The 46,889-nt window shown below is 35.7% G+C and carries 44 protein-coding genes (1 of these 44 only partly in view); 31 read left to right on the top strand and 13 right to left on the bottom strand.

The features are described 5' to 3' along the window. Positions 1–283 (top strand): integrase core domain-containing protein (locus tag BM305_RS02075; protein ID WP_143099114.1); only part of this gene is annotated, 283 nt, incomplete at its 5' end. Here the strand turns inward: BM305_RS02075 and BM305_RS02070 are convergent. After that, positions 240–686, bottom strand: coding sequence for a hypothetical protein (locus tag BM305_RS02070; RefSeq protein WP_092559026.1), 447 nt, complete (start codon positions 684–686; stop codon positions 240–242). The two genes, BM305_RS02075 and BM305_RS02070, sit on opposite strands and share 44 nt — an antisense overlap. Before the next feature lie 321 nt (positions 687–1,007). After that, positions 1,008–2,279 carry an IS110 family RNA-guided transposase gene (locus tag BM305_RS02065; protein WP_092559025.1) on the bottom strand — a complete coding sequence of 424 codons (1,272 nt, stop codon included), beginning with the start codon at positions 2,277–2,279 and terminating at the stop codon, positions 1,008–1,010. Between the two features lie 551 nt (positions 2,280–2,830). Between BM305_RS02065 and BM305_RS02060 the strand changes: the two genes are divergently transcribed. From BM305_RS02060 to BM305_RS02035, 6 genes are all read left to right on the top strand, one after another. Further along, positions 2,831–3,460 carry a hypothetical protein gene (locus tag BM305_RS02060; RefSeq protein ID WP_092559024.1) on the top strand — a complete coding sequence of 210 codons (630 nt, stop codon included), beginning with the start codon at positions 2,831–2,833 and terminating at the stop codon, positions 3,458–3,460. Positions 3,461–3,515: 55 nt separating this feature from the next. Further along, positions 3,516–4,007 (top strand): GNAT family N-acetyltransferase, encoded by a 492-nt coding sequence (locus tag BM305_RS02055; protein ID WP_092559049.1) that lies wholly within the window; start codon positions 3,516–3,518, stop codon positions 4,005–4,007. Between the two features lie 148 nt (positions 4,008–4,155). After that, positions 4,156–5,694, top strand: a complete 1,539-nt coding sequence (locus BM305_RS02050; RefSeq protein ID WP_092559023.1) for a purple acid phosphatase family protein — start codon at positions 4,156–4,158, stop codon at positions 5,692–5,694. A 9-nt stretch (positions 5,695–5,703) separates the two neighbouring features. Beyond that, positions 5,704–6,822, top strand: a complete 1,119-nt coding sequence (locus BM305_RS02045) for a YibE/F family protein (RefSeq protein ID WP_092559022.1) — start codon at positions 5,704–5,706, stop codon at positions 6,820–6,822. Positions 6,823–7,287: 465 nt separating this feature from the next. Continuing rightward, complete coding sequence (aspS, locus tag BM305_RS02040; RefSeq protein ID WP_092559021.1) at positions 7,288–9,039, top strand: aspartate--tRNA ligase; 1,752 nt, start codon at positions 7,288–7,290, stop codon at positions 9,037–9,039. A 79-nt stretch (positions 9,040–9,118) separates the two neighbouring features. Next, entirely contained in the window at positions 9,119–9,727 is a 609-nt protein-coding gene (locus BM305_RS02035) for a GNAT family N-acetyltransferase (RefSeq protein WP_092559020.1), read from the top strand. On the opposite strand, the gene BM305_RS02030 is transcribed toward BM305_RS02035, so the two are convergent. After that, positions 9,724–10,599, bottom strand: coding sequence for a LysR family transcriptional regulator (locus tag BM305_RS02030; protein ID WP_177214497.1), 876 nt, complete (start codon positions 10,597–10,599; stop codon positions 9,724–9,726). The two genes, BM305_RS02035 and BM305_RS02030, sit on opposite strands and share 4 nt — an antisense overlap. A 133-nt stretch (positions 10,600–10,732) precedes the next feature. Between BM305_RS02030 and BM305_RS02025 the strand changes: the two genes are divergently transcribed. The 10 genes from BM305_RS02025 (at position 10,733) to BM305_RS01980 (ending at position 18,274) form a co-directional block, all read left to right on the top strand. Next, complete coding sequence (locus tag BM305_RS02025; RefSeq protein WP_092559018.1) at positions 10,733–11,791, top strand: YeiH family protein; 1,059 nt, start codon at positions 10,733–10,735, stop codon at positions 11,789–11,791. Between the two features lie 100 nt (positions 11,792–11,891). Next, positions 11,892–13,019: a DUF262 domain-containing protein gene (locus BM305_RS02020; RefSeq protein WP_092559017.1), complete on the top strand. Its 1,128-nt coding sequence runs from the start codon at positions 11,892–11,894 to the stop codon at positions 13,017–13,019. Position 13,020: 1 nt separating this feature from the next. Continuing rightward, on the top strand, positions 13,021–13,767 hold the full coding sequence (locus tag BM305_RS02015; RefSeq protein ID WP_092559016.1) for an AAA family ATPase: 747 nt from the start codon (positions 13,021–13,023) through the stop codon (positions 13,765–13,767). A 2-nt stretch (positions 13,768–13,769) separates the two neighbouring features. After that, the gene (locus tag BM305_RS02010) at positions 13,770–14,102 is read left to right on the top strand and encodes a DUF4160 domain-containing protein (protein ID WP_092559015.1); all 333 of its coding nucleotides are present in this window, start codon (positions 13,770–13,772) and stop codon (positions 14,100–14,102) included. 42 nt (positions 14,103–14,144) lie between these two features. Next, on the top strand, positions 14,145–14,624 hold the full coding sequence (locus tag BM305_RS02005) for a hypothetical protein (protein WP_092559014.1): 480 nt from the start codon (positions 14,145–14,147) through the stop codon (positions 14,622–14,624). Between the two features lie 135 nt (positions 14,625–14,759). After that, positions 14,760–15,257, top strand: coding sequence for a MarR family winged helix-turn-helix transcriptional regulator (locus BM305_RS02000; protein ID WP_092559013.1), 498 nt, complete (start codon positions 14,760–14,762; stop codon positions 15,255–15,257). A gap of 95 nt (positions 15,258–15,352) precedes the next feature. Beyond that, the gene (locus BM305_RS01995) at positions 15,353–16,528 is read left to right on the top strand and encodes an ArsA family ATPase (protein ID WP_092559012.1); all 1,176 of its coding nucleotides are present in this window, start codon (positions 15,353–15,355) and stop codon (positions 16,526–16,528) included. Then, positions 16,512–16,760 carry a hypothetical protein gene (locus BM305_RS01990; RefSeq protein ID WP_177214496.1) on the top strand — a complete coding sequence of 83 codons (249 nt, stop codon included), beginning with the start codon at positions 16,512–16,514 and terminating at the stop codon, positions 16,758–16,760. The genes BM305_RS01995 and BM305_RS01990 overlap by 17 nt, the downstream gene beginning before the upstream one ends. Beyond that, entirely contained in the window at positions 16,753–17,934 is a 1,182-nt protein-coding gene (locus tag BM305_RS01985) for an ArsA family ATPase (RefSeq protein ID WP_330393399.1), read from the top strand. The genes BM305_RS01990 and BM305_RS01985 overlap by 8 nt, the downstream gene beginning before the upstream one ends. 88 nt (positions 17,935–18,022) lie before the next feature. Then, positions 18,023–18,274, top strand: coding sequence for a hypothetical protein (locus BM305_RS01980; protein ID WP_092559010.1), 252 nt, complete (start codon positions 18,023–18,025; stop codon positions 18,272–18,274). A 6-nt stretch (positions 18,275–18,280) separates the two neighbouring features. Here the strand turns inward: BM305_RS01980 and BM305_RS01975 are convergent, their stop codons facing one another. Together BM305_RS01975 and BM305_RS01970 are read right to left on the bottom strand one after the other, a co-directional pair. Continuing rightward, positions 18,281–19,990 carry a S8 family peptidase gene (locus BM305_RS01975; RefSeq protein WP_092559009.1) on the bottom strand — a complete coding sequence of 570 codons (1,710 nt, stop codon included), beginning with the start codon at positions 19,988–19,990 and terminating at the stop codon, positions 18,281–18,283. A 24-nt stretch (positions 19,991–20,014) separates the two neighbouring features. Then, on the bottom strand, positions 20,015–21,712 hold the full coding sequence (locus BM305_RS01970) for a S8 family peptidase (RefSeq protein ID WP_092559008.1): 1,698 nt from the start codon (positions 21,710–21,712) through the stop codon (positions 20,015–20,017). 159 nt (positions 21,713–21,871) lie between these two features. On the opposite strand from BM305_RS01970, the gene BM305_RS01965 reads away from it, so the two are divergent. From BM305_RS01965 to BM305_RS01955, 3 genes are read left to right on the top strand one after another with little or no spacing between them, the layout of a single operon-like run. After that, on the top strand, positions 21,872–22,336 hold the full coding sequence (locus BM305_RS01965; RefSeq protein ID WP_092559007.1) for a MarR family winged helix-turn-helix transcriptional regulator: 465 nt from the start codon (positions 21,872–21,874) through the stop codon (positions 22,334–22,336). Then, positions 22,329–24,071 carry an ABC transporter ATP-binding protein gene (locus BM305_RS01960; protein ID WP_092559006.1) on the top strand — a complete coding sequence of 581 codons (1,743 nt, stop codon included), beginning with the start codon at positions 22,329–22,331 and terminating at the stop codon, positions 24,069–24,071. The genes BM305_RS01965 and BM305_RS01960 overlap by 8 nt, the downstream gene beginning before the upstream one ends. Next, positions 24,064–25,926, top strand: a complete 1,863-nt coding sequence (locus tag BM305_RS01955; RefSeq protein ID WP_092559005.1) for an ABC transporter ATP-binding protein — start codon at positions 24,064–24,066, stop codon at positions 25,924–25,926. The genes BM305_RS01960 and BM305_RS01955 overlap by 8 nt, the downstream gene beginning before the upstream one ends. A 5-nt stretch (positions 25,927–25,931) precedes the next feature. Here BM305_RS01955 and BM305_RS01950 read toward each other — a convergent pair whose 3' ends face one another. From BM305_RS01950 to BM305_RS01940, 3 genes are all read right to left on the bottom strand, one after another. Then, complete coding sequence (locus BM305_RS01950) at positions 25,932–27,212, bottom strand: hypothetical protein (protein ID WP_242940427.1); 1,281 nt, start codon at positions 27,210–27,212, stop codon at positions 25,932–25,934. Positions 27,213–27,311: 99 nt separating this feature from the next. After that, a complete protein-coding gene (locus tag BM305_RS01945; RefSeq protein ID WP_092559004.1) occupies positions 27,312–29,117 on the bottom strand; it encodes a TPR domain-containing glycosyltransferase in 1,806 nt (601 codons plus the stop codon). An 80-nt stretch (positions 29,118–29,197) separates the two neighbouring features. Beyond that, positions 29,198–29,749 (bottom strand): DUF6385 domain-containing protein, encoded by a 552-nt coding sequence (locus BM305_RS01940; protein WP_092559003.1) that lies wholly within the window; start codon positions 29,747–29,749, stop codon positions 29,198–29,200. 191 nt (positions 29,750–29,940) lie between these two features. Here BM305_RS01940 and BM305_RS01935 point away from each other — a divergent pair, with 191 nt between their 5' ends. Then, positions 29,941–30,357: a DUF6385 domain-containing protein gene (locus tag BM305_RS01935; RefSeq protein WP_092559002.1), complete on the top strand. Its 417-nt coding sequence runs from the start codon at positions 29,941–29,943 to the stop codon at positions 30,355–30,357. 38 nt (positions 30,358–30,395) lie between these two features. Here the strand turns inward: BM305_RS01935 and BM305_RS01930 are convergent, their stop codons facing one another. Both BM305_RS01930 and BM305_RS01925 read right to left on the bottom strand, forming a co-directional pair. Further along, entirely contained in the window at positions 30,396–32,408 is a 2,013-nt protein-coding gene (locus BM305_RS01930) for a methyl-accepting chemotaxis protein (RefSeq protein ID WP_092559001.1), read from the bottom strand. Between the two features lie 226 nt (positions 32,409–32,634). Continuing rightward, positions 32,635–34,629, bottom strand: a complete 1,995-nt coding sequence (locus BM305_RS01925) for a methyl-accepting chemotaxis protein (protein ID WP_092559000.1) — start codon at positions 34,627–34,629, stop codon at positions 32,635–32,637. Between the two features lie 196 nt (positions 34,630–34,825). On the opposite strand from BM305_RS01925, the gene BM305_RS01920 reads away from it, so the two are divergent. The 4 genes from BM305_RS01920 to BM305_RS01905 all read left to right on the top strand — a co-directional run bounded on the left by BM305_RS01920 (position 34,826) and on the right by BM305_RS01905 (position 36,493). After that, complete coding sequence (locus BM305_RS01920; protein ID WP_092558999.1) at positions 34,826–35,158, top strand: cupin domain-containing protein; 333 nt, start codon at positions 34,826–34,828, stop codon at positions 35,156–35,158. Positions 35,159–35,198: 40 nt separating this feature from the next. After that, positions 35,199–35,666, top strand: coding sequence for an HD domain-containing protein (locus tag BM305_RS01915; protein ID WP_242940426.1), 468 nt, complete (start codon positions 35,199–35,201; stop codon positions 35,664–35,666). Positions 35,667–35,757: 91 nt separating this feature from the next. Then, positions 35,758–36,096: a DUF4234 domain-containing protein gene (locus BM305_RS01910; protein WP_330393398.1), complete on the top strand. Its 339-nt coding sequence runs from the start codon at positions 35,758–35,760 to the stop codon at positions 36,094–36,096. 19 nt (positions 36,097–36,115) lie between these two features. Then, a complete protein-coding gene (locus BM305_RS01905) occupies positions 36,116–36,493 on the top strand; it encodes a DUF2752 domain-containing protein (RefSeq protein WP_092558997.1) in 378 nt (125 codons plus the stop codon). 44 nt (positions 36,494–36,537) lie between these two features. Here the strand turns inward: BM305_RS01905 and BM305_RS01900 are convergent, their stop codons facing one another. From BM305_RS01900 to BM305_RS01890, 3 genes are all read right to left on the bottom strand, one after another. Further along, on the bottom strand, positions 36,538–38,049 hold the full coding sequence (locus BM305_RS01900; RefSeq protein WP_092558996.1) for a T9SS type A sorting domain-containing protein: 1,512 nt from the start codon (positions 38,047–38,049) through the stop codon (positions 36,538–36,540). Positions 38,050–38,074: 25 nt separating this feature from the next. Beyond that, a complete protein-coding gene (locus BM305_RS01895) occupies positions 38,075–40,324 on the bottom strand; it encodes a DNA gyrase/topoisomerase IV subunit A (RefSeq protein WP_092558995.1) in 2,250 nt (749 codons plus the stop codon). 64 nt (positions 40,325–40,388) lie between these two features. Beyond that, complete coding sequence (locus tag BM305_RS01890; RefSeq protein ID WP_092558994.1) at positions 40,389–42,335, bottom strand: DNA gyrase/topoisomerase IV subunit B; 1,947 nt, start codon at positions 42,333–42,335, stop codon at positions 40,389–40,391. A 310-nt stretch (positions 42,336–42,645) separates the two neighbouring features. Here BM305_RS01890 and BM305_RS01885 point away from each other — a divergent pair, with 310 nt between their 5' ends. The 6 genes from BM305_RS01885 to flgK all read left to right on the top strand — a co-directional run. Then, positions 42,646–43,551 (top strand): alpha/beta hydrolase fold domain-containing protein, encoded by a 906-nt coding sequence (locus tag BM305_RS01885; protein ID WP_092558993.1) that lies wholly within the window; start codon positions 42,646–42,648, stop codon positions 43,549–43,551. 131 nt (positions 43,552–43,682) lie between these two features. Further along, positions 43,683–44,387: a TrmB family transcriptional regulator gene (locus BM305_RS01880; RefSeq protein ID WP_092558992.1), complete on the top strand. Its 705-nt coding sequence runs from the start codon at positions 43,683–43,685 to the stop codon at positions 44,385–44,387. Continuing rightward, positions 44,384–45,649 carry a diaminopimelate decarboxylase gene (locus BM305_RS01875; RefSeq protein WP_092558991.1) on the top strand — a complete coding sequence of 422 codons (1,266 nt, stop codon included), beginning with the start codon at positions 44,384–44,386 and terminating at the stop codon, positions 45,647–45,649. The genes BM305_RS01880 and BM305_RS01875 overlap by 4 nt, the downstream gene beginning before the upstream one ends. A 94-nt stretch (positions 45,650–45,743) precedes the next feature. Continuing rightward, positions 45,744–46,109 (top strand): flagellar biosynthesis anti-sigma factor FlgM, encoded by a 366-nt coding sequence (gene flgM / locus BM305_RS01870; RefSeq protein ID WP_177214495.1) that lies wholly within the window; start codon positions 45,744–45,746, stop codon positions 46,107–46,109. Positions 46,110–46,172: 63 nt separating this feature from the next. Beyond that, on the top strand, positions 46,173–46,685 hold the full coding sequence (locus tag BM305_RS01865; protein WP_092558989.1) for a flagellar protein FlgN: 513 nt from the start codon (positions 46,173–46,175) through the stop codon (positions 46,683–46,685). 26 nt (positions 46,686–46,711) lie between these two features. Continuing rightward, positions 46,712–46,889: the beginning of a flagellar hook-associated protein FlgK gene (gene flgK / locus BM305_RS01860; protein WP_092558988.1), read on the top strand. Its footprint extends 1,643 nt past the window's final position; the window shows 178 of its 1,821 coding nt (coding positions 1–178); its start codon is at positions 46,712–46,714; its stop codon lies off the right edge, out of view.

Raw genomic sequence — 46,889 nt, 5'->3', positions numbered from 1 at the left:
TCGTAATGCTATAAAAAAATATGGTATTCAACAAAGTATGAATAGTGCTGGTGGAAGATGTCATGATAATGCACGCTGTGAAAGTATGTGGGCAAGACTTAAGGAAGAACTTTTATATGGTCGCTATGATACATCTAAAATGACTATAATAGAAGTAAAAACACTAATCTGGAGATATTTTATCAGCTATTGGAATAATAGGAGAATCTGCTCTACTAATGGTGGATTACCTCCAATGATTAAGAGGCAACAATACTATGCCTCCTTACAGGATGCGGCATAGGTCGAACATCCTTGTGAAAAAAGTGTAAAGAGATATTGACAATATCAGAATACTGTTTTTCTTTTTCATTCTTTTCCTTTACGGAATAAGATGAACCATCAAAAGATAAATCTTGAAGATAAACCTTATCATCATTCAAGTAACAGTTAGCAATACGTATAGTAGCAGCCTGTTCATTGTCCCTTAGATTAAGAAAAGTATTCCATTGGCTTTCACCTGATACTAAAAACTGATCTTCAAATACAACACAGTTATCGTCCTTTGCATTGCTAATTGAATAATTTTCTGGTAGTGTGTCTAGGTCAACATAGTCGGGCAAACTAACTTTTTTATTACTTGTGTGAAAACATGAAACTAGTATTATCATTGTGCAAATAGATAAGATAATAAAACGTTTTTTCATGATACATCTCCTTTAATTGATAAAAAATTGAGTATATAGTAGATATATACCTAATTTATATTATTTTATTATACCTAAATTATTTTTTTCTGTAAATACAAATTAGGTACCGTCTCATCATAAGAACAAAGTGTGTTCCACACACTCTCGCGATTTTAATCAACTATAAGAAACACACACTTTGTCGCACTAATCATTTAGTGCGACAGTCTTGTAAGGGGAGTTAGTGTGAAAGAAAGTAGAGGACAGCCAGAAAATGACGCACTTAAACAAGCTATCAAATGGTAGCTTTTAAGTGAAAATTAATTATTTGTTAAAAAGTCAAGAAATCAATTGTGATTCTGTAATAACTCCTTCGCGTAATAAAAACTTCTTGGCTTGCTCGATGGCCTTTTCCTTTTGTCTTTCAACTAAGGTGGCAGGCATATCGACTCTATAAATGTCACTTGGATTCCATGTTGCTCCACTAGACAGCATTTGATAAATGGCTGTGAGGATCATCCGAGCGATGGCGATAATGGCTTTTTTCTTTCCACGGCATTTTACAATTGATTCGTATTTCTTTTTATAGTAAGGAGATTTGTCAGATTTTACGGCTGCATGAGCATATTGTACCAATGCAGGTTTGAGGTAGACTCCAGCACATGTAATCCGAACAGATTTCTTCTTATCAGCAGATTCGTTGCTGCCTAGGGTTAATCCAGCCCAGCAACAAAGCCGTTTGGAACTTGAGAACTGAGACATATCAATACCTATTTCGGAGATGATGGTGATTGAGCTATCATGTTTAACACCCGGAATAGTACAGAGAAACTGGATAGCATTTTCAAAATCAGTATGGGAAGAAATCAAAGATTCTATCTGAGTATCTATATCTTGAATTTCAACTGTGATATAATCTATATGTGCACGGACAAGGCGCATACGATATTTTTGGGCATCAGTCATCTGATATCCTTCAATGGATTCTATAACATCAGATTCTTTCTCCTTGAGTTTTTTTAGGAGTTTAGATGCGATTTCTTCGTGGTTGATTGAATTGCCAGACTGTTCAAGTAAGGAATCAATAATGGATGTAGAGGACTTCCCAAAGATATCGGATACAATAGAGTCTAATGCGACATTGCATACAGTGAGCGCATTCTGATACCGATTCTTTTCACTGGAATGACAGCAGACTACCTTGTACCGATAACGAGTGTATTCTCTTAAGATACGTATCGGCTTACAAGGTATGTAACTGCCAGGAACTAATCCAAGTCGAAACAAATCTCCAATCCATTTGGAGTCTTTCGTATCATCTTTATTTCCTTTTACAGCTTTCACCCATTTGGGATTGGCAATTGTGACATTGATATCTTCTTCCAGAAGATTAAAGACAGGAACCCAGTACTTGCCAGTAGATTCCATACAAATGTCGCGGCATTTATTTTCAATCAGCCACTGCTTGAATTCAAGAATAGAATTATTAAAAGTAGAAAAACGTTTTTTCTGATAGGTAGGTTCAACACCAGAAGTTGTTTTAATGATTGTGGCAACGAGAAATAATTTGTGAACATCGACACCACAACAGGTTTGGTAGATAACTTTCATAGTCAAGCTCCTTTCAAAGTAAAGTAAGAAGCCATTGACTGTTCTGCCACACAATTTAACCAAGGAGTTAAAACAATTCTTAGTGTACGGTCTTATAGAGCCACTTATTTGTGCTTGAACAGGCAGAACTTACACTGATTTTTATGCTGTCTAAAACGAGAAAGAATTTACAACTCCCCCTCCCGTGCTTTGTAGTGTAGCTTTTTGAAGTTATTATTTCACGGAAACAGAGAGAAGTGAAGACTTTCATTACTATTTGTGCCGCCGATTGGCGGCGGAATGGAGATTTTTATGAAAAAAAGTTAATCTATATAAAAGGATAATTGTTTTATTAGTCGAGGATAGCAACGGTGCGCGCTTTTTGTTGCTGCCCTCATTAATTTTTATAAGTATAGTATACGTGGAAAATATGTTGGGAAAATGACCAAAGTGTGAAGAATTTGTGACGTATTGCAAGAGTTACTAAAATGTTGTATAGTGTATTCGAGGTTATTGAGTAAAATTGTAATGAACTAGATAGAAAAGGAACAGTAATTGAGGGGGGATAAAAAGTGAAAAAAAATGTTATTGCAGTAGCAGGTGTGATTGTATTAGGATGCTTAGTACTGTATTTTGCGTACATAAGACAGAGCAATCCGGCCTCAAAATCCTGTAAAATTATAATTAACTCGGTTGATTTAGAAAGGATAGATGAATTAGTAATTGGTGCCGAACCGCCGAATTTACTTTATGCAGACACAGAAAAAGTGATTTTTGAATGTTGCGATGTATACATTTATGATGTGAAAAATAAGGTGTTAACCAAATCTTATGATATAGCATCATTTATGCAAGAAAACTATTCGGACTGTCTTGTCCAATGTACTTCATTAAAAGAGGGGAGTCAGTTTTTGATTAGTTTCTATAAAGCACCAGGCAAATGGATGGCGGCATACCGTTGTTCAATAGAAACGAATTCATTAGAAGAATTAACAGAACAAGAATATAAAGAAGAATTTAACAAAAGATTTGAATCCACATACTTAGATTACCAGGATGAACGATATAATAGGACTTCTGGAAAAATTGTAACTATTTCAGAAAGTGAATATGTTTACTTAACATTTCAAGAATGGAAGGTTAGTACAATAAATATTGTGTACGTAAAAGATGACAAGGAAACGTACTATAGTGTATTTTAGCAAAATATGTGATAGCATAATACATAGAAAGAATACAGGTAAGGGAAGAGATAACATGAATATACAGATTAGATCTTTTACACAAGAAGACGTGGGGCAGATGATCCAGATTTGGAATAACATTGTAGAGGAAGGAATTTCCTTTCCTCAAATGGAATATTTGAATGAAAAAAGTGGTTACGAATTTTTCAATAGCCAGTCGTTTACAGGGGTTGCAGTGAATCAGGACAACAATGACATAGCAGGACTTTACATTCTCCATCCTAATAATGTGGGCAGGTGCGGTCATATTTCTAATGCAAGCTATGCTGTAAAGCAAGGTGTAAGAGGCTGTCATATTGGTGAAAAATTGGTGATAGACTGTATGGAAAAGGCAAAAGAGCTAGGGTTTCGAATTTTACAATTTAATGCAGTTGTGAATACGAATTATAGTGCGCTGCATTTATATGAGAAGCTGGGATTTATTAAGCTGGGAGTAATTCCAGAGGGATTTTTGATGAAAGACGGGACATATCAAGATATAGTTCCTCATTATTATCGGTTGTAAAATAAGAGGTTCTATGTAGTTGCTAGGTTAAGCTTTTGTTAATTATGTTAAATAAAGGTAATTGCTCTTGATTTTAATTATGTATATGAATATACTTAGCTTCGTAAACTGATAAATAATAGGATTGACGGAGAGAAGAGGAGAAAAAATGCATAAAATCAGGAGAACAGTAGGCACACTTTTAATTGCAACTTTGTTAGTTGCTCCCATAACAGCTCTTTATGCTGCTGATAATGATGGCTGGACAGAGGCTCCACAAACACAGGAAGCTCAAAATGATAAGTGGGAAAATTGGTGCAAGGAATGGGAAACTATAAAGGACAGCCCTACTCAAATGTCTTTAACTCCAGGCAAGGATGCTTCACAGTTAAATTTCGCATGGTATTCCAAAACAACCGATAAGAAAGCAAAAATAAAAATTGGCACAAAGAAAGACTTAAGCGACGCCGTTTTGATAAAAATAGAAACAAAAAATGCCGTGGAAGGATATCTTTCAAATAAGGCAACTGCAAAAGGATTAAAGAATAACAAAACGTATTATTATAGTTATACAATTAATGGAAAATGGACAGCAGCGACTGTTTATAAAACAAGGGATATAAAATCATTTAGTTTTGCTTTTGTGGGAGATCCTCAGATTGGTTCATCAGCATCCAATATCCCTACTGGAAGTACAGAAAGTCTGGGACAGTCCAACGCAGTGAGAAATGATAGCTTTAACTGGAATAGCACTTTAAATGCTGCTATAGAAAAGAATAGTAAATTGAGTTTTGTTGTATCTGCGGGTGATCAGATTCAGTCTCGAGATAAAAAAACAGCAGATAAGACTTATAAAACCTATACAGATAATGAAATTGAGTATTCAGGATATCTTAGTGCAGATGCATTAATGTCCCTTCCAGTAGCAACAACTATTGGAAACCATGATGCATTAAGTGCAAATTATACGTATCATTTTAATAATCCAAATGCAAGTACAACTCTTGGAGATACTTATGCAGGCGGAGACTATTATTTTAGCTATGGAAATACATTGTTTATTATGTTAAATACAAATAACAGGAATATAGCTGAGCATAAGCAGTTTATGGATAAAGCTATTGGCAGTCATTCAGATGCGAAATGGAAGGTAGTGACCTTGCATCAGGATATTTATGGTTCAGGAGAACACTCTAATGAACCAGAAATTGTAGAGTTGCGATACGCACTAATTCCAATTTTTGAAAAGAATGGTATAGATGTTGTGCTGACTGGTCATGATCATACTTATTCAAGATCATATCTTATGAATGGTGGAGTAGTAGATATGACAAGTATGCTAAGTGAGGATGACTACGAAAAATATTTTGAAGAGGATTTAGAAGCAGTGAGTCATGTTACTTATGTAGGTGAAAATGTGTCTTATCAAGAATATTTAGAATCCATACAAGATGCCTATGCAATCGCTTCAAAGAAAGTTTCCAAAGTAGTAAAGCCAAAAGGAATTCTTTATATAACAGCTAACTCTGCATCAGGAAGTAAGTATTATGATTTAGTTGAAACAAAACAAGCATATATTGCAGCCAGATGGCAGAAGGATGTACCAACTTACTCTATTATTGATGTTACAAGTTCAACTTTAACGATTAATACTTATCGTACAGATAACGGCAAAAAGATTGATCAAGCGTTTACGTTGAAAAAATAGAGGATTTTCATGAATAAAAAATGGATGTGGTTGTTTTTTTCAGTTGGCATAATTGTATTTTGTATTGTTTTAATAAAAATAAATCAAGTGGAAAAGGTACAGCTTGTAAATAGGGAAGGAAATAGCTATGAGAAAGCTGTAGTAGAAAAAATTCTTACTGATAATCTGCAATCAGATGGGACACGCGTTGGGTATCAAGAGGTTCGTTTACGGTTAACTTCAGGAGCATTTAAGGGAAGTTCAGTAATTGCTACCAGTGCATCAGGATATTTATATGGTGCAACATGCAAGCCAGGAACAAAAGTTATTGTTAATGTCAGTGTTTCAGAAGGAGAAAAAATAGTTACCGTATATAACTATGACAGAGAATCTGTTATCTATATTTTTCTTCTTCTTTTCTTTGTTGTACTAGCTTTGGTAGGGGGACGTAAAGGAATCGAATCAGCAATCGGATTAATTTTTACATTTATTTGTATTATATTTCTCTTTCTTCCTATGCTGTATCGAGGATACTCACCATTCCTTTCTGCTGTGGTAGTTGTAATTTTAACTACATTTGTAACTATGGTATTAATTGGAGGATTTACAAGAAAAACCGTAACAGCTATAACAGGAACTATTTCAGGTGTCATTCTTGCTGGAATAATGGCAAAGATTTTTGGGCACTTTGCACATATCAATGGGTATAACGTATCGGATATTGAAGAACTCACCTATATGGCTAATAATACAAAGTTACAAATAGGTGGTTTGCTGTTTGCAGGTGTTCTAATTGCATCACTGGGAGCTGTTATGGATATTGGAATGTCCATTTCTTCCACAATATGCGAGATATCTCAAAGGAATCCTTCCTTGTCAAGAATGGAACTGTTTCGTTCGGGTATCCGTGTGGGAAGAGATATGATGGGAACTATGTCCAATACGTTAATACTGGCATTTACAGGGGGTTCTATTAATATCCTTGTTTGGATTTATGTGTATCATTTATCTTATCACCAAACTTTAAATATGTATTCTATTGGTATTGAAATTATGCAAGGCCTTTCGGGTTCTATCGCAATCATTCTGACAGTACCCATAGTTTCAGCAATAGGTGCCTTTTTAAATGGGTTTCATGATTACGATTAATTTACATCTGTTTTGAGAAGTACAGAATACGCTCAAGGAAAGTAATTGCAATAAGCCGTTGACAACATAATAGCAGTATTATATAATTTTCCTAATAGGCTATGACGAAGAGAAGTAGCGCAACTTATCGTTTCCAGTGAGTGGAGGATAGTGAGAACTCCATAAAGTGAATTTGCGTGAATAACACTTTACCAGCTGCAATCTGAACATTTGAATTCTGTGCACTACAGTAATTATAAAAGTAGTGGAAGATTCTGATTAGTAGGTGCGCCGTAGGCTGTGCGACAAACAGCATGGTTTTTTACCGTAGAGTGACTGGGAACCAGTAAATCAGGTGGTACCGCGGACATATTCTGTTCGTCCTGAACTTTTAAGTTTTGGACGGGCAGTTTTTTTAGTTAAAAGGAAATTCTGCGTAGTTCCATTCTGTAACAGGTAATTTAAATAGTAATAAAGGAGATAATTATGAACACATCAAACATTTATCGTAATCGGACATTAAATGAAATTAGTGAAGGTGATGTAGGTGCAACGCTGAAGATTGCTGGATGGGTCGAGAATATTCGTGATCATGGCGGTGTGTCTTTTGTTGACTTGAGAGATATGTATGGTACAATGCAGGTTGTTATGCGTGATACAAAGCTTTTGGAGGGGATCAACAAAGAAGACTGTATTTCCATTGAAGGTGTCATAGAACATCGCGATGAAGAAACCTACAATCCTAAAATTCCCACAGGAACAATTGAACTGTCTGCACAGTCTGTTGAGGTATTGGGAAGAGTTTACAAACAACTACCTTTTGAAGTGATGACTTCAAAGGAAACGCGTGAAGATTTACGTTTAAAACACCGCTATCTGGACTTAAGAAATAAGAAAGTAAGAGATAATATTATTTTCCGTTCTGAGGTAATCAGCTTTTTAAGACAGAAAATGACGGATATGGGATTTTTAGAAATTCAGACACCTATTTTATGTGCTTCTTCACCAGAAGGCGCAAGAGATTACATTGTTCCTTCACGTAAATTTAAAGGAAAGTTTTATGCGTTACCACAGGCACCGCAACAATATAAGCAGCTTCTTATGGTATCTGGGTTTGATAAGTATTTTCAAATTGCACCATGTTTCCGAGATGAGGATGCTCGTGCTGACCGATCACCAGGAGAATTTTATCAGTTAGATTTTGAAATGAGTTTTGCTACTCAAGAAGATGTATTTTGTGCAGGAGAAGAAGTCTTGACGGCTGCGTTTAAAAAATTTTCACCAGAAGGGTACACCGTAACCGAGGCACCATATCCAATTATCAGTTACAAGCAGGCTATGCTTGAATTTGGAACAGATAAGCCAGACTTACGCAATCCGTTAAAAATTGTTGACGTAACAGAATTTTTCCAAAACTGTACTTTTAAGCCATTTCACGGGAAAACGGTACGTGCCATAAAAGTGCATGCAGATATGTCAAAGGGTTTTCATGAAAAATTACTGAAGTTTGCAACATCCATTGGAATGGGTGGATTAGGCTATCTGGAAGTAAGTGAGGATATGACCTATAAGGGACCAATCGACAAATTTATTCCAGAAGATAAAAAGAAAGAAATTGCTGATATTGCAGGACTTGAAGCAGGAGATACTATTTTCTTTATTGCAGATAAAGAAGAAAGAGCAGCGCTTTACGCAGGACAGTTACGTACAGAACTGGGCAATCGACTTGACCTCTGCGAAAAAAATGCATACCGTTTCTGTTTTATTAATGATTTTCCAATGTTTGAATACGATAAGGATGCAAAAAAGGTTATTTTTACACATAATCCATTTTCTATGCCACAAGGTGGCTTAGAAGCATTAAATTCAAAAGATCCATTAGAAATTCTTGCATATCAGTATGACATTGTATGTAATGGTATTGAGCTTTCATCAGGTGCAGTGAGAAATCATAATCTTGATATTATGGTAAAGGCATTTGAAATTGCTGGATATACAGAGGAAGATTTACAGCAGAAGTTTGGTGCTTTGTACAATGCATTCCAGTATGGTGCGCCACCACATGCAGGTATGGCACCAGGAGTGGATCGTATGATTATGCTGTTAAGAAATGAGGAAAATATTCGTGAGATTATTCCTTTCCCAATGAATGGTAATGCACAAGATCTTATGTGTGGTGCTCCAAATGAAGTGACAGAAACCCAACTTCGTGAAGTGCATATTAAAGTAAGACAATAAGAGAAAAACGAATATAAAACAAAAGGCAGCAAAGGAAAGGTTTTGTTGCCTTTTGCGTATGAAAAAAGGAGGGTGTAGAATGCAGGTAAGTATTCGAGAAGAAAGAATAGAAGACTGGTATGATACCGAATATGTTACAAAAAAAGCGTTTTGGAATCTGCATTTTCCAGGATGCAGTGAACATTATCTGGTGCATAAGCTTCGGCAGGATTCGGCGTATCTGCCGGAATTTACCCGTGTGGCAGAAGTAGATGGTGTTATCGTAGGAGCAATTTGGTATTCCAAAGCCCATGTCCATACAGAAAAAGAAAAAATAGAGATAGTAACCTTTGGACCATTGTGTGTTGAACCAGCATTTCAGAAAAAGGGGATTGGCGGAATGCTTTTGAGAGAGACAATGGAACTAGTAAAAAAGGCGGGATACAAGGCAATTATTATTTTTGGAGAGCCAGACTATTATCCAAGGCATGGTTTTATTACTTGCGATCATTTTGGAATTACCACAAAGGATGGAAAAAATTTCGACGCATTTATGGGGATTGAACTGGAAAAAGGTGCACTAGCACATGCAAAAGGCAAATTTACAGAGTCAGAGGTCTTTGAAAATCTGCCTCCAGAAGAAGTAGACCAGTATGATAAAAAATTTCCATACATGGAGAAGTTAAAGCTGCCAGGACAATGGAGCTAGGCGAAAAGAGAGTAAAAAATTTGTTTATAATGTTCTTTATAAATACTGTTTTTTCGCCACACAAAGTTAAATTCATGTGTAACATGAAAATCTGATATACAAATTTCTTTGAGCGTACCTTCCGTTAGCTGTTTTTGAGCCGCAATCTTATACATAAAGCTGATGCCACAATTTTGCATCAATAATTGCTTAATCGTATGAAGATTATTAATTTGGGAGATATGCTCAAAGTTAGTAAAGGAATAGCCTTGTTCTACAAGGTAATGCTCTAATATTTCTTTGGTGCCAGAACCATTTTCTCGAAGAAGCATGTTATGGGAAAATAACTGGGACAAATCTGTAATATGGTCAATCGGGTAAGCGCTGCCACATACACCAATGTAATCTTCATTAGAAACCAGTCGGAATTCATACTCACTTTTAGAAAAATAGCCTTCGATAACAGCAAATTCTATCAGCCCTTCATCTAGCAAATCCAAAAGCTTCTGGGTATTTGCAATGATAAATTCAACTTGCACCTGTGGATTTTTCTTCATATAGTCAGCTAGCTTAGGGGGAATTACAAATTCACCTATAGTCAAAGTTGCACCAAACTTCAAAAATTTTTTAGACGACTCCAGACTTGACATCGTTTCTTTTAAATGGATACTGTCGTGTTTCATGGACAACATGGAGGTTTTCAATTTTTCACCAGAGGAGGTTAACGAAAGTTTTTTATTGGAATATTGAAATAATTTTGTCTGATAATATTCCTCCAGATAGTGAATATGTTGTGATACTCCAGGCTGAGTTATGTTTAGTTCTTCCGCAGCTTTTGTATAGTTCATATATTTGCAAACACATAAAAATGTCTCTATTCTAAAATCAAGCAAATTAAATCCCTCCTTTTGCATAACTATAACATAATTTTATGATAAAATAAATATAAATAATTTTTCATTATAAGTAATGGATGATATAGTTGGTATGATGATAGTCACGAAAATGTACAAGGGAGGAAATGAAATGAGCTTTGTTAAAAAAAATGGAAAAGGTATTGGTATTTGCTTTATCATTGCATGCATTGCTTGGAGTCTGGTAAAGTATTTTAGTGTATTAGAGGTAATCGGTGCTCCTGTGATTGCGATTCTTTCGGGAATGCTACTTACAACCTTTATAAAGGATAAGAGTAATTTAAAAAATGGAATTGCATTTACTTCTAAAAAAATTTTGCAGGGAGCTGTAGTGCTTTTAGGGTTTGGATTGAATCTTACTACCATTGGAAAAGTTGGAGTGACCTCTTTGCCAGTAATTGTTTCAACCATAACAACGTCATTATTGGTGGCGTTTATATTGCAGAAAATTCTTAAAATTCCATCAAAAAGTTCTGTATTGATTGGAGTGGGGTCTTCTATTTGCGGGGGTTCAGCCATTGCAGCAACAGCTCCGGTAATTGAAGCAGATGATGAAGAGATTGCCCAGGCGATTTCTGTAATTTTTTTATTTAATGTAATTGCGGCATTGATTTTTCCTATGCTGGGAGGTGTGTTACATCTTTCCAATGAGGGATTTTCTCTTTTTGCAGGAACAGCCATTAATGATACCTCTTCTGTAACATCAGCAGCAGCGACCTGGGATACTCTTCATGGGACAAAGGGAGCCGTACTAGAAGGAGCAACCATTGTAAAGCTGACCAGAACATTGGCAATTATTCCAATTACAATGGTGCTGACAGCACTGCGGTTAAAAAAGGCACAAAGTTCTGGAAGTTCAGAGGAGTCAAAGATTAAAATAAAATCAATTTTTCCTATGTTCATTATTTATTTTGTACTTGCTTCTGTTATTACGACAATGATTACAGCGGTTTGTAGTGACGATAGCTTACTGGCGGCAAATCAGGTGTTTGATTTTTTGAAACAGCTGAGTAAGTTTTTTATTGTAATGGCAATGGGTGCAATCGGACTTAATACGGATATTGTAAAGCTGATAAAAACAGGAATTAAGCCTATTTTGCTTGGATTTTGCTGTTGGGTGGCAATAGCGGTGGTCAGCCTGTCCATGCAATATGTAATGGGAATTTTATAAGAAGGAAGCAATCTTAATATTTGAATAATTTACTACAAATTATTGGGAAGAAATGCTATAATGGGTGTAACGATATTTAGTGCTATTGGGAGGTATTAAAGTGGCTGTTCAATATGAGGATGATATTAATATAGAAAATGCAGAAGAGCTTGACTTGTTAGAATACAGTGATACCAGTGATTACCCTGTTTTTAAGTCTGTAAGAGTTACAAAAAAGGATTTTTCTATATTTGAGTTATTTAGAAGATATGAAAATGGAAGACTAATTTTAGAAGTAGACTTTCAAAGAAAGAATGTATGGGGAGATAAACAAAAAAGTGAATTAATTGAAAGTATATTAATGGGGTTACCATTACCAATCTTTTATTTTAAACAGCAAGATGATACAATTTATGTGGTAGTAGACGGAAAACAAAGGTTATCTACGTTGTTTGATTTTTTAGGAAATAAATTTGAACTTAAGAATTTAAAAATTTTGAGTTTTCTAAATGGCAGAAAATTTAATGACTTAGTAGAAAATCTAGGAATTTATCAAACTCAATTGGAAGATTATCAAGTATATTCCCACGTTATTTTACCGCCTACACCAGATAAAGTATTATTTGATATTTTTGATAGAGTAAATCGGGGAGGAACAAAGCTTAACAAGCAAGAGATCAGAAATGCGTTGTATCATGGAAATGGATTTAAAATGCTAAAAAGAATAACAGAATCTTCAGAATTTGTAATGGCAACAAGAATTACTGAAGAAAAAGATAGCCGAATGAAAGGGTCCTATTTGTTAACACGGTTTTTAGCATTCTATTTGCTGTTTAACAATAAACTAAGGGATGATAAGGAAACCTATATTTATAATGGAGACATTGATAGTCTGCTTGAAAAAACATTAAAGTATTTAAATAGTGTACCAAAGGATATGCTCGAACAACTGGAAAAGTTAACGATAGCATGCCTGCAAAAGTCATATAAAATTTTAGGGCAAGGTGCATTTAGAAGAGATATCAATAAATCAAAACCGATTAATATGAATATATTTGAGACAACAATGTATTTAATGACACTAATAAATATTGATGGTGATAAGCGTATATTAACCGAGATATATGAAAAAATATATAGAACAATTACCAAGTCAGATTTTATAAATGCAATTGGAAATAGCAGGGATAATAAAAATAAAGTATATCAAAGATTTGATATGATAAGAAAAATAGCTGAGGAGATTTAAAATGATTGATAGAGTGCACATATATGCTTTAAAGTCAATTAGAGAGATGACGGTGAATTGCTCCAATTTAAACATTTTTGTAGGAACAAATTCATCGGGGAAATCAACATTTTTGCAGGCAATATTGCTGGCAGCACAAAATAGCACAGATAAAATGGGGCTGAATGGAAAACTAATTTCGCTGGGAGAGTTTCGGGAAGTAAGAAATTATTATATGAATCATCAGAATATTAAAATTGAATGGTGGAAAGATAATGAAAATAAACCAGCATGGGTTGAATTCGTAGAAAACAAAGACAATGAAACATATAGTATTAGTTGTTCGGAAGAAGGAGAGATGGAGATACCTTTGACATATAAGACGGGATTTCATTATTTATCGTGTCATCGCATTGGTGCCAATGATATTTATGCAAAGAATATGATGGATGACACAGATTTTGGAATAGACGGTGAATATTCATTAGCTTACTTATTAAAAAACGAAGGGAAGCCACTAGCGGATAAATTATCCATAAAAAATGAAGGATTAACGGATAGTTTTTTAGATCAAGTCAATTATTGGCTTGAGTATATTATAGGGATGACTTTATCAATAAGGGATTTAAAAAAAACAAATTACTTACAGGTAAAATATAACAATAATTTAGCGAATATGAGCTCAGATGCATTGTTTGCAAGACCTGTAAATGTAGGGTCGGGAGTTAGTTATCTTTTTTGCATAATTCATATAGGCAAGATGAATTAAAGATGTTAATAGAAAAAAATAACAAAGAAACAGAATGCTTATTAGAAAATATTTATACGGATAATTGGTGGAAAAATGAACCCAAAATTCAAACATGGTATATTGATAATAAATATAAAGTAGAAATTAGGGCAAAAGAATTTGAATATCATCCACCTCACTTTCATGTTTCTTATAAGGAGTATGCAGCAGTATTTACTCTGAAAAATGGTGAGTTATATAGATGTGGAAAGAAGGAATGGTTACAGAAAGATTTCGATGACATACATAAATGGTACTTACAACATAAAATTAGTTTAGAAAACGCATGGAATGCCTTACATCCTAAAAAATGATATAAAGAAAAGAAGATTAAATATCTGGAGGCGAGCCGAATAATGAATAATAATCTAAGAAAAATTGTGTTGTTGGCAGTGATAGCAGTAGTAGTTCTTGCAGGGGCTGGGATTATTTTATTAAATGTCAGAGCAAAGACAGAAAATCAATCAAAAAATGTAAGCAAGGACAACCAACTGACAGACGTAAAAGATGTTGCAATCTATTACGGTTATAGCAGTTGGGCCATGTTCGGAGCAGATGATGAAACAAAAAAATTATTGTACAATATGTATCAGACCAGTGAAATGGAACCTACTGGACTTGATATTAACGTGGAGTCCCAGTTTACAATTAGCTTTACGTTGGATGGTGAGCAAATTAGATGGATCGTAGATAAAAATGGAATTGTATTAGACGAAGAAGGACATCGCCACCAGATTACAAATGACAGCTTTAACTATGAAACAATAAAAAGTATTTATAAAAACAGCAAGACAGATTCCTGTTATAAAGATGGAATATATGACAGCGCCAATTAGAGGGCAGATACCGAATACATTAGGGCTGAAGTAGAAGAAATAAAACATGGAAAAAATAGAAGAATAGTAAAAAAGAATTGACAAACAAATACTTCGGGTGTAGAATTAAATTACTTCGAAGGAAGAAATAAATGAGTGGTGGAACCAGTGCAGATAACTAGTAATGAATTTGAAAATGAGATCATTCAATATGTAGAAAAGATAAAAGAACTTGTATCTTTGGAAATGTGGCAGAACATTTTATTGGACTGCTCTAAAAATGAATTATTTATTCTTTGGCTGCTTTATCGGAGCAAAGAGGTGAATATGACGCAGATTGCAGAGTACATAAAGGTACCGCTGAACACAGCAACAGGAATTATGAATCGTATGGAAAAGAAAAATCTGGTCATTCGGCAGCGGAGCAAAGAGGATAAAAGAATTGTCACTATATGCCTGAGTGAAATGGGAGAAAATCAGATTCAGGACATTATGACGAAAGCAATGTACTATGGTGCAAGATTAGTGGGTGATTTTACATCAGAGGAGATAAATCTTTTGTTACGAATTATGAACAAATTGATTGATATTATGAAAGAAGAAGCTTCAAAAGAAATATCAAAGAAAAAGATAAGAAAAATTTCAATTGACTAAAAATAAGAAACTCGAAAGACGTGTTTCTTATTTTTTAAATAAATACTTCGGATAACGAACTATTCGTTCAAAGAAATATATTGGAGGGAAAGAAAATGAGTCGAATTTATATTTTTACAGGTAAGGGTGGCGTTGGAAAAACAAGTGTAGCAGCAGCTCATGGAGTGAAAAGTGCGGAGGACGGATATCGGACTCTTTTAGTCAGCACAGATATGGCACATAATCTGGGGGATTTGTTTTCTGTTTCAATCGAAAAAGAACCCGTTGAAATTATTAAAAATCTGGAAGTATACGAAATTGATCCTAATTATGTTATGGAGCATGATTTTAAGGAAATGATTTTATGTTTGGGAAAAATAGTTTCATTTAGTAATGAAAGCGTAGAAAACTTTGGAATGTTTCCAGGCATGGAGGAACTATTTTCTTTGCTGAAAATTGCAGAAGTCTACAAAGAGGGAACATATGACAGAATTATTGTGGATTGTGCACCAACGGGAGAAACACTGTCACTGTTAAAATTTCCTGAACTGCTTTCTTGGTATATGGAAAAATTATTTCCAATAGGAAAATTAGCAGTAAAAATGCTGGCACCAATATCAAAAACCTTTTTCAAGGTGGAGCTGCCAAACAAGGCAGCAATGACAGATATTGAAAAAATGTATTTGAAATTGTATGAGCTACAGGAACTATTAAAAAACCGAGAAGTTACCAGCATACGACTTGTTACAATTCCTGAAAAGATGGTAGTGGAAGAAACAAAACGAAATTATATGTATATGAATCTTTACAATTTTAATGTAGACGGTCTTTATATCAACCGGATTTTACCAGGGGATATTGAAAACTCATTTTTTCAAGACTGGCTGCAAATTCAGAAAGCCTATCTGCTTCAATTGGAGGAAAGTTTTGCAGCACTGCCGATTTACAGGATTCCATGGTATGATGAAGAACTGCGGGGAATTAAGGCAGTAAAGCGAATTTGCAAAGATACCCTTTCTACAGAGAAGGTTTTTGATATGAAAGTGATAACACAGAGAGAAAACTTTGAAAAAAATGAGAATGGATATTTGCTTACTGTTTCTGTTCCGTATGCAAAAAAGGAAGAATTGGATTTGTATCAGTCAGACACAGATGTGGTGGTAAAGCTGGGGAATTTCAAAAGAAATATTCCACTTCCCAATGTACTTAGGACTTATTCGATTGCTTCAGCAAAGCTAGAGGATGGTTTGTTAAAACTGCAATTTGAAAGGGGAAATGAAAGCAATGAATAGAGAAATGATAGATCGGCTTCGAGAAGCAAAAAAATACGAATTAATGGCGATGAAAGCTTTGTTCCCAGATTCCCAGTCAGAACACATAGAAGTAATGAAAAACGAAATAAAGGAAATGGTGGTAGAGTTTGTGTTTGAGTTTTTTGCACAAAAAAGCAGTGAAGAAGAAAAATGCAGTGATAATAAGAAGCAGGAAAAAGAGAGCAACGTTAAGAAGGTAAAAATTGGGTGAGAATGGAGTGGAAGCTATGAGAATTATTTTATATACAGGAAAAGGTGGAGTTGGCAAGACAAGTATAGCAGCAGCCAGTGGATGTATGATAGCAGGGGAAGGAAAGCGTGTACTTATTATGAGTACGGATCAGGCACATAGCCTGGGAGATTCCTTTGATGTAAAATTAGGAAAGGAACCAGTTGAAATTGCAAAAAATTTGTATGCAATGGAAATTGATACAGTATATGAAAGTGAAAAGAGCTGGGGACATCTAAAAGATTATATGAGAAAAATGCTTACGTTAAAGGGAAATGGAGGAATTGAGGTTGAGGAACTTCTAGTATTTCCCGGAATGGAAGAACTGTTTTCTATGTTTAAAATTCTTGAAATATACGAAAAAGGTGAGTATGATATTTTAATTGTAGATTGTGCGCCCACAGGGGAAACCTTATCTCTTCTAAAATATCCAGAAATGTTTTCTGACTTAATTGAAAAGGTATTGCCGATTAAGAGAAAAAGCTTAAAAGTAGCGGGACCAGCAGTTGAAAAGCTAATGAAAATTCCAATGCCAGACAATCAGGTTTTTGATGATGTTGAATTTCTAATGAATAAAATGCAAAGTCTGCAAAAGCTGTTATTAAATAAAAATATTGTCAGCTTGCGTATTGTTACGACACCAGAGAAAATTGTAATTCAAGAAGCAAAACGAAATTTTACCTGTCTGCATTTATACAATTATAATGTAGATGCTGTCATTGTAAACCGCATTTATCCTAAAACAGCTATGGAAGGCTATTTCAGCAAATGGATTTCCATGCAGGAGGAAGGACTGAAGGAAATAGAGGAAAGCTTTTTTCAGGTGCCAAAATTTTACCTGGAGCTTCAGCGTAGTGAAATACGTACCCTTCCTATATTAAATGGTATTGGAAAAAAAATATTTGGAGCCATTGATATAACAGAAGTTTTATTTCAAGAAGAGATTTATCTAATAGAAAAAAGAGATGGAGAAACTTATTTGAAAATACGGTTACCCTTTGCAGATAAAGGTGAACTTGAGTTGCGGCAAAATAAAAATGAACTGATATTGAGTGTAAAAAATGAGACAAGAAGATTTGTACTTCCATCAGAACTTTGGGAAAGGGAAATTTCAGGGGCAAAATTTAATGACGGATATTTACAAATTAGGTTTTAGTAAAACAGAAAAAGCTATTTTCCAAAAGATTACATATTGCAAAAAATTCCAAATTGTGTTAGTATAATTTTGGAAGGAGTTGTATAATGTGGGGAATAATGAGCTTTTTGCAAATGCTGTTAAAATTTGTGTCAAGTGTCATAATATAGGCTTTTGTAAAATTCCAAAGGATGATGCAGTTTTTCAGTATTGGTTTGAAAAATTAGAGAGGCTGGGATTTTTATCAGCAGAAGAATGTTATGAGAATGCAATGGAAAAAGCAGGATATATGGTGGAAACTTGTCCTTATTGCATGAATGGGAAAAAAAGAGATTTTGAGAGATTAAAGCAGATTATATAAGAAAAGTTATCTATTTGGAAAATCACCACGTAATATATTAAATGAATTGTATAAGTCAATGATGCCATATCCCCAGTCAGGATTGGGATATTCTAATAGGCCGTTTCTTTTTGCTCCGCGAATTAAATATTTTTTAATTTCAGTAGAAGAAATTTCAGGATGATTGTTTTGTATAATTCCCCATTCAAGAAAAATGGCTGTTATGCCAGTTGCATGTGCAGCAGCTAATCCAGTCCCAGATGCAGTAGTAAAGCCATGATCCAAGGTGGGAACAACTACATTACCACCAGGAGCAGCCAGCTCAGGTTTAACTATATCAGTTCGGGTATAGCCTTTACTTGCCTGAGCCAGGAGGACGTTATTTACAGAATCATAGGCTGTTAAAGTAATAGGAGACAAGGCGTTGCCTGGTGAAGTAATGGTCGTATAGGGATTTGATTTTACAAAATAGGTATCTTTTGATAGAAAACCATTCATAGGAAGCCAAATATGAAAGGAACCTGTCAAATCCCCTTTGCTGTACACCTGGAATTTCCATGTACCAGGAGTTGGATTCTGAAAGCGGAGAATAATAATTTGTTCCCCAGTATGAGTTTCTACCAGTTGATAATTTAAATATATCGTCGTATTTTCAAATATAAAACGGATTTGCTGATTAAACCGTATGCTTTCAGGTATGCGGGGAATATACTCACCTGTTGGGGATAAAATGTCTATGGAGTAGGTATTAGGGGCTGTTCCCCAAAGTTCCATCGTAAAGCCAGGTTCATTTTCGCCTACAGTAAGATCCACTGTACTATAACCAATAGAAGGATCCACTAAACTAAAAAAATGTCGTCTGGAATTTCCTTCGTTTCCAGCAGAAATACAAACCGTCGTACCTGGTGAATCTCCAATAAAAGAAGACATTTTATTAAGCGGACCTCTCGAATCATGAGAACCTTGTGAACTTCCAAGACCAATACAGACGGAGCAGGGGCGTCCTAGTATGCGTGCTGTTTCTAATATATAAGTTAATGCCCATATTATATCATTTTCCTGATAACAGGGAACATCCAGTGGAATTTCATAATATTCCATAAGGACTTGCTTTGCCTGCTTTAGCTTTACGACAATCAAATCAGCATCAGGGACAACACCAGAGAAATCACTTTCTGGCATTTCTTTACCTACAATTGTTCCAGCAAGCATTGTGCCGTGTCCATTCTCATCAGTACTAGGTACGACAGCAAGGGGATTTGAACTGGCTAATGCCTTATTTATCTGTTCGTTGGTATATTCTGTACCGTAAAAGGTATTTAATGGAGATACGGCAGAAGCAATTGTCTGATCCCAGATGGATGCAATTTTGCTGGTTCCGTCCTCACGTCGGAAAATAGGATTGGTATAGTCAATGCCCGTATCAATTATTCCAGCTAAAACCCCGCTTCCTCTTAAACGAAAGGCAGGAAAACGGCGGAGTTTATAAACCCCAGATGCTTCAAGACTTTTTTCGCTGGTCAGGCCATAACAATGAGGAAGCGAAGAATATCCATATCTACTAATGAAATCTGGAACCAAAATACTGGCGGGAGCATAGGCAACAGCATATCTTGGATTTATTGTATGAATAATGGAGTCAGGAAAACGGTTAAGCAGATATTCATTCCTATTATATTCTATAAATAAGTCAATATAATCTTCACTGGTTATTCTATATTGTTCTTCAACAGTCATAAAAGGTCTCCTTTTCTATCTAAATTATCCTCTTCTAAGGCTGTCAAAAATATTATAAACATCCAGTATTCCATATCCCCATTGTTTATTAGGATAGGAAGAACCAGGCAGCCTTCTGGCACCTCGAATCATTAGGATTTTAATATCAATGGTATTAATAGTGGTCAGGTTCCGTTCTACAATAGCCCACTCTAATATCATTGCCGCCACACCAGCGGCATGGGCTGTGGCAGGACTTGTTCCAGTGACTTCAGTAAAACCGTGATTTAATGCAGGACTGATGACAGAAACACCAGGAGCAGCGATATCAGGTTTAAACCGTCCAGTACGGGTATATCCCCTTCCGGCTTTTTGATAGATACTTTCATCTACAGAGTTATAGGCAGTTACCGTTATAGGAACCGTACTATTTCCCAGTGATATAATAGTGGTATCAGGGTCAGGCTGTAGAAAATAAGTGTTGTTGGTAATAAAACTTTCCATGGGGAGCCACATATTAAAATGTAATTTAGAAGTACCCATACCATAAACATTAAAAATCCATATACCAGGAGCTGGTTTTTTAAACCGCATTAAAATTAATTCGTCTCCTGTCTGAGATTCTACCAGTTGATAATCCACTATAATTTCCGTTTCTTCAAATAAAAAATTTATTACTTTGTTTTCTCTTAATGTAGGAAAAATTCTCGGGACGGTTTCGCCAGAAGGAGAAATAATATCAATAGAAAATAAACCGGGAGAGTCACCCCATAACTCAAGGGTAAAGCCACTTTCATTTTCCCCTACAGTCATTTCCACACTATCAAAACCTACATTTGATAGTATATTGCCAGAATAATGTCTTTTCGCATTTCCTTCATTGCCAGCAGCAATTGCAATAGAAAAATTCATATTTTCAGCTCGTTTTGATAAAATGTCATTCAAATCGGCTCTTTCATCATGAGGACCAAGAGAACTGCCTAAAGCAACACAAATAGACATAGGTCGATTTAAACGAATAGCCACTTGCTCCAAATATTCAAGTGCAAACATAATATCATTTGCCTGATAGCAGACTGCTGTTTCGGGAATTCTCCAAAACTCCTTTAAATAAGGTTTGGCAGGCTTTAGCTTTACAACCACCAGTTCTGCATCTGGGACAACACCGTAAAAATTACTTTCTGGCACATCGTTACCGGCAATGATTCCAGCAATCATTGTACCGTGGCCTATTTCATCTGTTGACGGAACAATAGAAAAGGGATTTTCATTTTGTAATGCAGCATTAATTTGCTCCTGGGTATACTCTGTTCCATAATAAGTATTGGATTTAAAATCATCCGTATAAATGGTTTGATCCCAGATGGAAATAATTTTGCTGGTATTGTCTGCTTTGCGGAAGATAGGGTTGGTATAGTCAATACCTGTATCCAGAATACCTATCAGTACCCCCTCGCCCCGAAGATTAAAGGCAGGAAAGTTACGAAGCTTTGTAATATTTGAGGCATCCATGCTAGAACTGCTTACAATTCCAGACAAGGATGGCATAGAAGAATATCCCAATTCCATAATTGTTTTATTTGTAACCTGCTCCACAGGAACATATACTACTGCGAAAAAGTAATCAATAATCTGAATAGTAGCATCCTTGAAATTTTCCAGCATAGCTGTATTACCATAGTAATGAATGAGTAAATCAGCATATTCATTACTGAAAATGCGCTTTCCTTCTTCTAGCGTCATGCATGTATCCCTTCTCCTTTTCTTATGCTATATATATTATTAAAAAAGAGCTGTCATTACATTTTTTGGATAGACTTTTAGTATTGACATTAAATAATATTGGATATAAAATAGTTCGGTAACGTACTATTTTAAGAGGAAAAACTGTGAGGTGTAAAAATGACTCATGAAGGCAGGATTGGTTTTGAATTAAGAACCTTGGAAAATCAAATACGTCGTAAAATGACAAATCAGATTCGGGAAAATGGAGAGAAGGAACTTACTCTTATGCACCATTGGATCATTGGTTTTCTTTATGAAAATCAAAATAGTGATATTTACCAGAAGGATATTGAATATGAGTTTTGTATTAATCGATCCAGTGCCTCAGGCATACTAACCTTAATGGAAACAAAAGGATTGATTCAAAGAAAAACAGGTTCTCATGATGCCAGATGCAAGAAGCTGGTACTTATGCCAAAGGCAATTGAATTACATAAAAAACATATGGATGCAATTGAAATGCTAGAGGATCAAATCAATCAAAGTCTTACGGAAGAAGAAAGAAGGCAATTTTTAACTATGATAAACAAAATAAAAAAGGGTTTGGGAACCAATTTACAAAGGAGGCAAGATTATGATTAAAAAGCTGGCACAGAGTGTAAGGGAGTATAAGAAGGCTGCTGTACTTGCACCAGTATTTGTAACCATGGAAGTAATCATGGAAGTAATTATCCCGTTGCTTATGGCAAAGCTGATAGACAAGGGGATTGATAAGGGGAACATGTCCTATATTTTGCAAACGGGTATTTTACTTGTAGCTTTATGTGGACTTTCTCTCTCTTTTGGAGCATTGTCTGGCAAGTATGCGGCAAAAGCATCGGCTGGATATGCCAAGAATTTAAGACATGATATTTACTATAATGTACAGAATTTTTCCTTTTCCAATATTGACAAATTCTCTACAGCAAGTATTGTAACAAGACTTACAACTGACATAACAAATGTGCAGAATTCATTTCAGATGATTATCCGGATTGCTGTACGCAGTCCGGCTATGCTTATATTTTCTTTGACAATGGCATTTAGTATTCATGCTAAGCTGTCACTGATTTTTTTAGCAGCAGTGCCTGTATTAGGGTTTGGTCTTTATTTGATTGTGTCATCCGCCCATCCAGTCTTTAAGCATGTATTTCAAGTCTATGATAAGTTAAATACTGTAGTGCAGGAAAACTTATATGGCATTCGTTTAGTCAAAAGCTATGTAAGGGAAAAATTTGAAATCAATAAGTTTGAAAAGGTTTCAGAAAATATTTATAAGGATTTTTCAAAAGCAGAGAAAATATTGGCATTTAATATGCCACTAATGCAATTTTGTATGTATAGCTGTATGCTGCTTATTTCATGGTTTGGTGCAAGGGTAATTGTATTATCTGGGGGAAGTGAATTAACAACTGGGCAGTTGATGAGTCTTATATTATATGCCATGCAGATACTGATGAGTCTGATGATGCTATCCATGGTATTTGTTATGATTATTATTTCCCGTGCTTCAGCGGAGCGTATTGTTGAAATTTTAGACGAACAAAGCGATCTGAGTAATTCAGATCAACCTGTATATCAAGTACAGGATGGTTCGGTATCCTTTCAAAATGTGGATTTTAGTTATGTAAAGGATAAAGACAGGCTATGCCTTTCTGGAATTAATGTAGAAATTAAATCGGGAGAAACCGTAGGCATCATTGGAGGTACTGGCTCATCAAAAACCAGTCTGGTTCAGCTGATTCCCCGGCTTTACGATGTTACAGGCGGTTCTGTTAAAGTAGGTGGTGTTGACGTTAGAGATTATGATATAGAAACATTGCGTAAAGAGGTTGCCGTTGTGCTACAGAAAAATGTGCTTTTTTCTGGGACTATCAAAGAAAATCTTCGTTGGGGAGCAGAGAACGCTACGGAGGAAGAGATGATACATGCTTGTAAGCTGGCACAGGCACATGATTTTATACAAAGCTTTCCAGACGGATACGACACCTATATAGAGCAGGGGGGAACCAATGTATCAGGAGGACAAAAGCAGCGTTTATGCATTGCAAGAGCATTGTTAAGCAGGCCTAAAATACTAATATTAGATGATTCAACCAGTGCAGTTGATACAAAAACAGATGCCATGATACGTAAAGCATTTATAGAAGAAATTCCCAATACAACAAAGTTTATTATTGCCCAGAGAATCTCATCCATAGAAAATGCAGATAAAATTATTGTGTTAGATGGAGGCAGGATTAATGCAATTGGTACCCATTCCAAGCTGCTAAAAGAAAATCCGATTTATCGAGAAGTATATGAGTCACAGGTGAAAGGGGGTATGCAGAATGAATAGAGCAAAACCAGAGAGAAAAACGATAAAGCGTCTGTTGCTGTATTTGAACCAGTATAAAGTAACATTTGGGATGGTATTAGTCTGTATTATTTTAAGTGCATCAGCAGGTGTGGCAGGTTCGCTTTTTTTAGAAACACTAATTGATAAGTATATTTCCCCACTATTACTGGAGGCAAATCCAGTGTTTGATGGACTATGGAAGGCGATTACTTTAATGGCTGCAATTTATCTAATAGGAATCCTTTGTTCTTTTGCCTATAACTGGATTATGGTGGGGATTGCACAGGGAATTTTAAAGAAAATACGTGATGAAATGTTTCAGCATATGCAGACATTTCCAATTAAATATTTTGATACCCATACTCATGGTGATGTAATGAGCTATTACACAAATGATACCGATACGTTGAGACAAATGATTGCCCAGAGCATACCGCAAATGTTTTCTTCCTTAATTACTATTTTGTTTGTTTTTATAGCCATGCTTTTTACAAGCATTTATCTTACCATTTTTGTACTAATTACCATTGGGTTGATGATGGCATGTTCCAAAAAGATTGCTGGTAACAGTGCTGTATATTTTAGAAAACAGCAGAAAGCAATTGGAAACCTGAATGGATTTATTGAAGAGATGATTAATGGTCAGAAGGTTATCAAAGTATTCTGCCATGAAGAAGCAGCAAAGAAAGAGTTTGATGTTCGAAATGATGAATTAAATGAGGTGGCTTATCAGGCTAATAAGTTTGCCAATATATTTATGCCTGTTATGGCAAACTTAGGGAATTTACAGTATGTATTGATTGCCATGATAGGTGGTGCTTTGGCAGTAAATCATGTAGGTGGACTGACTCTGGGGGGAATCGCAGCATTTCTTCAATTGACTAAAAGCTTTACTATGCCGATTAATCAGATGTCACAGCAGATAAATGCAATTGTTATGGCACTTGCAGGTGCATCCAGAATCTTTGAGCTGATTGATGAAAGTCCGGAAACAGACGAAGGATATGTAACTCTAGTAAATGCCAGACAAGAAGTGGAAGAGTTAGTTGAAACGGCAGAACGGACTGGAATCTGGGCATGGAAACATCCTCATGAAGATGGAACCGTAACATATACCAGATTAACGGGAAAAGTAGAGTTTTTTGATGTAGACTTTGGCTATGCAGAAAATAAAATAGTACTTAAAAATGTTTCTTTATATGCTCAGCCAGGACAGAAAATTGCTTTTGTTGGTGCTACAGGTGCAGGTAAAACAACTATTACCAATTTAATCAATCGCTTTTATGACATTGCAGATGGAAAAATACGTTATGACGGAATTAATATTAATAAAATTAAGAAAAGTGATTTAAGACGTTCTCTTGGTATTGTGTTACAAGATACTTTTTTATTTACTGGAACGGTAATGGAGAATATAAAATACGGAAATTTAGATGCAACAGAGGAAGATGTGTACAGAGCAGCAAAGTTAGCCAATGCAGATGATTTTATTCAAAGGCTTCCCAATGGTTATCAGACGATGCTTACTGGAAATGGAGGAAATCTGTCACAGGGACAGAGACAGCTGTTAGCAATTGCAAGAGCCGCTGTGGCAGATCCTCCCGTTATGATACTGGACGAGGCTACATCTAGTATTGATACAAGAACAGAAGCTATTATTCAAAAAGGAATGGATGCATTAATGCAGGGACGGACAGTATTTGTTATTGCTCACCGGCTTTCTACGGTACAAAATTCGGATGCCATTATTGTACTGGAACAAGGACAGATTATTGAACGAGGCAGCCATAATAAACTAATTTCTGAGAAAGGAAAATATTATCAGCTGTACACAGGGGCATTTGAACTGGAGTAAAAAAGTTAAAATAATTCTCGCCAGCTGACAGAAACAGAAGGCTCTGTAGTCGCACTGGATGAGGCAAGAATAGTTAAGGTTTCACCAGGAGCAAGAATTAGATTCAAGCTATCCAGCATAAATTGCAGCGATTCCGTTTTGGCACACTGAAAGGCAAGATAGGATTTTCCACTGCTGGCGGTGTAGGTTCCAGTTGTATCATAAGCTACAACACTGGTACTTGTTGAAATATCGGTATAGCTGGCTCCGCTGAGAGTTGCATTTTTAACCAGACGAAATTGGGCATTTTTTGAACCATCTACGCTGACAGAAACAAAATCCAGCTTAACTCGGACACGGTTTGTCTTTGCTGCGTAGGTGGTTTTATTTTGAATTGTCAGCAGGGCAGTTTCAGTTGTGACACCTGTTTTGGAGGCAGATATACTGTTCCTTATACTGTTTATCGTATTAGGCTGGCCTTCTACAAATGCCATGGCACTAGGAGTCTGCAAGGTAATATTGGTATTATTGGTAGTGTTTTCTGCTTTAGCATAGACAGGAAGTGTTGGATTATAGATACTTGGTTCCGTATTGGCATTGGCATATTGAATCCGGTGGACAAGGATGGCATCTCCAGTAGAAGGGTTTTCAATATAAAATTCAATTATTCCGTACCCCAGCCACTGGTAACGGATGGAATAAACATTGCCCTTTGTGGTATCCAGAGTGACACCTGAAAGACCAGTGCCGTTCATTTTATCTTTATTCCAATCGTTCTGGGAAATCCATTCATCCGTACCCTGCCTTCTTTTTAAGACACCAAAGGAACTGCCGTTATATCCAAAGAAAAATCCATCCGAGCTATCACCTATGCCGATAATCTGTGTGCTTCCAGCTGCTCCTGTAGTAAAAACTGCTGTAAATCGGACAAGTCCACCCATACCAGGAGTATAGGTCAAGGCATTGATTGTTTGAATGGAAGCACTGGAGGAGGCAGCAGCAGTTGTCTGAAGTATGGCTCTACTATTGCTTTGGGTTACGGTTCCAGAACCTGTTGTAGTGCTTGTGATTAGGTTAGGATTTATATTATAATTAAAAGTCCAGCCAGCAGCAGGAGTCAATGTAGCAACCCGTACTTCCCGAAAGGCAGTAAGTGGGATATTCTGAGTTTCGTCATTGGTATTCAGGTTTTTCACGTAGAGAATACCATCATTATCAGATATAAGGGAAATAGGTTCCCCATTATTCGTGCTATAAAGCAGGACTTTTAAAGTCTCTGGATTAGAATTAAATACAAAATTATTCATATGACTTTCCTTGCAAATTAGTTTATTTAATGTCATAATATGAAAAAAATAAGGTTCATGTTCTTATATTGTTTATCATTATAAGAAAAATTCTGTGCTTTAGTACATGGTTGCCAGAAAATCTAAAGAACGAATGTCTATCACATCTAAATCCCGAAGGGATTTAATAAAAGTTTTACGTGCCATTTCTTGATAGCCATTCTTTTCATACAGCCGGGCTAACTCTAATAATACTACATTAGTCTCCAGTCTGTTTAATAAATAAACATATTTTTCAAAAAGATCAAATGATTTTATTTTTAACAATTTATCCAGAAAATCAAAAATAAGTGGCAGATAGATACCAGGGTCATCTTCTTCTGTAAAAAGAGTGTCTTTTTTATCCAAATGAAGATTATAAATTTCCTGATAAATTTTTAAAAGGTTTGGGGTACCCTTTGTTTCTATTTGCTGAATAAGAGAATCCAGTTTATCCTGCTGTTCCATAAGATTTAGAGTAAACAAATATTTCAAGCTTTCCAAGTCGATATCCTTTAATATTTCACTAGTACAGCTGATATCCAGTACTTGTTGAAAGCAATCAATTGCCAGTGGATTTTCTTGTAAATAGAAATGAAGCTTTCCTCTTAAAAAGAGTATTTCAACAGAAGAGGGATGTGTACGGCTAAGCTGCTGAAGCAGTTCATTAGCTGTTTCATATAACTGTTCTGATATTAAAATATCGATATATAGGACAGAATCTGGCAAGGAATCAGATAAATAATGAGCCAGTTCTTCCGCAGTTTTCTTTTCTTCCTTGTGTTTTTTATGCAGCAGTGCAGCAATATCATATAAAACCTGAGGCGTTTTTTTGTCTAAGTAAAAGGACTGGGAAAAGCAGTAGATTGCTCTGTCTAAGTCATTTAAGCGCCGGTAAATATCTGCTTTCATCAGATATGGTTTATAAGTGGAGCAGCCATCTAAAAAGGTAAGCAGAAGAGGGGAAGGTCCCATTTTTATACATTGGTCAAAGGTATCCAGTGCCATAGTATACTGATGCATGTTAAAAAAAAGAATACCTTTGCAGTATACAATATCCGTAAAGGAGGGATATTGTGTAAGTATTTCATCTGCCAAAAGAATGGCTTCTTCATTTCTCTTTAAAATGGTGCAGCAAATAATCATTCTATAATACAAATAAGGTGCAAAGGCAGGGTTTTTAGATAAATGCTGGCGTGATAACGAATAAATTTCAAATGCTTTTTCAAGCTGATGTGCTGCCAAATATTCATTTCCTAGATTAAATAGATAGAAAGCATTTTCGGGATCGTCTTTTAACTGTTCTTCAATAATGGGTATATTTCGTGCCCGTTTATCTTTTTCTGCCACTACGTCAATCAGATAGCCGTAGTGATGAATAACAATGGGAGAGGCTTCAAAAGGAAGACTAGTTACCTGCTGATCAGAAGATACAATTTGCTCGTGAATGGCTCCTTTAAAAGTATAGCCTTTATGATTTTTTAATAGACGAAATGCATGATGAATAGAAAAATCTTTGTCCTTTAGATGACCAGTATAATTATATATGGTAAACAGATATCCATCATAAGGAGATTCATTAATTAATTGAATAAAATCATCTAAATAGTTTCTATCAAAAATTTCATCCCCATCTAATAATAAAATCCAGTCAGAACTGGCTTTACTAATGGAAAAGTTTCGTGCGTTGGCAAAATTATTATCCCATTGGTAGTGAAAAATTTTAGCTCCAAAGCTTTCACCAATGAGAAGGGTATTATCGGTAGAACCGGTATCCACAAGTATAATTTCATCAATAATACCCTTCACACTATTTAGGCATTCTGTTAAATAGTTTTCTTCATTCTTTACAATCATACAGAGACTAACTGTTTTTTCTCGATTCATATGAATTCATCAACTCCTATTAGTTATGACATGATAAGAACATTCATAAACTAATATATGCAGGTGAATTCTAAAGTAGATTAAGATTGTGCATTTACATAAGCTGTCAGTGCACCAGCTGCATCAGAACCAATGCATACAAGTTCTGCATAATGAGCATGAGTAGGCAGTTCAATAATGGTACTAGTACCTTCAGCAAGCAAGATAGAACCATATTTATCATCAGGAATATAATAAGTCTGGGTTGTAGTTGGGCTTAAATTTAATGCAACGGTAATATTACCGGTACCCACATTGTATAAGAACATAGAAGCAACTTTATATTTGGAGATTTCACTATCAGCAAGGACTGTAACACTTGTTAAGCCAACAACAGCATCTGTAACAGAAACGGTATCGTAGAAGTTACTTTCAACTGTCAGGTTAGAGCTGCTTGTAAGGTTAACACGTAAGCTTCCAGTGTCGTCAACCTCTAATGGAGTAATAACAGAAGCATCATCAACTGCATACAGTAAGGTTTTCAATTCGCCGGAATCGGCAACAGCTAAAATCTGAGAATCGCCAGTGGTGTTCGAACCATAAATTTCAGTTTTTAATTCGGATGCAGTGTTATTAAAAATTAAATTATTCATAGTATTACCTCTTTCATAAAAATTAATATTACATCATGTGCAATATTATGTTATGAAAAATATATGAAAAGGTGATTTATTTGTAATAATTTGAAAAGACCATAAAAAGTCAACAAACAACAATATTAGGAATACAATATATTAGTTTGTAATGTTCGGCTAAATGTCATTAGATGAGGAGAAGAATAAATATGAAAGACTTTAATACTCATATTTCAAATAGAGTGGAGCAGTTTAATTATGACGAAACTTATAGAAATGGAATTATAAGAATGGCAAGGTTTGAAAAAAAGGGTAAATTTGGTTCCTATCGTTATCGAATTATGTTGACACAGGAGGGAAAGGCAAAAATACTTTTTGATTGCTCCAATTGCTCTTTATTTACGATTTCAGTAATGAATATAAGTTGCAAACAGATGGAAGCACATCTGGAATTGTCCCCAGATGGATTTTATTTTAATACAGACAATAATTTTTCGAAAAGAAAAATCAAAAAAGGTAAAATGGAATTATTTCCTGGAATTATATTTATGAGATATACGGCAATTGTAATAGAAGGCTTTCCTTATACAGAGGCAGAAATATATATTCAGTGTCAATATATATAGGAGTAACTAATTATGAATAACTAGTTACTCCTAAGAAATTAAAATTTGAAGTTGGATATTAATAGCTGTAGTTCTTGAGCAATATTTGCCAGTCCTTCTGAAGAAGTAGCCAAATCCTGAATATTTGCAGTTTGTTCTTCTAAAGAAGAGGAGGATTCTTGTGCCCCAGCAGCATTTTCTTCGGATACAGCAGATAAATTTTGAGTCAATTCAATAATTTTATCTTTATTCTGTGTCATAAGCTTTGCTGAAGCATTTAATTTTTCAATGACTTCTTTAATTAAATCAATTGCTTCTGCAATACCTTTGAATTTTTCTTCTGTTTCTTGTACACTTTCATTTTGAGAATCAACGAGTTGCTGTACGTCAGTAATTGTCTGGACAGCACTTTCAGACTTAGATTTTAATTCCGTAATTACAGTTCTGATTTCGCTTGTGAAATTATTGGATTCTTCAGCAAGCTTCCGAATTTCTTCTGCAACTACCGCAAAGCCTTTTCCAGCCTCACCAGCTCTTGCCGCTTCTATCGCCGCATTTAAAGCTAACAAATTAGTCTGGTCTGCAATGCTTTGAATCATGGAACTTGCACTCTCAATTTTTTCTGCACTTTCATTATTACTTAAAATAACATCATATACAGAATGGGATGCTTCACTATTTTGTTTTGACTTATCAATCAGTATTTTAAGAATCTGAAAGCCTTCTTCTTTTTCATGGTTAATGTCCATAGCAGCCTTATTCAGTTCTGAAAGATATAGCGCATCCTGCTCAAGTAAATCCCCAAGTTCTTTTACATTGAGAGCTGTGGTCTCTGTGTCAGCTGCCTGTGTGGTGGCACCTTGTGCAATTTCTTCAATGGTCTTTGCCACTTGTTCTGCCGCAAGTGCAGTTTGTTCAGTAGTGGCAGTAAGTTCTTCAGAAGAAGCCGCTACCTGTTGGGCTGAGTCTGAAGTTTTAATAATTAAATCCCGGACATTGTGCTGCATGGTATGAAGAGATACTATCATTTGTCCAAGTTCATCTTTTCGTTTCTTAAACTTCTCAGTCTGAGCATCTTCCTCTTGCGAAAAATCTAAGTTTGACTGCTTCTCAAGCACTTTTGTAACCATAACAATTGGCCGGGCAATTGTCCTGCTAACAAAGTAGGTAGTGACTGTTCCCAGAATAGTCATTAAGATAGCAAGACCGACCAATGTATATACTATAGTGTTTATTTCATGAAAAATTTCACTTTTAGAAAGAACCAAAATCATAAACCAAGGTGTATTTGGAATCGGTGCATATCCACAAAGAAGTTTTTCGCCGTGAAAACTGTAGCTGCCTGTTCCCACATTCCCTAGCGAAATATGTTCTGAAAATAACTCTGAGAAACCTTCTGGACTGGTAGCTTCTCGAACTTCCTCTGTAGCATTGAGCTGTTCTAATACTAAATCAGAATTAGGGTGGCCAACGAGAGTTGCAGAAGTATTAACCATGTATCCATAACCCGTTTCTCCATATTTAAATGTAGAAGCAATTTCGCTTAAAACCGTACCAGATCTCCTTCCGTATAATACGCCACACAATGTTCCCTTTTGAAAAACGGGAGTTGCAAAAATTACTACTGGTTCACCAGTAACACGGCTTATAAGAATATCCGATACATTTGCCTCACCATTCAGTGCTTTATTATAATATTCTCTGTCACTAATATTCAATGTATCTCCGGAACTGTTTAGTGTTACACTGTTTCCATTCAAATCCGCCAGTGCAAAGGCAAGATAGCCTGCTCGTTCTGCTTCTGCTTCAAAAAAAGCAATTCTTTCTTCATGTGTTACATTCGGATCATTTATCAGTGGATTTTGTGCCAATCCTTGCAAGTAACTTAGTTGCTCTTGTACTTTCATGTCTACATATTCTGCTTTTGCATTTGCAATTAGTTTTAAATCATAATGTGCATTATCTAGTAAATTATTACGAATTAATAATATGGTAATCCCTCCTGACAGTCCAACGACCATCAGTATCGTTAATGTAAATACGACAATTAATCTAGTCTTGATTGATTTCATATAATTGTTCACTCCTTAAAATATTTTAAGTATTAGCACTATGCTTCTTAAAGTATCCTGCGTCTTGAAAATAAAAGTGCTGACTGGGTGAATACAATTATATCAAAAAAATGACAGAATAACTAGTGTTTAATTATGACATTTAGAAGAATAATATGTAATTTGCAATAGAAAAACCCCTCAAAGTCAAAGAAATAGACTTTGAGGGGAGTGGGATAAGGAAGAATTACAATTTAAATTTCTTAATTTCCGTCATCATCTGAGCAGTATTAGCACCTAGATTGCTGGCGGAATTTGCTACATTTTCCGAAGAACTGGCCATCTCCTCAGAAGAAGCAGATATCTCTTCGGTAGAAGCAGAAGTTTCTTCTGAAATTGCAGAAATATCTTCCACCTTTCTTAAAATATCTTGTTTTTCTACATTAATTTTTTCAGCTGCAATGTTGACTGTTGTAATGTTTGGAAGCACTTCTTCTACTGCTTTCACAATACGATTAAAGGAGTCAACTGTATTATGAATGACGCTGGTCTGATTTGAAAATTCTTCGCCAACAGAATTCGTTGCCTGAATCATTTGTGTATTCTCATTATAAATCGTAGCAATTAATGCGGAAATGTCAATAGAAGATTCCTTGGCCTGCTCAGCAAGTTTCCGGATTTCCTCTGCAACAACGGCAAAGCCTTTTCCAGATTCACCAGCTCTTGCAGCTTCAATAGCAGCATTTAAGGATAATAAATTGGTTCTATCGGATATTTCATTAATTAAATTTGTAATTTCATGTATTTCACTAATATTTTCACCTAATCGCATAATGCCTGTTTTAAATTGAGAAAAGGTCTGGTTTGTATTCTGTACAGAACCTGCCAAATCCAACATATTTTTATTACTGTCAGCAGATAATGTCATAATATCCTGGGTGTGCTGGTCTATTGTTTTTATGTCATCTGAAATTTTTTCAATGGCATTGGAGAATTCGTTAAAGCTATCAGCAATTAATACAAGAGAATCTGTTTGTGTAATAGTTCCTTTTGTGATTTCCTGTATGGAGGCGGCCACAACATTAGAAGAAGAACTCATTTGCTGTGCAACTGCTGATAAGCTTTGGGCATCAGCGTCAATCTCTCCGGAATGGACGGTCATAGATTTCAGCATATCCCTTACGGACTGCTGCATAGTATGGACAGCCTGCAGCATTTGTCCGACTTCATCTTTCATACAAAGATGTTTCTCAGAAATAGTACAAGAAAAATCACCATGAGACATTGGTAAAATGTAATTTGTTGCAAGCTGAATTCTATTGGTTATATTTCTGGCAATAAAATATACAATAAAAAAAGAAAGTATTAAGAAAGCAGCAGCAAATACACATCCTATCTGGATTAATTCAGTTAGTTCGGATAGCAGCTCATCCCTTTGGACAGCAATACCAAGAGACCAGGTTGTACCATTGACTGGACAATAAACCATAAATTTCTTTACACCATTATATACATAATTTCCAGAACCAGTCTCGCCATTCACCATCTTTTTTTCTAACTCCACAACCTGGGTCAGGCTTTTATCTGTTTCAACATTTACAAAATCATTGTCCATATTTATAACAAGCTCCTGGTTGTAGTGGGCAATTTTAACTCCTTGCTTGTTAAGGAGAAATCCCCGGCCCGTTTTTCCGAAGGTAATATCATTGACCAGGTTACTGATTTCAGAATCATTTTTTGTGGATGTCAGTACTCCGATTACGGTATTATTTTTCATAATAGGAACGGCATAGGATACAACAACTATGCCATCAGCATCACTCATATAGGGATCAGAAACAGTAGATACTCCTGCGGCAGCATTTTTAAAAAAGTCTAGTTCAGAAATATTTCCGCTGGAATGATCGGTATAAGTTATATTGCCTTCTAAGCTGGCAATTCCCATTTTATTATATTGGTATTTTTCAACAAATGCAGAAATAGAAGCCAATTGTTGTGTAGTTGATACAGTAGAATCTGTAAGTGTGGTATTGGATGCAATCAATTCCAAAATAGTTAACTGCTCCTTAATACGGCTTTCAATTAATTTGGAGCTTTCTGCTGCCAGTGAATTCATTACATTACTGGCGGTGTTTTCTAAAGCCTTTGAAGCCATTATAAGTACAAGTGTGCTAAGACCTAAAATAACACATGCAATCAAACTTGTTGATAGTGAGATTAATTTTGTTTTAATGCTTTTCATAATAGTTTTCCTCTCTAGTAACCTCTTTTGTTTAGTGACCTAATTAATTATATTTACCGTCATGAATAAGTCAATATAATCATGCAAATAATGTAGAACAATAAATGGAAAAAACCTTCTGTGTAACATACGTTACAGAAAAACATATTGACATTTGTTATATTTTATTTATAAAATTTTTGATAGGAGGCACAAAATGAAAGAGATAATGAAAAATATTTCAAAAGCAGAGGTACTGGTGCTGAAAGAGCAGGCAGCATATATGGAAAATCAAGTAGTGAGCAAGACCTTAATTCAAAATTCTAATGTGAGTATGACGTTATTTGCATTTGATAAGACAGAAGAGATCAGCAGCCATGAGTCAAAAGGAGATGCCTTTGTAGTTTGCCTGGATGGGGTTGGTGAGATTACAATTGATGATAAAAAATTCAGGCTGGAGGAAGGTCAAAGTATCGTAATGCCAGCAGGACATCCACATGCTGTATATGCAGAAGAAAAATTTAAGATGCTGTTGGTTGTAGTGTTTTAATGGAGAAGGAAAGGGTGGATATGGAATGATAAATACACTGATGAGTGAGATGATAAAATATTATGCTGGAGATCCAAAGCGGATCCAGCATTTTATTAAGGTACATAGTTTTTCTAAATTAATAGGGGAACTGGAGGAAGTGCCTTCTGATGTGCTGGAGCAATTAGAGGCAGCAGCACTGGTACATGATATCGGAATTAAGCTTTGTGAAGAAAAATACGGAAATTGCAATGGAAAGCTTCAGGAAAAGGAGGGTCCTGAAGCTGCCAGGCAGCTATTAGAAAGGGTTGGATATTCCACTAAGATAATTGATAGAGTATGTTACTTAGTAGGACATCACCATACCTATAACGAGATTACAGGACAGGACTATCAGATTTTGGTGGAAGCAGATTTTCTTGTAAATATGTATGAAGATCAGTTAGAAGAAAAGGCTGTTAAAATCGCATTTGAAAAGATTTTTAAAACAAAGTCGGGTAAAAAAATTTGTAGGGAAATGTTTCTTTAGAAATATGGAAAATCATTGACAGTATAGCATAAATAAGTTATTATAAAAAAGTAAAAAAATAATAAAAAAAATATAAAGGGGACAGTGAAAAATGATTACACAAAGAAACATTGCGCTATGTATTATTTTAACACTTATTACTTGTGGAATCTATGGACTATACTGGATGATCTGCTTAAACAGCGATTCGCAGATAGTATCAAAGGATACAGGAGTATCAGGCGGTTTATTAATTTTATTATCAATCGTTACTTGTGGAATTTATACTATCTACTGGATGTATAAATTAGGCGATAGAATTGATATGGCAAAAGCAAGCCGTGGAGTGACTAGTGCTAATACAGGTGTGTTATATCTAGTGCTTACTATTTTTGGATTGAGTATCATTTCATATTGCTTGGCTCAAAACGAGTTAAATAAATTAGCATAATTAGTATGACATCAGAGAAATGAAAAAACGATTTTTTCGAGTGGTGCAAAGAATAGGAATCCTTACTTTAATTGGATTGCTCTATGCGTTTTTTATTAAGTTAACAAGAATCAGCATCCCTTGCGTTTTTTATGAAATAACAGGGAAAAGGTGTCCGGGGTGCGGAAGTACCAGAATGATGATGGCTTTTATACAGGGTAAACCGAAAGAAGCGGTTCACTATAATATTGGAGTAGTCATTTTGTTACCATTTCTTTTTGTTCTCTTGGTTTGGGTATTATATGGATACATAAAAACAGGGAAAAAGAAAATAAGTTTTGCACAGAATATTATTATATGGATTATGGTTTTCTATTTAATTGTGTATACCATTATCCGGAATATAATAGGCATATAAAAAGAGGCTCGAGGGAGCCTCTTTTTATATGAAATAAAGGTATTTTACTTGGTTTTTATAGAAACCTTATAGGGTGTCCAGGAATAAGTTGAAGAAGATGTTACTACCTTTACATAATAGGTTCCAGGGGATAAGGTTATGGTTTTGCTGCTGCTTTTCGTCTGGTTGTTCAGTTCAGTAATTTTTTTGCCCTTCTTGTTATAAATTAAGATTTTCCAGGTTACATTTTCCGATACACTATGTGAAAATGTAATGGTGGTTTGGCCCTTCTTTGAAACCATAAATGTATAATAATCTTTATCGGTATTAGAAGAAGAATTGCCATATATATAACCGGTTACTGAGGAGGTTCTTTTGGTTAATTTAATGGTATCAGCAGTACGTAAACTGCCGTTTCCCTCGCTTTCCCAGTAACTTGACTTCTTAAAAGTGAATTTCATCTGGTAAGAAGCATCTGAATAAGTGGTATATTGATAAGGACAGCATACGGAAAAGTAATAAGTTCCTTTGGCTAACCCAATTTTAGTAGAAGTCAGTGCGGTATTTCGATTATAATAACTAAAAATAGGTGTTTTGTCCTTTTTGTAAAGAGTAATTTTCCAGGCGTGTCTATCCTCATAAGCATTTAAAAATTGAAATGAGAATGATCCATTTGCTGAAACGGTGAATTTATAATAATCAATATCACTATTTACATACAAATTTCCAGTGTAAGCTTTTCCTGTTTTTATTACATCAGCTGTGGAAAAACTATTATTTGATTCTGATTCATAAGCAGCAGAGACCTTGAAGTTTACACGAATAGAATAAGTCTGGCTTGTATAAGTAGTATATTTGTAAGGACAAGTCACATGCACATAATAAGTACCGCTGGAAATTCCGTAGCAGGAAGTAGAGTCTGTGGCAGCGCTGCTGTAAAAGGATTTTATAGGCGACATGGCAGAGTCGTAAAGAGTAATACTCCAGCTGTCTGCCTCAGCTGCTTCATGTAAAAAATCAAAGGAAAAACAGCCGTTTTTTGATGGGGCAAAGGAAAACCAGTCCTCATCCTGGTTGTTATACAAATTGCCTGAATAAAGTTTATTCACTTTTATGGCATTTGCATCAGAAGAAACATTGTTTCCTTCTTGTTCCCAGGTATCTGTAATGGTAAAGCTGACCTTCAAATGGTAAGTCTGTTTTGTGTATGTGGAATATTGATAAGGACAAGTTATTTTTATGGAATAACTGCCCTCGGAAAGTCCATAAGAAGGAGAAACCAGCTTTGTTTTATCATTGTAGGATGAAAAAACAGGCAGGGAATTTTTATCATATAAAGTGATGCTCCAGCTTTCGGAATTTATAGTCTCATGAAAAAATTCCAGAGAAAGAACGCCACTTTCTTCTAAAGTAAAAGTATACCAGTTCTCATCACTGTTAGTAGTCAATGAGTCTGAAATTTCCTGATTCAACTGAATTGTTTGTGTATCTGCGGCATATACCATACTATCTGATAAAAAAAGCACACAAAGAAAAAGTGGCAGGTAAATCAGATTCAAAAGTATTTTTCTTTTCATACTATCATCCTTTCCTAAAATATAGTTACTCCAATTGAGCCCGTTGTCCTTTTGCACCTCGCTTTCGCAGTTTCACCTTCTTTGCCTTCAATACCTTGTCCTGATAAGTAAAAATTTCCTGGTCAGATGGTAAAGCATTACTATAGCAGACGTAATCAGAAGGTTCCAAAGTAATTGCCTTGACACCTCGGCTGTTTTTCTTTAATTCACTTACTTCATCCAGAGAAAATCCCAAAGAAAGCCCTTTCTCCGTGAGCAGAATTACTTTCATGTTTCCCGACAGCATCTGTGCACCAGACAGTATCGTAATACCTGTCATACAATCGTCATCTTCTAATTTGGTGGCAGCAACTACAGAGCGGTTGGTTTCGTATTCCGCGCCAGATACCAATTTTATATAGCCGTGCCGTGTTGTAATTAAAAGCTGGGATTCAAACAATGCCTCAAAGGATAGATAAACTAAAACATCTTCTTTACCAAGCTTGCATAAATTGTGAATTAGTGTTCCTTTGTCACGAATTTTACATTTAGGAATTTGCATTGCCTTAATCTGGTACATATTACCCTGAGCAGTAAAGAGGCAGAGCTTATCTGTATTTTTCATAAATACGGAGTGTGTAAACTCTTTTAAGGTATCCTCATTTAAACGTGCATAGCTGGCAGAGTCAATAGACTTAGTATAGCCAAAACGGTCTACTAGGATATATAAGTCTTCTTCCTTTACTTCCTCAATATATTCAGCCAATTCAGTATTCATGAGAAGAGTTTTTCTTTCTCTAAAAAACAACTTTCGATATGTTTTCAGCCGGCTCTTTATTACTTTGTACAGTTCCTTTTTACTTCCCAGAACTTTCATGTAATGTTCTATATCTGCAATTAAAGTATCACTTTCTTCATGAAGCTTTAAAATTTCAAGTCCAATTAATTTGCTTAATTGCATGGTCAATATAGCATCAGCCTGCCGTTCACTAAAATCAAAAGCAGAGGCTTCCTTTCTGGAACCTTCTGATTTGAAACGGATATCAGCAGTAACCCCGTGGATTAGACATTCCTTTGCCTGCTTAATGGAAGAACTGCCTCTTAGTACTTCAATAATCAAATCAATTACATCTGTAGCACGGATTAACCCCTTTACAATTTCTAATCGTTGATTTGCCTTGTGAAGTAAATGCTCATATTCCTTTGTATATAATTCCTCCTGAAATTGAACAAACTCCTCAATTAAGGATTTTAGATGAAATACAATGGGCTGTTTTTCTTTTACTGCCAGCAAATTAATGCTGTACGTATCTTCCAAGGCAGTTTTTTTATATAACCCATTCATTAGGTTTTCAATATTGCGATCCTTCTTTACTTCTATTACAATCCGGATTCCTTCTTTCGAGGATTCATCCCGGACATCATAGATTTCATCAAAAACCTTATCTTTCATAAGAGAAACTAGATTTTCAACCAGCTTTGTTTTATTCCCTGCAACAGTATATGGTATTTCTGTAATCACAATATTTTTTCTGCCGTTGTCACTAGTTTCAATTTCTGCTTTTGCTCGAATTTTAATGCGTCCTTCACCACACTGGTAAATAGTTTTTAAATCGTCTGCATTGATAATCGCTCCACCAGTAGGAAAATCTGGTGCCTTAATATAATTCATAAGTTCATCAAGAGAGATGGAGGGATTATCCATATAGGCTACTACGCCATCGATTACCTCGGCAGGATTGTGCGGTGGAATATTAGTTGCCATACCTACTGCAATGCCAGTTGTCCCATTAATCAGAAGATTTGGAATCATAGCTGGAAGTACAGAGGGTTCACGCTCACTTTCATCAAAGTTAGGTACAAATTCTACCAGACCTTTTTCCAGATGATCAAGCATGGTCATAGCACCAGCAGAAAGGCGTGCTTCGGTGTAACGCATGGCAGCAGCACCATCCCCATCTATGGAACCAAAATTCCCATGACCGTCTACCAAAGGAATTGGAAGGGAATAATCTTCAGACATATGAACGAGTGCATCATAGATAGACGTATCACCGTGAGGGTGGTATTTACCCATGGTATCACCAACGATACGGGCACTTTTTCGATGTGGTTTGTCCGGAAACAAGGAAAGCTCTTTCATCGCGTATAAAATTCTCCGCTGTACGGGTTTTAAGCCATCCCTTACGTCTGGAAGGGCACGTGCAATAATTACGCTCATGGCATAATCCCTGTAGGAATTCCGCATTTCCTCCGAAAAATCCAGTTGAATTATATTTTCAGTAGTTTTACTCATATTAGATGGTATTCCTTTCTACAATTTCATTTTCGTCAACCTTTTTCCTCCTAAAGTGCTTAAACTAGATATCTAGATTTGCATATTTGGCTTCATCCATTATAAATGCACGGCGGGGAGGAACATTACTGCTCATAAGGGTGGTTGTGATGTCATCAGCCTCTACGGTATCACTAACTGTCACTTGTGCAAGAACCCTTGTATCTGGATTTAAGGTGGTTTCCCAAAGCTGTTCAGCGTCCATTTCACCAAGACCTTTGTAACGTTGCACATGTAATATTTTATTCCCAGGACGTTTTTTGAATTTCTCCAATTCAAAATCGTTAAATAAGTATTCCGACTTTTTCTTTTTCCCTTTTCCTTTCTTGCCATCCTCAGAGAAAGTTTCATATTCCACTTTATAAAGAGGCGGCAATCCACGGTAAATTTTCCCTTCGTGAATTAGTTCAGGCATAAACCGATAGAAAAAGGTCAAAAGCAGTGTACTAATGTGTGCCCCATCTACATCGGCATCTGTTAAAATAATAATTTTATCATATTTCAATTTACTAAGATCAAACTCATCACCGATTCCGCAGCCAAAGGATGCAATCATTGACTTAATTTCATTATTAATAAGAATTTTTTCCAGTGTGGCTTTTTCAACATTTAAAATCTTGCCCCGTAAAGGTAAAACAGCTTGTGTTTTCCTGTTTCGAGCCGTCTTAACAGTGCCTCCGGCTGAATCCCCTTCCACAATGTAAACTTCACATTCCTCTGGTTTTTTTGAAGAACAGGAGGCAAGCTTGCTCCGGGTGTCCACATCATTTAACTGCTTTAGTACAGCAGTACGGGCCTTATCACTGGCTTTTCTTGCATTATAGGATTTCATGGAGTTTTCCAGAATCTTCTTCAGCACATCTACATTTTTATCGAAATAGCGCTGTATTTGTGTGCTGAACACATCATCTACAGCACTTTTAGCATCTGTATTACCTAGCTTTGTTTTCGTTTGTCCTTCAAACTGAGGGTCAGGATGCTTAATCGAAATAATGGCAACAATACCATTTCGAATATCCCTGCCGTCAAAATTTTCTGCCTTGTCCTTTAAAATTCCCAGTTCCCGGGCGTACTGGTTCATGACTCTTGTCAATCCCATTTTAAAACCAGTAACAAGAGTACCACCGTCCACAACATTAATCCGGTTGCAGTAGGCATTAATCTGTTCGCTGTAGCTGCTTGTATATTGAAAAGCAAGTTCTACTTCAATGTCACCACTTGCTCCTTCTACATATATAACCTCATCATGCAAAACATCTGTATCCCGGTTAATGTACTTTACAAAGCTTTTGATTCCAAATTCCTCTTGATATACATCAGTAGTGCCAGCGGTTTCATCCATAAAAACAATTTTTAAATTCTTATTTAAAAAAGCAATTTCTTTTAATTTTTTCTTAATGGTATCTGCTTTAAACTCAACTGTTTCAAAGATGAGGGGGTCTGGGTAAAATGTTACCCGTGTACCAGTGTCAGACTTTCTGCATTTTCCAACAACAGGAAGAAGTCCGTTTTCCAGAGCTGTGACAGGATGTCCACCATTTGCATATTCATCACGATAAACTTCTCCATTCCGTTTTACCTCTACCAGCATTTTTTCAGAAAGAGCATTTACAACCGAGGCACCGACACCGTGAAGACCACCTGAAACCTTATATACAGAACCACCAAATTTGCCTCCCGCATGTAAAATAGTATACACAACTCTGACAGTAGGAATTTTTTTTGCTGGATGGAGATCCACGGGAACGCCACGTCCATTATCCGCAATGGTTATTCCGCCATCTTTTTGCATAACAATGGTAATTTCAGAACAAAAGCCAGCAAGGTGTTCATCAATCCCGTTATCCAGTATCTCCCATATTAAATGATGCAACCCTCTCTGCCCTGTGCTGCCAATGTACATGCCGGGGCGCTTGCGGACTGCTTCTAAACCTTCTAATACAACAATTTGACTTCCATTATATTGATCCATTTAATAACTCCTTTATATTTTTAAGGCAGTAACATAGTCATAACCATAAAAAAGCCCACATGTGTGGGAAACTAATAATTAGGTATTATATCATAGCATGTAACAAAATTCCATAAAAACATTAATGTTTAAATTTACATTCTTAAAGATAAATTTTGTATAAAAAGTGCAAAATTGCAATTAAAAGTTGAAAAAGTTTGTAATTGTGTTACAATAATAATATGCATAATACAGAAATCAGAGAATTGATGAGGATATAAATTTACTTAAATAAATTAGCACATGCTAAAAATACATAAGGAGGATACATATGGGAATTAGTTATGAAGTTTTAAAGTTATTTTTTAAAAGGCTGGGAACCAGAGAGATGTTTGGAAGTAAAGGAGATGAACTGGTTCACGAGATAAAACGTGTGAGGAAAGGTATAAATTCAGAGCCAAATGAAAAGATTAAGCACATGTTTGATTTGCAGGTGCGGGATTATAAGGGATACCCATATTATTATATGAGCCCTAAGGTGAAACACAGCGACAAGTATATTTTATATACCCATGGAGGAGGCTGCGTTTTAGATATTACACAGACACATTGGAAGCAGCTCTCTAATTTTTTGGAAAAGACAGGTGCAACGGCAGTTATTCCAAGATATCCATTAGCGCCTGAGCATAATTGCCTGGAAACAATGGAAATGCTGGAAGTGATATACAGAGAAATGTTGGAAACCATATTGCCTGAAAAAATTATTTTTGCTGGGGATTCCGCAGGTGGAGGCATCAGCTTGTCTTTTGCACAATATTGTAAAGCGAAAAACATTATGCAGCCAAAGCGTTTGGTGCTATTATCTCCGATGCTTAGCTTGGCAGATGCGGAAAAAGAAGATTACAATTTAATTCGAGAAATAGAGAAAAGAGATTTCCTTTTAGCATATGATGCTTTTCCTGAAATAGGGAAATGGTGGGCAGGACCAATAAAAGATCGAAAGAATTATATGGTAAGTCCCTTGTATGGGGATATTAAAGGTTTGGCAAAGACCTATATTTATGGCAGTAAAGAAGACGTGCTATATCCATATGTGCGTCATTTGAAAAAACGTTCAGAGGAAGACAGGGTTGATATTGAATATCACATTAAAAAGGATTTCTGCCACTGCTACATGTTTTTAAATATTAAAGAAGGAAAAGAAACGGTAGAAGAGATTGTGGAGTTATTTCAATAAAAATACTTTTACATAGATGGTCAGGCATCTTACTGGTAATGATAAAATTTACTAGTCGGGTGCTTGACTTTTTTCAAGGTATATATTATAGTGTTCCTAAAAGGAAATACTAAAAAAGAGGTATTGGATTTATGGAGTTCATTGAACTACTCACGAATTTTGGATTGACAAGACAGGAAGCTTCTATCTATGTTGCTCTTCTGACCAATGGCGAGTCAAGCGGATATGAAACGGCTAAGCTGACAGGTATTTCGCGTTCCAACACATATAATGGCCTTGCAGGTCTGGTAGAAAAGGGAGCTGCTTATGTAATAGAGGGTGTTGTAGTAAAATATATGGCAGTGGATGTGGAGAATTTCAGTAATAATAAAATACGTGAATTGCAGAGAATTCAAAAAAGACTGCTTCATCTTGCGCCGGAACCCCGCATAGAAAGCGATGGGTATATTACAATAAAGGGTGAAAAGCATATTAAAAATCAAATTGAAAATATGTTGGACAGAGCGGAGAAGAGAGTGTACCTGTCTGTTGGACAGTCACTGCTTGGGATTCTAGAAGAACAGCTGCGGGAATTGTCCCGAAAGGGTTTAAAGGTAGTAGTAATAACAGACAAAAAAGGTTTTTCTTTAGAATCGGTGACAACTTATTATAATGTCAGGAGAGAAAAACAAATAGGTATTATCGTAGATTCTATAGAGGTTTTAACTGGTGAAATGGAAGAAGGAGATAATGCAACCTGTCTGTATTCAAAAAATAAAAATCTAATAGATGTATTCAAAGAAATGTTAAAAAATGAAATTAAACTATTGGAAATGCAAGGAGGAACAAATATATGAAGACACCATTTGTAACATTAGAACAAGTAGAAGAGCTGGTAAAGGAGTATCCTACACCATTTCATTTATATGATGAAAAAGGAATCCGGGAAAATGCAAGAAAGTTGAAGGAGGCATTTTCATGGAATAAAGGATTTCGGGAATACTTTGCAGTGAAAGCAACGCCAAACCCATTCTTATTGAAAATTTTACAGGAGGAAGGCTGTGGAACAGACTGTTCTTCCATGACAGAGCTGATGATGTCTGAGGCACTTGGATTTCAAAACAAGGATATTATGTTTTCATCCAATGTAACACCAGAAGAAGAATATGTAAAAGCAAAGGAATTAGGTGCATTTATTAATTTAGATGATTTTACGCATATTGAATTTTTGGAGAGAACATGTGGAATTCCAGAAACCATTTTTTGCAGATATAATCCAGGAGGGTTTTTCAAACTGGGAACGGATATCATGGATAATCCAGGGGATGCAAAATACGGATTTACAAAAGAACAGTTAATAGAAGGATTTAAAATATTAAAGAGCAAAGGTGTTAAAAATTTCGGTATACACTCATTTTTGGCAAGCAACACCGTAACAAATGAGTATTACCCAATGCTTGCAAAGGTTTTATTTGAATTAGCCGTAGAAGTAAAAGAAAAAACAGGTGCAGATATTAAGTATATCAACCTGTCTGGCGGTGTGGGAATTCCATACAAACCAGATCAAGAGGGAAATGATATTATGGAAATTGGTATAGGCGTGAAAAAGGCGTTTGAAGAAATTCTAGTACCAAATGGAATGGGAGATGTCTCTATTTTCACAGAGCTGGGACGCTTTATGCTGGCACCATATGGCTGTCTGGTTACAAAGGTAATTCATCAGAAGCATATTTACAAAGAGTATATTGGAGTAGACGCTTGTGCAGTAAATCTGATGCGTCCTGCCATATATGGAGCGTATCATCATATCTCCGTTCTTGGTAAAGAAGATGCTGCCTGTGATTTTAAATATGATGTAACAGGTTCGTTGTGTGAAAATAATGATAAATTTGCAATCGACAGAATGCTTCCTAAAATCAACATTGGAGATTATTTGGTGATTCACGATACAGGAGCTCATGGATTTGCAATGGGTTATAACTACAATGGAAAATTAAAGTCAGCTGAAGTTTTGTTAAAGGAAGATGGCTCAGCTCAATTAATCCGCCGCAAAGAGACACCAGAAGATTATTTTGCAACATTTGATTTTTGCGATATTTTAAAAGATGTGAAATATTAAGACTATAAAAGGGTATTCTTTATAATATTGGAATAAAAGGAAAAGGATTTCTTATTGACAGGATGATAGCTTGTGTCAAAGAAATCCTTTTATTTTGAAAAAGAAACTAATGATTTTTTCTGAAATATCCGATAAATACAACATAAGCAATTTGAAAAATAGAAAACAGGTGGTGATTGGAATGAGAATTGATACATTACAGAAAGTAAGTCAGGCATATAGCAGCAGTGCTGCAAAAGCGTCATCTAAGCCTGACGTAAAGGGGGCACAGGATTATATTCAGATATCCCAGTTGGGAAAGGACTTACAGACAGCAAAGAAAGCCATTGCTGAGTCAGCAGATATCCGTTATGAGAAGGTTGAGGAAATAAAGAGCAGGATGAAGTCTGGAACTTATGATGTTTCGGCAAAAGAAATAGCAGATAAGATTGCCGAGAGTTATTTTAACACACTTATTTAACTATACCAGGGAAATGGTGTGAAGGAATGGTTGAAAGAAAAGGAACGGAAAAGGTGATTACGATTGGCAAGTCTGATTGAAGAATTAATTATAACGTTGGAAGCAGAGGATGCTTTATATGCAGAATTGCTTCCAACAGTGGAAAAAAAGACAAAAGTTATTATTGATAATGATTTAGAAGCGCTGCAAACAATTTCAGCACTAGAACAGACAATTGTAGACCAAATACTGGGATTAGAACATAAACGGTCTGGTATCGTTCAAAATATAGGTGTGGTTTTGGGGAAAAAGGCAGATACATTGACTTTGAAGGTTTTAGTTGAGATTTTGCAAAAACAGCCCAAGGAACAAAAGCAGCTGAGTGAACTGCATGATCGGCTGGCAAAGTCTTTGAACCGAATACGGGAGGTAAATGCCCAGAATAAGATATTGATAGAACAGTCCCTGGAGATGATTGAGTTTAATATGAATTATCTGCAAAGTGCAAGGATGGTTCCCGGGAATAATTATACAAGGGCAGCGTCCACAGTAAATGTGCCGTTGAACCAAACTGGCATATTTGATGCCAAACAATAGGAAATAGATAAAGGTTAGGTGGAAAAATGGGAAATATTATGACAAGTATTTATACTGGCGTTTCTGGGATTCAGGTCAATCAGGCAGCATTGAATACCACAAGTCATAACTTGGCCAATGTAAATACAAAAGGATATGTAAGGCAGCAGGTTGTTGCGTCGGACTTTTTATACCAGTCCATTGGCACATCAGGTCTTTCCTCTT

It is taken from the genome of Anaeromicropila populeti (assembly GCF_900112775.1).
GTDB classification, from domain to species: Bacteria; Bacillota; Clostridia; order Lachnospirales; family Lachnospiraceae; genus Anaeromicropila_A; species Anaeromicropila_A populeti.
This window is presented reverse-complemented; position numbering and strand designations above follow the sequence as displayed.

Excerpts from the sequence above, each read along its gene's own strand:
- BM305_RS02070 (WP_092559026.1), bottom strand. The coding sequence starts at position 686 with ATGAAAAAACGTTTTATTATCTTATCTATTTGCACAATGATAATACTA.
- BM305_RS02065 (WP_092559025.1), bottom strand. The coding sequence starts at position 2,279 with ATGAAAGTTATCTACCAAACCTGTTGTGGTGTCGATGTTCACAAATTA.
- BM305_RS02055 (WP_092559049.1), top strand. The coding sequence starts at position 3,516 with ATGAATATACAGATTAGATCTTTTACACAAGAAGACGTGGGGCAGATG.
- BM305_RS02050 (WP_092559023.1), top strand. The coding sequence starts at position 4,156 with ATGCATAAAATCAGGAGAACAGTAGGCACACTTTTAATTGCAACTTTG.
- BM305_RS02045 (WP_092559022.1), top strand. The coding sequence starts at position 5,704 with ATGAATAAAAAATGGATGTGGTTGTTTTTTTCAGTTGGCATAATTGTA.
- aspS (WP_092559021.1), top strand. The coding sequence starts at position 7,288 with ATGAACACATCAAACATTTATCGTAATCGGACATTAAATGAAATTAGT.
- BM305_RS02035 (WP_092559020.1), top strand. The coding sequence starts at position 9,119 with ATGCAGGTAAGTATTCGAGAAGAAAGAATAGAAGACTGGTATGATACC.
- BM305_RS02025 (WP_092559018.1), top strand. The coding sequence starts at position 10,733 with ATGAGCTTTGTTAAAAAAAATGGAAAAGGTATTGGTATTTGCTTTATC.
- BM305_RS02015 (WP_092559016.1), top strand. The coding sequence starts at position 13,021 with ATGATTGATAGAGTGCACATATATGCTTTAAAGTCAATTAGAGAGATG.
- BM305_RS02010 (WP_092559015.1), top strand. The coding sequence starts at position 13,770 with ATGTTAATAGAAAAAAATAACAAAGAAACAGAATGCTTATTAGAAAAT.
- BM305_RS02005 (WP_092559014.1), top strand. The coding sequence starts at position 14,145 with ATGAATAATAATCTAAGAAAAATTGTGTTGTTGGCAGTGATAGCAGTA.
- BM305_RS01995 (WP_092559012.1), top strand. The coding sequence starts at position 15,353 with ATGAGTCGAATTTATATTTTTACAGGTAAGGGTGGCGTTGGAAAAACA.
- BM305_RS01990 (WP_177214496.1), top strand. The coding sequence starts at position 16,512 with ATGAAAGCAATGAATAGAGAAATGATAGATCGGCTTCGAGAAGCAAAA.
- BM305_RS01975 (WP_092559009.1), bottom strand. The coding sequence starts at position 19,990 with ATGACTGTTGAAGAACAATATAGAATAACCAGTGAAGATTATATTGAC.
- BM305_RS01970 (WP_092559008.1), bottom strand. The coding sequence starts at position 21,712 with ATGACGCTAGAAGAAGGAAAGCGCATTTTCAGTAATGAATATGCTGAT.
- BM305_RS01965 (WP_092559007.1), top strand. The coding sequence starts at position 21,872 with ATGACTCATGAAGGCAGGATTGGTTTTGAATTAAGAACCTTGGAAAAT.
- BM305_RS01960 (WP_092559006.1), top strand. The coding sequence starts at position 22,329 with ATGATTAAAAAGCTGGCACAGAGTGTAAGGGAGTATAAGAAGGCTGCT.
- BM305_RS01955 (WP_092559005.1), top strand. The coding sequence starts at position 24,064 with ATGAATAGAGCAAAACCAGAGAGAAAAACGATAAAGCGTCTGTTGCTG.
- BM305_RS01950 (WP_242940427.1), bottom strand. The coding sequence starts at position 27,212 with ATGAATAATTTTGTATTTAATTCTAATCCAGAGACTTTAAAAGTCCTG.
- BM305_RS01945 (WP_092559004.1), bottom strand. The coding sequence starts at position 29,117 with ATGAATCGAGAAAAAACAGTTAGTCTCTGTATGATTGTAAAGAATGAA.
- BM305_RS01940 (WP_092559003.1), bottom strand. The coding sequence starts at position 29,749 with ATGAATAATTTAATTTTTAATAACACTGCATCCGAATTAAAAACTGAA.
- BM305_RS01935 (WP_092559002.1), top strand. The coding sequence starts at position 29,941 with ATGAAAGACTTTAATACTCATATTTCAAATAGAGTGGAGCAGTTTAAT.
- BM305_RS01930 (WP_092559001.1), bottom strand. The coding sequence starts at position 32,408 with ATGAAATCAATCAAGACTAGATTAATTGTCGTATTTACATTAACGATA.
- BM305_RS01925 (WP_092559000.1), bottom strand. The coding sequence starts at position 34,629 with ATGAAAAGCATTAAAACAAAATTAATCTCACTATCAACAAGTTTGATT.
- BM305_RS01920 (WP_092558999.1), top strand. The coding sequence starts at position 34,826 with ATGAAAGAGATAATGAAAAATATTTCAAAAGCAGAGGTACTGGTGCTG.
- BM305_RS01915 (WP_242940426.1), top strand. The coding sequence starts at position 35,199 with ATGAGTGAGATGATAAAATATTATGCTGGAGATCCAAAGCGGATCCAG.
- BM305_RS01910 (WP_330393398.1), top strand. The coding sequence starts at position 35,758 with ATGATTACACAAAGAAACATTGCGCTATGTATTATTTTAACACTTATT.
- BM305_RS01905 (WP_092558997.1), top strand. The coding sequence starts at position 36,116 with ATGAAAAAACGATTTTTTCGAGTGGTGCAAAGAATAGGAATCCTTACT.
- BM305_RS01900 (WP_092558996.1), bottom strand. The coding sequence starts at position 38,049 with ATGAAAAGAAAAATACTTTTGAATCTGATTTACCTGCCACTTTTTCTT.
- BM305_RS01895 (WP_092558995.1), bottom strand. The coding sequence starts at position 40,324 with ATGAGTAAAACTACTGAAAATATAATTCAACTGGATTTTTCGGAGGAA.
- BM305_RS01890 (WP_092558994.1), bottom strand. The coding sequence starts at position 42,335 with ATGGATCAATATAATGGAAGTCAAATTGTTGTATTAGAAGGTTTAGAA.
- BM305_RS01885 (WP_092558993.1), top strand. The coding sequence starts at position 42,646 with ATGGGAATTAGTTATGAAGTTTTAAAGTTATTTTTTAAAAGGCTGGGA.
- BM305_RS01880 (WP_092558992.1), top strand. The coding sequence starts at position 43,683 with ATGGAGTTCATTGAACTACTCACGAATTTTGGATTGACAAGACAGGAA.
- BM305_RS01875 (WP_092558991.1), top strand. The coding sequence starts at position 44,384 with ATGAAGACACCATTTGTAACATTAGAACAAGTAGAAGAGCTGGTAAAG.